Below are 56,382 nucleotides of genomic sequence, written 5' to 3' on the forward strand. Positions count from 1 at the left end.
CTACATCCCGGGCACAGACACCTGCATCAAGATCGGCGGCGCGATCCGCCTCGATACGACTTTTAACGGTGGCCCGTACGACGCGCCGTTCTGGCAGGGCGGCGCCGGCGGCAACAATCTCTGGACCAAGGATAACTTCCTCACACGCGAACGTATCAACATTACGACCGATACGCGCACGGCGTCCGAATACGGCGTGGTGCGTACCTATGCGAACATGCAGCTCGACTTCACGCAGAACCGCGACAGCATCGCCGGCGGCTTCACAGAAGTGGATTTCGCATTCATCCAGTTCGCCGGCTTCACCTTCGGTAAGGCTGTGTCGAATTTCGATCCGCAATGGGCGCTGACCAAGCCTTGGATCTCATCGGGCTTCCTTGCGGGTTCGAGCAATACGACCGGCATTCCCCAAATCGCTTACACAGCTGAATTCGGCAACGGCTTCTCGGGCACCATCGCGCTCGAGAATGCGTCGCCCTATCGCAATGCTGGCCTCTACAATACTGCGACCTTCATTGTCGCGCCGGGCGCGGGGTCGTTCACCGGTGCCTTCTACGGCACCAATTCAAACACGTTCTTCGGCAACGCTACGGGCGGCAATCATATTCCCGATGTCGTCGGCAACCTTCGGCTCGATCAGAAGTGGGGCTCGCTGCATTTCGCTGCGGCCATGCACACGTCGACGGCCGGTTTCTACGGGGCAAATGAATCCTTCGGGCATCCTGACGATGTCTACGGCTTTGCCGTCAGCGGCGCGGTGGAATTCAAGGTCCTGCCGACCGGTGCAAACGACAGCCTGAAGATCGAAGCGTCTTATGCCAAGGGCGCCGCGCGTTACGCCTTCACCGGCGGCTCGCTCGAAACCTCCGGCGGCGGTCGTTTTGCCAAATTCGATGGCAACACGGTTGGCTTCGGCTACGTGCTCGATGGTGTGTATTCGCCGGGAAGCTCGATCCAGCAGAGTGATGCCTGGGAAGTCAGTGCCTTCTATGAGCACTACTGGAACACGGCATGGCGCACCTCGGTTTTCGGCAACTACAGCCATATCTCCTATGGCGATGCCGGCAACGCGATGCTCGCCGCGGCATTCAGCCCGGCCGGCGGTCGCCTGGGAACGAGCAGTTCGTCCAACCCGGGCTCTACGGCTGGCAGCATTACTGGCACGACCAACAATTTTGATTTCGGAATTGCCCAGGTCGGTACACGTACTGCATGGACCCCCGTCAAGAACCTGACCCTGTCGGCTGAATTCACCTATAGCCGCCTCGATCAGAATCTCGACGGCACCTATACCGGCACGGCAACTGGCAAGCCCAATCAGGCCTACCAGATCAAGGATCAGAATCTTTACAACGGCTCGGTCCAGATCCTGCGCTCGTTCTGATCCCGATCAGGCCTAAAACTGAAACTGAAAAGCCCTCGGCCGATCTGGCCGAGGGCTTTTTGTTAGGTTGACATGAAGCGGCCGGCGTGAGGCCGATCGACGCCTCAGCGCACGTTGGCGAGGCGCATGTCGAGATAGCCGGTGACCGATTCCATCAGCGGCTCGAGCTTGTTATCGAAGAAGTGATTAGCACCCGGAATGATGTGCTGATCGATCACGATGCCCTTTTGGGTCTTCAGCTTCTCGACCAGCGTGTTGACGTCCTTCGGCGGCACGACCGCATCCTTCTCGCCGTGCACGATCAGGCCCGACGACGGGCAGGGTGCGAGGAACGAGAAATCATAGAGATTGGCCGGCGGCGCGATCGAGATGAAGCCTTCGACCTCAGGGCGGCGCATCAGGAGTTGCATGCCGATCCAGGCGCCAAACGAGAAACCGGCAACCCAGCATGCGCGCGCTTCGGGATTGATGGTCTGTGCCCAGTCGAGCGCGGCTGCCGCGTCCGACAATTCGCCGGTGCCGTGGTCGAACGAGCCCTGGCTGCGACCGACACCGCGGAAGTTGAAGCGCAGCACGGAGAAACCGCGATGCACGAAGGCGTAATAGCACTGGTAGACGATCTGGTGGTTCATCGTGCCCGCGAATTGCGGATGCGGATGCAGCACCATGGCGATCGGCGCGTTCTTCTGCTTGGCCGGATGATAGCGGCCTTCAATACGGCCTGCGGGACCGGTAAAAATAACTTCGGGCATAGTGATCCTTAGGTCCCGTTCTTGGCGTGATCAGCCGGTTTCGCGCAGGGCTCGGCGAGAATGGCTCGGAGGGGACCCTGCGAGGAAAGGGCGATCGGGCACCGCCAGGTTGATGGTGGGCGGCACCGGGTGAAGTTGAGGCCGCGTTCTACCATGAGCGCAGGGGCGAAAAGCAAGCATATTGAACGTGTCGGGGGCCGTGACATGCGTTGCCGCGGGCGCATTTGGTGAGCAATTGAGCTAAGAGAGACGGCGCGCGGCACCGGACGACGTCCGATGCGGCTATCGAGGCTTCAAGTCCTTCAAGGTAAAACAGAATTGGGCAGAGACCGGGTCTATCTCGACTGGAATGCGACGACACCGCTGCGCCCGGAAGCGCGGGCGGCGATGGTGGCCGCATGGGATTTGGCTGGTAATCCGTCATCGGTCCATGCCGAGGGCCGTCAGGCCCGCCGGATCGTCGAGGACGCCCGTGCGGCGGTCGCAGGCGCCTTGGGCGCAGATTCGCGAAACGTCATATTCACCTCAGGCGGAACCGAAGCCAATGTGCTGGCGCTGACGCCCGGGCTGGTGCGCAATCCAGGCGCGGCCGTGCGGCGGCTGATCGTCTCCGCGGTAGAGCACGCCTCGGTGCTGGCGGGAGGCCGCTTCGCCGCGGGAGACCTCCAGGTGCTGGGCGTGGACCAGGATGGCGTCGTGAAACCGGATGAGTTGCAGGCGCTCCTGGCGGGTGGGGAGCCGGCGCTGGTTTCCGTGATGTTGGCCAATAATGAAACCGGCACCCTTCAACCGATTCCTGAGCTTGCGGCCATCGTGCATGACGCCGGCGGCTTGCTGCATGTCGACGCTGTGCAAGCGGTTGGAAAGATACCGATAGATATCAATTTATTGCAGGCTGATCTTCTATCAATTTCTGCGCATAAGATCGGTGGCCCAAAGGGCATTGGCGCGCTGGTCATGGCCAATAGCGTCGCCGGGCTCAATGCGCTGCTCAGCGGCGGCGGGCAGGAACTGGGGCGTCGGGCGGGAACCGAGAATGTGCCCGGAATCGCCGGCTTCGGCGCCGCCGTGACGGCCGCTATCGCGTCGCTTGATGACATGAAACGGGTCGAAAAACTGCGTCAGCGGCTTGAGGCGGGCTTGCGGCAATCCAGCAATGGACTTGTGTTCGCCCAGGATGTGCCGCGTCTGCCCAATACGGTCTTGTTCGGCGCCCCCGGATTGCGCGCCGAGACCGCCGTGATTGGATTTGATCTCGAAGGTATTGCGGTATCGTCCGGTTCCGCCTGTTCATCTGGTAAGGTGCAGCCGTCCCACGTGCTGGAAGCCATGGGTTTCGGGCCGGAGCTGACCCGGGGTGCTGTGCGTCTCAGTCTGGGCTGGTCGACCACCGAAGCGGACGTCGATCGGTGCCTGGAGGCTTGGCGAAAGCTCTCGGGTACACTACTTAAACATAGCGACGAAACACAGCTTGAACGGTTCTAAGAGGGGTGATTTCCCCGCGGGAACATCGTAAAGAACCCCGACAAGCTTTGAGTTTCACGTTTCTGGATTGATCCACCGCGGTCCTTGAAACCGCGAGCGGAGGATAAAATGGCTGCCGTACAAGAGACCGTTGATCGGGTTCGCCAGATCGACGTCGATCAATATCGTTATGGATTCGAGACCATCATCGAATCCGAGAAGGCCCCGAAGGGCCTTTCCGAAGACACCGTTCGTTACATCTCCGCCAAGAAGAACGAGCCGGCATGGATGCTGGAATGGCGTCTTGAGGCGTATCGCCGCTGGCTGACCATGGAAGAGCCGAAGTGGGCGCGGGTCGAGTATCCGAAGATCGACTTCCAGGATCTCTATTACTATTCGGCGCCGAAGCCGAAGAAGACCATTGGCTCGATCGACGAGATCGATCCTGAAATTCTTGAGACCTACAAGAAGCTCGGCATTCCGCTCCGCGAGATCGAGGCGCTGGAAGGCGTCGTGCGTCCGGAAGGTGAGCGCAGGATCGCCGTCGACGCCGTGTTCGACTCGGTATCGGTCGCGACCACGTTTCAGAAAGAACTGAAGCAGGCTGGCGTGATCTTCATGCCGATCTCGGAAGCCATCCGCGAACATCCCGACCTGGTGAAGCAGTATCTCGGCACGGTCGTGCCGACCTCCGATAACTTCTATGCCACGCTGAACTCCGCGGTGTTTTCCGACGGCTCGTTCGTCTATGTGCCGCCGGGCGTGCGTTGCCCGATGGAGCTGTCGACCTATTTCCGCATCAATGAGCGCAACACCGGCCAGTTCGAACGAACGCTGATCATTGCCGATAAGGGCGCCTATGTCAGCTATCTCGAAGGCTGCACGGCGCCGCAGCGCGACGAGAACCAGCTCCATGCGGCTGTGGTCGAGCTCGTCACCCATGACGATGCCGAGATCAAGTATTCGACGGTCCAGAACTGGTACCCCGGCAATTCCGAAGGCAAGGGCGGCATCTACAATTTCGTCACCAAGCGTGGTGACTGCCGCGGCGACCGCTCGAAGATTTCCTGGACCCAGGTCGAGACCGGATCCGCCATCACCTGGAAATATCCGAGCTGCATCCTGCGCGGCGACAATTCGCGCGGCGAGTTCTATTCGATCGCGATTTCGAACGGCTATCAGCAGGTCGATAGCGGCACCAAGATGATCCACCTCGGAAAGAACACGACGAGCCGGATCATCTCGAAGGGTATCGCTGCCGGCAAGTCGCAGAACACCTATCGCGGCCTCGTCACCGCACATCGCAAGGCGACGAACGCGCGTAACTTCACGGCCTGTGACTCACTCCTGATCGGCGATCAGTGCGGTGCGCATACCGTGCCGTATATCGAGGCGAAGAACGCCTCGACGCTGTTCGAGCACGAAGCAACGACGTCGAAGATCTCCGAAGACGTGCTGTTCTATTGCGTCCAGCGTGGCCTGTCGCAGGAAGAAGCCGTCGGCCTCGTGGTCAACGGTTTCGTGAAGGACGTGTTGCAGCAACTGCCGATGGAATTCGCGGTGGAAGCTCAGAAGCTGATTTCGATCAGTCTCGAAGGCAGCGTGGGATAGTGAGAATGCTGAAGATCCTCGGAGGTGCCGTGGGTCTTCTGTTTGCGATCACGCTGTTTCTCGCATTCGCAGGCGCGATCGTTGCGTTATTCGGCGGCATGGCCGGATTTGAAAATGCCAGGGTAGCTGGAGGGGCGGTCAGCGGGATTGGAGCACTTGGTTTCTTTGCTCTGCTTCTGTCGCCTCTCGGAGAACTTCTCGGTCTGCTGGGCACGTCGACGCCTACCGGATCGTCTCAATTGAACGTCAATGCATCGGCGCCACCGAATCCAGGCAAGCCGGGCAAGAAGGAAGTTACTGATGACCGCATTGCTTGAAGTGAAAGACCTGCAGGTTCGTGTCGAGGATCGCGAGATTCTCCATGGGCTGACGATGACCGTGAATGGCGGTGAAGTGCATGCCATCATGGGACCGAACGGTTCGGGTAAATCGACGCTCAGCCACGTCATCGCCGGCAAGCCCGGTTATGAGGTGACCGGCGGCGAAATCCTGTTCAAGGGCGAAGACCTGCTGGAAATGGAGCCCGACGAGCGCGCCGCCAAGGGCGTGTTCCTGGCGTTCCAGTATCCCGTGGAAATTCCCGGCGTCACCACGATGAACTTCCTGCGCACTGCGGTGAACGCGCAGCGCAAGGCGCGCGGCGAATCCGAATATCTGGTGCCGGACTTCCTCAGGAAGGTCCGCGAGGTCGCTGCTTCGCTGAACATCCCAATGGATATGCTGAAGCGCGGCGTCAATGTCGGCTTCTCCGGCGGAGAGAAGAAGCGCAACGAAGTGCTGCAGATGGCGCTGTTCCAGCCGAGCCTGTGCATCCTCGACGAAATGGACTCCGGTCTCGACATCGACGCGTTGCGCGTCGCTGCCGACGGCGTCAATGCGCTGCGCAGCCCGGATCGCGCCATGGTGGTGATCACCCATTACCAGCGCCTGCTGAACTACATCGTGCCGGATCATGTGCACGTGATGTCGAAGGGCCGCGTCGTGAAGAGTGGCGGCAAGGAACTGGCGCTGGAACTCGAAGAGTCCGGTTACGCGCAGTATGAAGACGCGGCGGCCTGAGTGAGACAATCATGAATGTAGCTCTCGCAAAGACAACGACGGGCGCGGTGCTGGACGGCACATTCGCCGCTGCGCGCGGCCGGCTGCCGGGCGTCGGCACGGTGGCGGAAACGCGCCAGCAGGCGTTCGACGATTTCGCGCGTACCGGTCTGCCGACCCGGCGCATCGAAGAATGGAAATATACCGACCTGCGCAACCTGTTGCGTGACGTGGCGCCGCTGGCACCCGCGCCGGATCAGGCCGCGCTGGCCCAGGCCGCGAAGCTCGTCGAAACGCTTGGTACGGGTGATACGCAGAAGCTGGTCATCGTCGATGGCGTCTTCGCGGCAGGTCTCTCCGATCTGACGTCGGGCGGCGGCGTGACCGTGCATGCGCTCAGCGCCATGCTCGATGACGCGACCAGTGCGACGCGTGCCGACCTGCTGCGCTCGCGCATTGTCGATCCGATGATCGCGCTGAATGCCGCCTTTGCGACCGATGGCATGCTGATCGATATCGCGGACGATGCCGTTCCGGCCCGGCCGCTGCATATCGTGCATGTCGCGACACGCCCGAGCGTGGCCGCATTCACGCGGTCGCTGGTGCGTATCGGCAATCGCGCGCGCGTGACGCTGGTCGAAAGCTTCGTCGCGACAGAATCCGCGAAGGCGTATCAGGCCCATGATGCCGTCGTGATCTGGATCGGCGACGATTCCGATCTGCAGCATGTGCGCGTGATGGAAGACGCCGGCGATGCAGCGAATATCGCAACGGCCATCGTCACAGTCGGTGCGCGCACCAAGTTCAACACCTTCAGCCTGACCACTGGCGGTGGCGTCAGCCGCTATCAGAGCTTCATCACGCTGGCTGGCGTGGATTCGGAGCTGTCGACCAACAGCGTTCATCTGCTGCGCGACAAGCAGCATGGCGACTGTACCTTTGTGATCGAGCATGCGGCGCCGAATTGCCTCAGCCGTGAGCTGTTCCGCGCCGTGCTTGATGATCGCGCGCATTCGGTGTTCCAGGGTCGCATCAACGTCCATCAAATCGCGCAGAAGACCGACGGCAAGATGATGTCCCGGGCGCTGCTGCTGTCCGACGAGGCCGAGATCGACAACAAGCCCGAGCTCGAGATATTCGCTGACGACGTACAGTGCGGCCACGGCGCGACCATTGGCGCGCTGGATGACAGCCTGCTGTTCTATCTGCGGGCTCGCGGCCTGCCGGAGAAGGCGGCACAGGCGCTGCTGATCCAGGCATTCGTTGGCGAAGCGCTGGAGTCGATCGTGAATGACGATCTGCGCGACGTTGCGATATCGGCTGCGGAGCGCTGGCTGGAGACGCGCGCATGACATTGCATCCCGCGGTCTCGAACGGGTCATATGACGTCGCTCGCGTCCGCGAGGATTTTCCGGCGCTCGAGATGAAGGTCTATGGCAAGCCGCTGGTGTATCTCGACAACGCGGCATCGGCGCAGAAGCCGTATGCCGTGCTCGACCGCATGACCGAGGCCTACAAGTCCGAATATGCCAATGTGCATCGCGGACTGCATTACCTCGCCAATGCCGCGACCGAGGCCTATGAGGGCGCGCGCATCAAGGTGCAGCACTTCCTCAATGCCAAGCGCCCCGAGGAAATCATCTTTACCCGCAATGCCACCGATGCGCTCAATGCTGTCGCGGCATCGTGGGGCGGCGACAACATCAAGCCAGGCGATGAGATCGTGCTCTCGATCATGGAGCACCATTCCAACATTGTGCCGTGGCACTTCCTGCGCGAGCGCCAGGGCGCCGTCATCAAGTGGGCACCAGTCGATGACGAAGGCAACTTCCTGATCGATGAGTTCGAGAAGCTGCTGACCGATCGTACCAAGATCGTCGCCATCACCCAGATGTCCAATGCGCTGGGTACGCTGGTTCCGGTCAAGGACGTTGTGAAGCTCGCGCATGCGCGCGGCATTCCGGTCGTGGTCGATGGCAGCCAGGCTGCCGTGCACATGCCGATCGACGTGCAGGATATCGACGCCGATTTTTACATCTTCACCGGCCACAAGCTGTACGGACCGACCGGCATCGGCGTGCTGTATGGCAAATATGACCGCCTGGTCGCGATGCGGCCCTATGCCGGTGGCGGCGAGATGATCCGCGAAGTGGCGAAGGAGTGGGTCACCTATGGTGATCCGCCGCACAAGTTCGAGGCCGGCACGCCGGCCATCGTCGAGGCCATCGGCCTCGGCGCTGCCATAGATTACGTCAATTCGATCGGCAAGGAGCGAATTGCCGCCCATGAGCACGACCTCCTGGTCTATGCACAGGACCGGCTGCGCGAGATCAATTCGCTGCGTATCATCGGCACTGCCAAGAACAAGGGCCCGGTGATTTCGTTCGAACTGAAGGGCGCGCACGCCCATGACGTGGCGACCGTGATCGACCGACAGGGCGTCGCTGTCCGCGCGGGGACCCACTGCGTGATGCCGCTTCTGGAGCGATTCAATGTGACGGCCACGTGCCGTGCATCATTCGGAATGTATAATACCCGCGAGGAGGTCGACCACCTCGCACAGGCGCTGATCAAGGCACGGGAGTTGTTTGCATGAGTGACATTGCAGAAGCCAAAACGCCGGACGCCACCCCCGAGGCTGAGAAGCCCGCTCACATGCAGACCACCTCGGCGCTCGATCCCGCCGAAACCGAACGCCTGGGCACCGAGATCGTCGCTGCACTGAAGACCGTGTTCGACCCGGAAATCCCCGCGGATATCTACGAGCTCGGCCTGATTTACAAGGTGGACATCAAGGACGATCGCTCCGTCCAGGTCGAGATGACGCTTACGACGCCGAATTGTCCGGCGGCCGAAGAGCTTCCGACCATGGTGGAGAACGCCGTGGCCAGCGTGCCCGGCGTCGGTCTGGTCAAGGTCGAGATCGTCTGGGAGCCGACCTGGACGCCGGACCGGATGACCGACGAGGCCCGTCTCGTTCTGAATATGTGGTGAGTTGCGTCCGGTTTGCTGAATACGCCCAAGTCGCTTGAATTCCTATGGCGGCCTTGAACCGCCGAAGGGACTGAACACATGACTGAGATGACACCGAACCCAACCATACCGGCTGCCAAGCCGAAGCCGCGACCCCGTCCGCAGGTGATGCGCCTGACGGATGCTGCCGCAACGCGGATCCGGGAGCTGACGGAGCGTGCGGATTCCGAGATCGTCGGCCTGCGCGTCGGCATCAAGAACGGTGGCTGCGCCGGCCAGTCCTACACCGTCGAATATGCCCACGACATCAAGCCGACCGACGAAATCGTCGAGGACAAGGGCGTCAAGATCCTGGTCGATCCTAAGGCCGTGTTGTTCCTGCTCGGCACCGAGATGGACTACAAGACCGACCGCATGCAGGCCCAGTTCGTGTTCAACAACCCGAACCAGATCTCGGCCTGTGGCTGCGGCGAGTCCGTGCAACTGACGCCGGCGAAGATCGACGGCTGAGAGTTGTCTTTTCGAAATTAAAACTCTGTCATGCCCGGGCAAAGCGCGAAACGCGGCTTCGCTAGATGTCCCGGGCATCCATTTTTCTGGGCTTCGGTGAAAGCGAGGGAGACTGGATGGCCGGGTCAAGCCCGGCCATGACGTAGGGAGACGACGCGGACGTACCGCTTCCGCAATCGCGCGTCGCATCCTACACTTCCCCGATGGACCGCGAATTTCTCAGTGAACTTTTCGCCGGCTTTGGCCCGGTAACGATCCGCCGGATGTTTTCCGGCTTTGGCATTTCCGCCGATGGCATCAACTTCGCGCTGGTGCTGCGCGGCGCGGTCTATCTGCGTGCCGATGAAATCTCGATCCCGCGTTTCGAGAGTGAGGGCTCGCAGTGTTTTCAGTATGAGATGCGCGGCAAGCTGCGGATGATCGGATCCTATTGGCAGCTGCCGGAACGGCTCTATGACGATCCCGATGAAGTCACCGAATGGGCGAGGGTCGCGCATGCCGCAGCGATCCGTGCATCGCTGGCAAAAGCAAGCAAGAAGCGGGCAACGAAGAAAGCGAAGGTCGTGAAGAAGACCGCGGCGAAAAAGAAGGCCACCAAGAAGGCTGCAGTTAAGACGGTCGCCAGCAAGAAAGCCAGTAAAGCCGCAAAGAAGCGTAAATCCTCATCCTGAGGAGCCGTGCGCTTGCGCGGCGTCTCCTTGCGAATGGTGAAGCCATTCGCTGGGGATAGCTACAGGAGCTGGCGCGCGAGCTCATGGTTCGAGACGCGCGAAGACGCGCTCCTCACCATGAGGACGGAGTGTGGGGCGTCACGCTACCTGAAACTGCAGCTCCGCCGAATACTCCGGATCGACTTCGCAGATCACGCGGTTGCGGCCGCTGCGCTTCGCGGCATAGAGACAGGCGTCGGCACGGCCGATGATCGATTCCATATCGTCGCCGATCTGCAGCATCGAGACGCCGACGGAAATCGTGACGCGTCCCAGGATCTCGCCAGTCGATTTTTTCTTCAGCTCCTTTGACATCACGGCGCGGCGGATGTGATCGGCAACGGTGAGCGCCTGACGCAACGGCGTGTTCGGTAGCACCACGGCGAATTCCTCGCCGCCATAGCGCGCGGTGATATCCTGGCCCTTGATGGTCTGCTTTAATGACTGGCCGACAAGACGCAGCACCTGGTCGCCGGTGAGATGGCCATAATTGTCGTTGAAGGACTTAAAGTGATCGATGTCGAGCATCAGGAGCGACAACGGTTCGCCGCGCTTCACCGCGGTATCGATTGCCGCCATCAGCGCACGGTCGAAATATTTGCGGTTACCGAGTGCGGTGAGGGGATCGGTCAGGCTCTCGGCGCGGATCGCCTCGAGGCTCTGTTGCAGCGTGTAGACCTCGCTCTTCGAGGACAGTAGCCGCTCTTCCAGCGCCTTGTTCGTGTCGTGCACTTCACGGGTAGATTTGACGAGACTCTCGATCACGGCTTTCACCGCAGCAGAATCGTGCGCCCGCGACAAATCCTTGCTGGCACCATCCAGACTGGCATTGAAGTTCGTCGTCATGCCCAGAGCGTCGGTGATGAGCGCCATCACGTCGTCGATCTCGCCGATAACGCGGGCGCCGACCTGATCGATGCGATCGGTGGTTCGAATCTGTGAGAGATAAGTGTCGTGGATCAGGTCGAGGTCGGCTTCGGTCAGGCGGCCGTTGCGGGCCAGCGTCTCATTTATGACCTTGTTGAGCGCCGAATTGTAGCCAGTCGCATAGACGTACCAGATCTCATAGTTGCGCGGAATCGCCGTCTGGCGCAGCGATCGGATTTGGCCCAGCGCGACTTCGGCAAAGGCCAAAGTCCGCTCTTGTTCGTCCAGGATGCCGGTCACGTTCTGTGCCCTCGTGGACAGCGTGTATACGCGGTCCTCTGAAATGCAAATTCGTTAAAAATATCGCATTCAGATTAGGGGACGAGAGTGAACGGCAAGTAAACGTTCGTGGCGCGATACTACCTATGCGCGTGCCCGGATCGGACGCAACAGAAAGGCCGGCAGGTGCGAATGATCCGCCGGTTCGTTGTCTTCGCGGCGCGAACGTGGCGCTTCGGCGCGGCCGATGGAGGGGGGACGCTGCGCCTGCGGGGCTGCCGCTGCCACGACCGGTGCTGCCAAAGCGGCTTCCGCGGCCTGCGGCTGCGGGCTGCGCTCGCCGCCTTCCGAACGACCACCTTCACGGCGCGGGCCACGCTCACGGCGCGGTTTGCGATCGCGTCCGCCTTCGCGGGGCTGATCGTTGCGGCCGCCGCGCGGCTGTTCGGCATTGGCTTCGCGATTGCCGGTGCGGTTGCGCGACTGGCGCGACGCCTCAGCGGTTTCGCCTTCGACAGGCTCGGAGATCGCTATGGAGGTTTCGACCTTGGGGATCGACTGGCCGATCAGTTTTTCGATCGCCAGCATGGACTTCTGGTCGGATGGGCACACCAGCGAGATCGCGGAGCCGGTGCGGCCAGCGCGGCCGGTACGGCCGATGCGGTGCACGTAGTCGTCGGAATGATGCGGGACGTCGAAATTATAGACATGGCTGACGGCGGGAATATCGAGACCGCGGGCGGCGACGTCGGAAGCCACCAGGATCGGCAGCTCGCCCTTGCGGAACTGGTCCAGCGCGGCGGTGCGGGCCGACTGCTCCATGTCGCCATGCAGGGCGCCGACACTGAAGCCGTGCTTCTGGAGCGACTTGGCGAGCAACGCGACTTCACGTTTGCGGTTGCAGAAGATGATCGCATTCTTGAGGTCGGTGGCTTCGCGGAGAAGGGCCCGGAGCACTTCGCGCTTCTCGTGCGGCTCGCGGCCGACGGCCACTTGCGACTGGGTCACGGTGACGGCGGTGGAGGCGGGCTTGGAGACTTCGATCTTCACCGGATTATGCAGGAAGGTCTCGGTGACGCGGCGGATTTCGGCGGGCATGGTCGCCGTAAAAAAGAGAGTCTGACGGGTGAACGGCACCAGCTTGCAGATGCGTTCGATGTCGGGGATGAAGCCCATGTCCAGCATGCGGTCGGCTTCGTCGATGACCAGCAATTCGACGCCGGTGAGAAGCAGTCCGCCGCGCTCGGTATGGTCGAGCAGGCGACCCGGCGTGGCGATCAACACATCGACGCCGCGGGTGAGTTTGCTGTCCTGATCACCGAACGAGACGCCGCCGATCAGCAGCGCCACGTTGAGCTTCTGGCCGACGCCGTATTTGTCGAACTGCTCTTTGACCTGTGCGGCCAGTTCGCGGGTCGGTTCGAGAATGAGCGTGCGGGGCATGCGGGCGCGGGCTCGGCCCTTTTCCAGCATGGTCATCATCGGGAGAACGAAGGCAGCGGTTTTGCCGGTGCCGGTCTGGGCGATGCCGAGCACGTCTTTGCGCGCCAGCACATGAGGAATCGCTTGTTCCTGAATGGGGGTCGGGGTGGTGTAACCGGTGGCCGCAACGGCGGCGAGAACCTTGTCGGACAAGCCGAGATTGGAGAAGGACATTGAGCCTCTGTATGGGGGCATGATCTGATCCGGTATCCGGATGATCACCGTTCGGAATCACGCCTCAGGTCGAAACCGCCGCTTGGATTCTCGGGAAATACTGCAGCGCTTATCCCCGGAGCGGCACGCAAACATGCACGGAGACGCTGGGCGCTGACAGGCGGCTTACTCAAGATATCGCGTTTCGATACCGGGCCGCGTCGAGCCGGAACATAGGCTGGAATCGGCCAAAGTCAATCCGCCACACCCTGGAACATCCCAAAAAGCTTAATGTTTTAGCGGAAAAGGGCCAAAACCGGGATATTGGCGGGGGCTTGGGGCTCCGCCGGACGGCCGCTACGCGACGTCGCGTGTGACGTCGATGCAGCGCTGACCGTTAGTCGACCGGCCTGCGTTCGCGGCCGGGTGGACCGGCAATGGCGATGAGCGCGCCGCTCAGTAACAGCGCGGTCGAGATCACGGTGAACATCGCGATCGGACCGTGGCTGCCGAGCAGCGGCAGCAGCGCGATCGGTACCAGCGCCGATACGACGCGGCCGAGGCCCCATGCGCCAGCGGTGGCCGAGGCGCGCAGATGCGTCGGCAGCAGCTCGACAGCGTAGAGGCTAAGCACGGCGCTGTAGACGGCACTGGCGAGGTTGAACACGATGCCGGTGACGATGAGCGGCGTTAGCACCGTGCTGACAGCGAAAGTCAGCCCGGTTGCGATCATCACCACGGCACAGGCGACCAGAGCGAGGCGCCGCGGGATACGATCGACGAAGGCCGATGCCGCCGCGATGCCGATCGATGGACCGAACATCGTAAGTCCCGCGAACAGCAGGGACTCGCTGACATGAAATCCCTTCTGCACCATCACCGCGGCGCTGAGCAGCGGGAAGCCAATGGTGGCCCAGGGTCCGAGTACATAGAGCGCGGCAAGGAGCGCTGTGCGCCGCAGGCTGATCCGATCGCGGGCGAGCGCTCGGAAGCCGCTGGATCTGGTCGCAATAGTTTCGGGAGCGGAGATCGCCGGCGGTGATGGCTGACGCGCGGATGCCTCGAAGCGGCGGCAGGCGGCATCAGCCTCGGCGTCGCGTCCGACCGATGCGAGCCAGCGCGGCGATTCCGGCACCAGGAAGAACAGCAGGGCTGTCAGGGTCGAGCACGCGCTGCCGAAGATCAAAGCCCAGCGCCAGCCCTCGATGCCCCATGGCGCGATGGGCGTCAGCCAGCGGATCATCAGGATGATTGCCGGTGCGCCGAGAAAGGCGAGCGCGCCGCACAGCATCATCAAAAGGCCGCGGCGCCGGGGCGGCAGTAGGTCTGACAGATAGGCCGATGTCAAAGGCGGATAGCCGCCGATGGCGAGGCCGGAGATGAAGCGGAAAGCCGTCATGGTTGCCACATCGCGACTGGCGGCGACGGCGAGCGAGCTCAGCGCCAGGACGGCAAGCGCGCTCTGCAGCGCGATCTGGCGGCCATAGCGATCCGCAATCCAGCCGAACACAGGCGCACCAACGGCGCCGCCGGCAAAGACCGATGCCAACAACAGCGAGAGCTCGCCGCGCGAGATGCTGTAGGGCGGCGCGAGGAAGATGCCGGAAAAGGCATTGCTGAGCGCCACTTCGGCGATGTCTGCGAACAGGCCGAAGGCACAGAGCGCGAAGATGCCGAGGTGAAGCGGCGAGACTGGCAGCCCGTCCAGGCGTGCCGCAATAGTTGGCACGGCTGCGCCCGCTGGCGCCCCGTGCGTCCGCACCTGGTCGTTCATCTGACGCCCCGCATCTCATAGCGGCAACGCAATGCGCGTCCTCCGCTGCCCGCGCGGACCATATGTCGATGGAGCTGGATGAGTCGAGAGGAGGGTATGTGGCGGCGAACCGCAGCGTCTCAAATCTGCGTCGGCGTTGCCGCGCAGCCATACAGGATCATCTCGCAGGTCTGGCGATAGCGCGCCGAGAAGTCATTCGCTGCGATCGGAGGGAGTGCCTGATTGACAGCCCGTCCGCCGTCGGCCAGCGCCTGCGCGATCTGCGCGGCCGTAAAACGGCCGGTCAGGATCAGCAGCTTGCTGTAGTGGAAATCGATAATCAGCTTTTCCAGCTCGGCCTGGAAGGCGATTGCGGATTCGATCATGAGATCGCGGCAGCGCCGAAAGGCTTCCGCATTGAGCTCGACGGTATGCGGTGAGAATGTCAGCATCCGACGGGTTTCGCCGTATCTCAGGTCGATGATCGTCGCAAAGATGTCGAGTGCGCTGCCGCCACTTTCCCGGATCTTCTGGCCGGCCTCGAGTGCCTGCGCTATCGCGACTTCATTGCGATGGCCGATCGAGGCACGAAATGCCTCTTCCTTGTTGCTGAAATAGTAATAGAGCGCGCGCTGCGTGAAGCCGCACTCTCTCGCGAGACCGACCATCGACAGGCCGGCATAGCCGTGGTCGAGAAATGCCTTGTTGACCCGAAGCAGCAACTCGTGCCCGGGCGTAATCATCTTCTTTGCCATTGGTCGTCAGGTATCCAGTCGTAGCGGGCTTCGGGCGGGTGATTAAAACTGCCTGAAATCTTACAGTCTAAAAAATCCCATCCTCAAATCGCCAAGCTACGAGGAACGCAAAGTTCCTGAAGCGCGTTTCCTGACATTGGTTGCCTGTAGCAGGAGCCGGTTTTAGCAATTGCTCCCCGGATTGGCTCCGGACCTGATGAATTGTCACATAGCACATGTCGGGGCAATCATGTCGATGATTGGCCGCGTAACCCTTATCCACAGGACTTCGCGACCTGTGGTACCTCATCACCCCTGATCGAGAGCGCACGCCGAGCCGTCCGGAAGTCGACTTATTCCGGCGCGCGTGAGAGGGATACCGCAGGCTGACTATTTGCCGTAAGTGCCCAGCTGCATCCCGAGATTCTGCATCACGAAAGCATTCATGCGCAGATGCACTTCGCTGCCGCTCTGTAGACGGGCATCGACCTCATACGTCGCCGGATCGACCTGGCGGATCCCGATGATCTGGTTGATATCCAGCACTTCCGGGGTGGTCTGTGCAGGCTTGGCGGCTACCGGGGCGCGTTTCAGTTTGGCGGCGGCAGCCGGCGGTTTCGCCGCGGTAGCGGGGGCCGCATCCTGCGCGAGTGCCATGGTGGGAAGCAACAGCGCGGCTGCGAGGACGAGTGATTTCACAACGATCTCCTGACTCTGATTGGGGCTCGGGCTAGCGGAGATTAAGGCGGAAAATGTGGCAGCGGGGCTGCAATCGGCGGGCAGATGATCTGCCTGAGCAGGCAGGACAAAATGGATGGTAACGGCTAGACCTCGGTTTGAACCGGCCGCAGTTCTGCCTCGACCAAGGCAGACAATGACGCGGTCGAGCCACCACACGGATACATGTGCTGGCGGGGCGGGGATAGAACAATGCGACGGCTTTTGATTCTGCTGGCAACGCTGGCAGCGGCGGCACTTTCGACAGCGCCGGCTTTTGCTGCAAAACGCGTGGCGCTGGTCATCGGCAATAACGACTATCGCAATGTGCCGAAGCTGCAGAAGGCCGTGAATGACGCCCGCAGCATAGGGGGCGCACTGAAGAATCTGGGCTTCAGCGTCATGGTCGCCGAGAACCAGACCCGACAAGCCTTCAGTCAGTCTTTGCTCGCTTTCGATTCGACGATTGAAAAAGGCGACACGGCCTTTTTCTTTTTTGCAGGGCACGGCTTCGAGATCGCCGGCCAGAACTTCCTGCTGCCGACGGATGTCCCTGCCGCCACGGAAGGGCAGGAAGAGCTGGTGCGCGACTCAGCGATTCTCGCCGACCGGATTGTAACGCGGCTGCAGATGCGCGGCGCGCGGACGTCGATTCTGGTGTTCGACGCCTGTCGCAACAATCCGTTCGAGCGCGCTGGCACCCGCGCTGTGGCCGGCAGCGGTGGCCTCGCTCCGATGACGACGCTCCCGGAAGGCGTGTTTTCGATCTTCTCGGCCGGGCCGCGGCAGACCGCGCTGGATCGTTTGTCGAACAACGACACCGATCCGAATTCAGTTTTCACGCGCGCCTTCATCAAGGAGCTGCAGGAGCCATCGCTGAACCTCGTGCAGGTCGCGCAGCGCACCCGGCGGACCGTCAGCGAGATGGCAGAGACCGTGAAGCACCGTCAGGTGCCGGTGTATTTCGACCAGATGGTCGATGACGTCTTTCTCAATGGTGTGGCGCTCAAGCAGGCCGATGCGCGGCCGGCCGAACCGCTGCAGCAGGTCGCTGCGCTGCCGCCTGTCAACGTTCCGCAACTGCCGCCGGCCAACGATGCGGTGAACGCGCCGATCGCCAGCTTCTCGCGCCACAATGGCGGCTGGACCGTGATGTTCTCGATCGCCGATCCGACGCTGGGTATCTCCTGGCGGATGGGCGAGGGAGGTAATTTCCGCGAGACCGGCTTCATGGACACGCTCGATCCGCGCACGCGCAAGCGAATGCCGAATCCGGCGATCCAGCTCGACGCCGACGCAGTGGCAGCGACGATCTATCTGCGTTATGTCGACGCGAACGGCGAGATGCAGGGCCCCTTTCCGATCCGCTTCGATCCCGAGGCGGCGCTGGTTCGCGACCAGCGCAAGATCCTCGATATGACCGCTGGAAGCTGGCTTGCCTTCGGTGGCTACAACACGCCCCTGATGTATTTTACGCATCTGATGTCGTATCGCTGTGCCATTCGCGAGGCCCGCGTCGGGATCGATAGCGCCGTGCCGGACAAGCTGCTGAAATTCCCGCCCTGCGACCTGCGCGACCCCATTGCGACGCCGTCGGATGCCGAGACCTACATCAAAATCCCGGCCTCGACGAAGTTCGTGTCGGTCGAATTGACGTTCCGGGACGGCAGCATCTCCGAAACCAAGAGCTTCCGACGTTCGGGAAATCGATGAGCATGATCGACACCGCCCTGCGAACCACGGCATTTCGACTATCGCAAGCTCGCATTCCTTGATCAAGAAATTCGACTCGCCGGAGGAGTAGCGAATGGCTGCAGGCCCGAACGAGAACTCGCTGACCGCGCGCTGCTGCATCGTTGGCGGTGGTCCTGCCGGAATGATGCTCGGCTATCTGCTCGGCCGCGCCGGCGTCGATACGATCGTTATCGAGAAACACGCCGACTTCTTCCGCGATTTCCGCGGCGACACCGTGCATCCATCGACGCTGCAGGTGATGGACGAGCTTGGCCTGATCGACGACTTCCTGAAGATCAAGCACGATCGTATCCAGAAGATGGATGGCTTCTTCGGAACGCATAAGCTGCGCATTGCGGATATCAGCCGCACCAGCGCGAAGTATCCGTTTATCGCCTTCATGCCGCAGTGGGATTTCCTCAATTTCCTGCGCGACAAAGCGCAGCGCTATCCGCATCTCAAGGTGATGATGAACACCGAGGCGACCGATCTCATCTGGTTGGGCGAGCAAGTGGTCGGCGTCAAGGCCATCACGCAGCAGGGGCCGGTCGAGATCCATGCCGATCTGACAGTGGCCTGCGATGGCCGGCATTCGATCGTGCGGCCGGCGGCGAAGCTGGAGGTCGAAGACATCGGTGCGCCCATGGACATCTTGTGGTTTCGCGTTGCCAAGGGCGCAGAGACCGAGAGCGTGTTCGCGCGGCTCGAGCCCGGCAAGATGATGGTGACCATCGATCGCGGGGACTACTGGCAATGCGCTTATGTGATCGCCAAGGGGCACTATGAGGAGATCAAGGTGCGCGGCCTTGAGGCTTTCCGTGCCGAAACGTCACGTCTGGCGCCGATCCTGAGCGCGCATATCGAAGAGCTGAAGAGCTGGGACGACGTCAAACTACTGACCGTCGCGATCAATCGGCTCAAGCGCTGGACTCGGCCGGGGCTGTTGTGCATCGGCGACGCCGCGCATGCGATGTCCCCGGTTGGCGGCGTCGGTGTGAATATCGCGGTGCAGGACGCCGTCGCGACCGCTAACCTGCTGGCGGCGAAGCTGGCGAAGGGACCGGTGACCGAGGACGACCTCGGCGCGGTGCGTCGCCGCCGCGAATTCCCGATGCGCGCAACACAGGGCATGCAGGTCGTGATGCAAAACAACATCATCAGCCGTGCACTGGCCACGGGCGGCGAGCCGCTGACGCCGCCGCTGATCATGCGCCTGGTCAGCGCGTTTCCGCCGCTGCAGGGATTAACCGCGCGTTTCCTGGCCATTGGCGTACGACCGGAGCACGTGCAGTCGCCGGAAGCGTAGGAGAGGCTATCCCTGCACCGAGAAGCCGCCGTCGACGGGAATTGCCGTTCCGGTGACGAAGTCCGACGCGCGCGACGACAGGAACACGGCAATGCCCGCGAAATCTCCCGACGCGCCCCAGCGGCCGGCGGGCGTTCGTGCCAGGACCTTGTCATGCAGGCCGTCGATTTCACGGCGCGCATTCTGTGTCAGTTCGGTATCGATCCAACCCGGCAGAACGGCGTTGCATTGGATGTTGTGCGGCGCCCACGCGACCGCGCAGGAGCGGGTGAACTGCACGATGCCGCCTTTGCTGGCGGCATAGGCTGGCGCGAAAGACGCGCCGAAGATCGACAGCATCGACCCGATATTGATGATCTTGCCACCGCCCGCGGCCTTCATCGCCGGATGCGCCGCCTGCGAACATACAAAGGCGCTGGTGAGATTGGTCTTGATGACGCTGTCCCATTCGTCGAGTGCGATCTCGTGCGGCGGCTTGCGGATGTTGATCCCGGCATTGTTGATGAGGATATCGATGCGGCCGAGTTCTTTCAGCACGCGTGCGATCATTCCATCGACAGCGGTCTTGTCGGTCACATCGGCCGCAATGGCGACCGCCCTGGCGCCGCTCTCGGTCAGCTCCGCGACGGCATCCTTGGATTTCGTCTGGTTGCGTCCGACCACGGCGATGGCGGCGCCGGCCTGCGCCAGACCCCGCGCGATGCCGAGCCCGATGCCGCCATTGCCGCCGGTGACGATGGCCACTTTGCCGGAGAGATCGAACAGTCCTGCAGTCATGGTGTTGTCCTCATTGCATCAGCCTTGAATTGAAAAGCCGCCATCGACCGTGAGCGCGGCACCGTTGACGAAGTCGGAAGCCCCGCTGGCCAGAAACACGGCCGCGCCCGCAAGATCATCAGGCCTGCCCCAGCGCTGCGCCGGTACACGCCCGAGAATGCGATCGTGCAGTTCGGGTCGGATGTCCTTGGCGCGCTTCGTCAGGTCGGTGTCGATCCAGCCGGGGAGAATGGCGTTGGACTGGATGTTGTCCGCCGCCCAGGCAGTCGCCAGCGCGCGGGTGAATTGCAGGATGCCACCTTTGCTTGATGCGTAGTTCGCCGCGCCGCCGGCGCCGAGCGTGGCCAACACCGAGGCGATATTGATGATCTTGCCGCGGCCTGCGGCTTTCATCGTTGGGTAGACAGCCTGCGCGCAGATGAAAGGCGCGGTCATGTTGACGTCGATGACCTTCTGCCAGTCGGCTAGCGTCATGTCTTCGATTGGCGCGGAGATGCTGATGCCGGCATTGTTGACGAGGATGTCAATGCGGCCGAACGCGTTCAACGTTGCGGACACCATCTGCGCGATCGAGTTCGGGTCGGCAACATCGGTCGTCAATGCGAGTACCGGATGTCCTGACGTCTCCAGTTCGGCTTTTGCTGAAGCGGCATTATCGCGGTTGCGATCGGCGATCACGAGGGCCGCGCCGGCATTCGCCAGCCCATGTGCCATGCCGAGGCCAATTCCGGTGTTGCCGCCGGTGACAATGGCGACCCTGCCGGTGAGATCGAAGAGATTACTGGTCAAAAGATGTCCGCCCCCGCCATGCATTGTGTCCGACGCGTTCTATGGCGCGTCTGGGACGGATCATCGCAAGACTGGCGGGAAGATGGAAGAGGGCGTCAGCGCCGCGCGAGCGCCAATCCCATCAGGCCGACGCCAAGCGCGGCGAGGGCAGCGCCATAATAGGCCCACTGCATCTGGCTGATCATGAAGCTGGACTTTGGCCAGTTCACGAGGCCGGTGCCCTGGCCGATCCAGAGGGTGCCGATCAGGAAAGCGAGAATGCCGAGAGTGAGGAATGGTGCGCGCATGAAGGCAGATACGATGAATGGAGCCAAAGGTTTCAAGCGCCAGCTGTAGCGGTGACGAACCAACTGTTTGGCTCATCACCGCAGTTTCATTTCGGCAGGGCGATCAGAAGCGCTCGCCAACCATCTCCTCACTCTTGGCCCATAGCGCCTTGGCGCGTTCGGCATCGAGCGCGTAAGCGCGCACGCCTTCGCTGGCCGGATTGATCAGCCCGTCGACGATCTCCGAGACGTGGCAATTCTCGCAATAGCGGCCGCCGATCTCGTCCGCGCTGGCGACCACGCCGGCCCACACCGAAGTTGCAGCGCCTTGCGGAATGGTCTTCCATTGAAACAGCGGTTTACCCTCGGCAGCGAGCTCGGCATTGATGCCGTCGAGCATGGCATCGATCGTTGCTTCGCCCATATGGCGGCCGAGTTCTGTCTTGATGCCGCCGGGATGCAGCGCGGTGGCGCGCACGCCGCGCGCCCGATGCCGCCGGTCGAACTCGACGGCGAACAGGATGTTGGCGGTCTTCGAGCGGCCATAGCCGATGACCGGCTCATAGGACCCCTTGGTGAAATTGGGATCTTCTAGATCCACGTCGGCGAAGCGATGGCCGGACGAGGCGACGTTGACCAGCCGCGCGGTAGGCGACAGCAGTGACGCGATACGGTTGACCAATACGAAGTGACCGAGATGGTTTGTGCCGAACTGGGTCTCGAAGCCGTCCACGGTGAGGCCGAACGGCGGCGCCATGACGCCGGCATTGGCGATCACCAGGTCGAATGGGCGGCCAGCCGCGACCAGTGCGTCGGCGCAGGCCCGGACGCTGGCCAGCGAGCCGAGATCGAGCGCAATCAGTTCGAGGCCACCGCCACCAGTGGCATCGGCGCGCACTTGCGCGGTCGCCGCTTCCGCCTTGGCGAGATCGCGGGCGGCACCGACCACCAGCGCGCCCCGGGCGGCCAGACTGCGCGCCGTCTCGACGCCGAGCCCGGCTGAGACGCCGGTGACCAGAATGCGCTTGCCGCGGAGGTCGACGCCAGCGAGCACGTCGTCGGTGGTGGAAGTGGCGCTGAAAGGTCCTGCCATGATAGCTCCTTGTGTTTGGCACGACGCGCCTCCGAGCGGATCGAGCTTTGTCGAACGGCGCTTTGAGGGTATAAATGGAGGCCGTCTCCGTTTAAATACGGAGGCATCCTCCGTTTATCAAGAGGTGACCCGTAAAATGGCACAGGAGGCCAAGCCGAAGGCCGTTCGCGGACCAAGGATCGATGCGCAGCGCAACCGTCAGCGGCTGTTAGAAACGGCAAAGGCGACATTTGCCGAAAAGGGCGAAGCGGCCGGTCTCGAGGAGATCGCGCGGCTCGCGGGCGTCGGAATCGGGACGTTATATCGCCACTTCCCCACCCGCGACGCATTGGTCGAGGCGGTCTATCGCAACGAGACCCGGCGACTTGCCGAGGCCGCTGCGGAACTTGCGACCACACATGCCCCGGTCGAGGCCTTGCGCGCCTGGATGCGAATCTTCGTCGATCACATTGCGACGAAGCAACTGATGGCGGGTGTGCTGGGTTCGATTGTCGGCGACTGTTCGGACCTCTATGCCGATGCTGGCACGCAGATCAAAACTGCGATGGCAATGCTGGTCGACCGCGCCGTTGCCAATGGCGACATCCGCCTCGATCTCGATCCGCTCGACATGTTGCGCGCACTGGCCGGCGTGGCCAGTGTCAGCGCAGGTCCGAATTGGGAAGCCAGCGCCAAGCGGCTCGTCGATATCCTGATCGCCGGCGTTCGCACGCCGGGCGGCGAGGGGCGATGACTAAGTAGGGAATAAAAGATCGCTCCCGGCACGCGCCCGATGATTTCTGAAGCGTGAGCGCGTCCGAGAAATGAGCTTTTAAACGTCCAGCAATTCCTCGTTGGCGAATTCCGCCTTGTCCGAGATGAACGCAAAGCGCGCTTCGGCCTTGGTACCCATCAGGCGCTCAACGGAGTCGGCAGTGCCGTCGCGGTCTTCCGGCAGCAGCTGCACGCGCAGCAAGGTGCGGCGCGCCGGGTCCATGGTGGTTTCCTTCAGCTGCGCCGGCATCATTTCGCCGAGGCCTTTGAAGCGACCGACATCGACCTTGGCATTGGCGTTGAATTCGCTCTTCAGCAACGCGTCCTTGTGCGCATCGTCGCGCGCATAGACCGTCTTGCTGCCATGGGTCAGGCGGTAGAGTGGGGGGACTGCGAGATAGAGATGCCCTTCATCGATCATCTTTGGCATCTGCCGGTAGAAGAAGGTGATCAGCAATGACGCGATGTGGGCGCCGTCGACATCGGCGTCGGTCATGATGATGATGCGTGAATAGCGCAGGTCTTCTTCGCGGTAATGCGCGCCGGTGCCGGCGCCGATCGCCTGCATGAGGTCTGATATCTGCGCGTTGGCCGTCAGCTTTTCCTTGGTCGCCGAGGCGACGTTGAGGATCTTGCCGCGCAGCGGCAGGATCGCCTGCGTCTTGCGGTCACGCGCCTGTTTGGCGCTGCCGCCTGCCGAATCGCCCTCGACGATGAACAGTTCGGAGCCTTCGGTCGCGGTATTGGTGCAGTCGGCCAGCTTGCCGGGCAGGCGCAGCTTCTTCACCGCGGTCTTGCGCGAAGTCTCCTTTTCGGCGCGGCGGCGCAGACGCTCGTCGGCGCGCTCGAGCACGAATTCGAGCAGCTTGTTGGCCTGGACGGGATTGCCGGACAGCCAGTGGTCGAACGGATCCTTGATGGCCTGTTCGACGATCTTCTGGGCTTCGGCGGTCGCGAGACGATCCTTGGTCTGGCCCTGGAATTCCGGTTCACGCACGAACACCGACAGCATCACGGCGGCGCCGACCATCACGTCTTCCGAAGTGATGGTGCCGGACCGCTTGCCCTGGCCGACGCGCTCGGCGTGGTCCTTCAACCCGCGCAGCATGGCGCTGCGCATGCCGGCTTCATGGGTGCCGCCATCGGGCGTCGGCACGGTGTTGGTATAGGACGACATGAAGCCGTCGGCGTCCGCGGTCCAGGCCACAGCCCATTCGCAGGCGCCATGGGCGCCGTTGCGGCCGGATTTGCCGGAGAAGATTTCCGGATGCACCAGCGTATCGGCATGGATCGCCGCGGCGAGATAGTCCTTGAGGCCGCCGGGGAAGTGGAATTCGTCCTCGGCCGGAGTGTCCTCGAGGCCCTTGAGCAGTTCCGGATCGCACTTCCAGCGAATCTTCACGCCGCCAAACAGATAGGCCTTGGAGCGCGCCATCTTGAACAGACGCTGCGGCTTGAAGGCTGCCTTGGCGCCGAAGATGTCGGTATCCGGCTTGAAGCGCACGCGGGTGCCGCGGCGGTTATGAACCTTGCCGAGATCCTCAAGCTTACCCTGCGGAATGCCGCGGGCGAACGTCATCTTGTAGAGCTGCTGATTACGCGCGACCTCGACCTCAAGCAGCGAGGAGAGGGCGTTGACCACGGAGACACCGACGCCATGCAAACCGCCCGAGGTCTCGTAGACCTTGGAGTCGAATTTGCCGCCGGCATGCAGCGTGCACATAATGACTTCGAGGGCGGACTTCTTCGGGTGCTTCGGATGCGGATCGACCGGGATGCCGCGGCCGTTGTCCGACACCGACAGGAAGCCGTCGGCGGTGAGCTCCACCTCGATGAAGGTCGCATGGCCAGCCAGCGCCTCGTCCATCGAGTTGTCGATCACTTCGGCGAACAGGTGATGCAGCGCCTTTTCGTCGGTGCCGCCGATATACATGCCCGGGCGACGCCGGACCGGCTCGAGGCCTTCGAGGACCTCGATGTCGGCGGCCGTATAGCCGTCTTCGGCATTGGCGGAGCGGGTGGACGCCTTCGGTGCCGCAGCCGATTTTGGCGCGCTGGCGCCACCAAAAAGATCAGCTTTCGCGTTTGATTTCTGTGCCTTGGCCATATGTCTTAAAGTTTTGTCTCGGTTGGCGCCGCGCGCGGCGCGGCGAATCGTTGCTGTGACTATGCCACGTTCAGGTTGGCAATGTGGCTGCGACCTCGGGGCTCAAACGGCCGTGCCGGAGCGCTCGGTGCGTAGCACGATCACAACGAACAGGGCCATGGCCGCGAGCATGATCAGTGAACCGATGATCGGAATGGCCATATAGGCGTGGTTGGCGAGCAGGGTGATGCCGATGCCGACCGGGAACATGATGCCGCCGACGATATGCATCGCGCCCTGGACCTTGGCCAGTAGCGAGCGTCCGGCCGCGGGAATCAGGCGGTAATACAACCCGAACAGGAACAGCAGCACACCGCCAACGAGGTTGAGATGCGCATGCGCGGGGCTCAGCAGGAAGTCCTGGCGAATGCCCATTACGATGCCGGCGACCATGCCGATCAGCAATACCAGCGCACTCACGCACATCATCAGCGATCCGATCATCTTTAATCCTTTGCGTTCTTGATTTTTGACAGCCGGGCGGGAAGTCAGCCCAACGGCGGTACAGAGTTGCCATTGGGTAAGCCGGTCTCTGACCTTGGACGCAGAGGCCTGGAAAAGGTTCAAATTTACCGGTGGGCACCCGCACCGCGGCTACCCGCCCTCAGATGTTGTGACTTGATGTGATCGGTGCCGCCGGATTACCTGTCGCGGGCGTTTGAAGGTTAAAGCGGTTCGCGGCCAATCAGGCCGGGCCAGAGCCGTAAAGGGACACTCTCCATATGGAAGGCTGGATGCACGGGCTGATCGAATTCGTGCGCCAGAACCAGGTCTGGGCGGCGCCGATCGTCCTGCTGCTGGCCTTCGGGGAATCGCTCGCTTTCATCTCCCTGCTGCTGCCGGCCTGGGGCGCGCTGGTGGCCATCGGCGCACTGGTCGGCGCGAGCGGCATCAGCTTCTGGCCGGTGTTGATTGCCGGCGCTCTCGGCGCGGCGCTCGGCGACTGGCTCTCCTATTGGTTCGGCTTCAGATACAAGGACCAGGTCGCCCAGATCTGGCCGCTGTCCAAATTTCCCGACCTGCTTCCGCGCGGCGAAGCCTTCGTCAAAAAATGGGGCGTGCCCAGCATTTATATCGGCCGCTTCTTTGGCCCATTGCGGGCCTCGGTGCCGCTGGCCGCCGGCATTTTCGAAATGCCGTATTGGCGTTTCCAAGTTGCCAACTTCACCTCGGCCTTTATCTGGGCGGGCGTCCTGCTGCTGTTCGGCGACGGCCTGTCGATGACCGTGGAATGGCTCTGGAAGCTGAAGTAGTCCGGCGGGGAATAACCGCTGCGCCCGGGTGTTCAACGGGCTGACATGTCGCGGTGTCTGAATGCCGCGACATCTCGCAGAAGCCATCGAACGCTGGTAGATAGTTCCGCCAGCCCCCGCCTGTCACTGCTTCACCCCGGAGAACATCATGGACCTGTCACGCCGCCACGCCCTTGCCGGAGCCGCCGCGCTCGCCGCATCTCCATTGCTCACCGCAGGCTCTGCCAAAGCCTCCGCTCCGCCGGCCGACAAGCAGGCGCCGAGCTTCTATCGCTACAAGGTCGGTGATGCGCAGGTGAACGCGATTTCCGACGGCGCCAACACCTTTCCGCTGGCTGACACTTTCGTGCTCAACGCCAAGAAGGATGAGGTCAACGCCGCGCTCGACAAGGCCTTCCTGCCGAAGGACAAGATGACCATCCACTTTGCGCCGCTGGTCATCAACACTGGCGGCAAGTTGGTGGTGATCGATACGGGCAACGGCCCCGGAGCCCTCGCGGCGACCAAGGGCAATGTCGGCCAGTTCGCCAACAACATGGCCGCCGCCGGCATCGACGCCAAGAACGTCGATATGGTCGTGATCTCGCATTTCCACGGCGATCACGTGAACGGGCTTCTGGCCGCCGATGGCACGCCGGCTTTTCCGAATGCCGAAGTCCTCGTCCCGGCCGCCGAGTGGAAGTACTGGAACGACGATGGCGAGATGGCCAAGGCCGCCAATGACCGCATGAAGGGTCTGTTCGCCAGCAACCGCAAGCTCTTCAACGATGGGCTGAAGAAGAAGGTCACGCCCTATGAATGGGGCAAGGACGTCGCGCCAGGCCTGCTCGCCGTGGAGTCGGTCGGCCATACGCCTGGCCACACCTCGTTCGTGCTGTCGTCCGGCAGCGATAAGCTGTTCATTCAGTCCGACGTCACCAACCATCCGTCGCTGTTCGTCACCAATCCCGGCTGGCATCTGATGTTCGATCAGGACCCGGCGCAGGCGGAAACCACGCGCCGCAAGGTCTATGACATGCTGGTGGCCGAGAAGATGCGTGTGCAGGGCTTCCACTATCCATTCCCGGCCAACGGTTTCGTCGAGAAGGATGGCAGTGGTTATCGGCTGGTGCCGGCCCCATGGAGCCCGGTGATCTAAACGAAGCCTGGCAAATTTCCCGGCCTGCGCTGCAGTGCAGGCCGGCTGGCCTCGTAAACACCCATCGCCTCCGTCGGTGCGTCGTGCCAGTCTCTGCGCCGGAGTCGCGCCAACAGCGACCATGCAAAGCAAGGGGAGAAGACTTCATGGATCTGTCACGACGACAAGCACTGGCGGGTGCCGCCGCGCTCGCAGCGACGCCATTGCTCGCCACCGATTCTGCCAGAGCCTCAGCTCCGCCGGCCGACAAGCAGGCGCCAAGCTTCTATCGCTACAAGGTCGGCGATATTCAGGTGAACGCCATTTCCGATGGTGCGGCGACATTTCCTCTGGCCGATACCTATATTTCCAACGCCAAGCGCGATGATATCAATGCCGCACTCGCCAGGGCATTTCTGCCGACAAACCAGATCACCAACTTCTATGCGCCACTGGTGATCAACACCGGTGGGAAACTGGTGGTGATCGACACCGGCAACGGGCCGGGCGCCTATGCCAGTAGCAAGGGCAATGTCGGTCAGTTCATTACCAACATGACGGCGGCAGGGATCGATCCAAAGATGATCGACATGGTCGTGATCTCGCACTTCCATGGCGATCATGTGAACGGCCTGCTGACGGCGGACGGCGTGCTGGCGTTTCCCAATGCCGAAGTGCTGGTGCCGGCAGTAGAGTGGAAGTTCTGGATGGACGACGGCGAGATGAGCCGTGCCACCGGCGATCGCATGACCGGTCTGTTCAAGAACAATCGGCGGGTGTTCGAGGCCGGGTTGAAGAAGAAGGTTACGCCCTATGAATGGGGCAAGGACGTCGCGCCCGGGCTGCTGGCTGTCGCCTCGATTGGGCACACGCCGGGCCACACGTCCTATGTGCTGTCGTCCGGATCGGACAAGGTCTTCATCCAGTCGGACGTCACTAACCTTCCGGCGCTATTCGCCGCCAATCCCGGCTGGCACGTGAATTTCGACCAGGATCCGGTGCAGGCCGAAGCCACCCGCCGCAAGGTCTATGACATGCTGGTCGCCGACAGGATGCGGGTGCAAGGCTTCCACTATCCGTTCCCGGCCAACGGTTTCGTCGAGAAGGATGGCAACGGCTACCGCGTCGTGCCGGCACCGTGGAGCCCGGTTCTCTGAGGTCTGCGCTCTGGTGATCTTGACGGATCGCGGGCGCGGCCCTATGACCGCGCCCATGATCAACCTTGCGACCAGCATCATCGCCCGCCGCCGCCGCATTCTCGCGGCAGGTGGAGATATGCGCGCATAAGCGTTTCGATCTCTCACTGCCGCCGGATATGGTCCGCGGCAGTCTTTCTCCCAAACAGCAGCGCGACCCATCCGGCGGCCTTCACTCAGGAAGGAGCCCGCCATGTATACGCCGCCCAAATTTCAGACCGACCGGACTGACGCACTTGCGTTTGCGGACGCGCGCGGCTTCGGCACGGTCTGCGCCTTCGATGGCAGGAAGCCGATCGCCTCCGCGGTGCCTTTCTGCCTCGACTACGGCAATGACGGCACGCCGCGTCTGGCCTTTCACCTTGCGCGACAAAATCCGCTGCTCAAGCTTGCAGACGGCGTGACGCCATGGGCCATGGCCATCCTGGGCGCTGATGCCTATGTGTCGGCCGACTGGTACGTATCGCCCGATCAGGTGCCGACCTGGCTCTATCAGGCGGTCCATCTCACCGGACCGGTGCGCATCCTGTCGGGTGGTGAACTGGGCCCGCATCTTGACGCGCTGAGCGCAAGGTTCGAAACACGGCTGGCGCCGAAGAAGCCTTGGACCTCCGATAAGATGGCGGCGGGGCGGCTTGAGGCGATGAAGAAGGCGATCGTCGGTGTGGTGATGACAGTGGACGAGGTGGAGGGTAGCTCCAAGCTCAACCAGCACAAGTCAGATGCCGATCATCTGGCTGTCATGAGCGCACTGGCGCTGCGGCCGGAGCCTGCCGCGTTCGAGATTTCAAATGCGATGCGCAAATTGCGGCCGCATTTGTTTGCGGAAGAGACGACACAATTGACTGCTATGGCTGAGGCCGAAGGATTTATGGGATGAGCACGAAGAAGAAAATCGGCATTCTCGGTGCGTCCGGTTACACCGGAGCCGAACTAGTGCGGCTGCTGCTGCGCCATCCCAAGGTCGAGCTCGTGCTGCTGACGGCCGACCGGCGCGCCGGGCAGGCGATGGGCGATGTGTTCCCGCAATTCGCACCCTATGAACTGCCGACGCTCGTAAGCATCGACTCCGTCGACTGGACGACCATTGGCCTCGATCTGGTGTTCTGCGCGCTGCCGCATGCGACCACGCAGAAGGTGCTGCAGGATTTGCTGGCCAAGGCGCCGGAGACGAAGGTGGTGGATCTGTCGGCCGACTTCCGGCTCGAGGACGCAGCCGCCTATGCGAAGTGGTATGGCCACGAACATCATGCGCTGGAGCTGCAGAAGGAAGCCGTCTACGGCCTCGTCGAGCTCTATCGGCGCGACATCAAGAAGGCGCGGCTCATCGCCAATCCCGGCTGCTACACCTCATGCGCGATCCTGCCTTTGGTGCCGCTGTTGAAGGCGCGCGCCATCGAGACCGATGAGATCGTCATCGATGCCAAGTCCGGCATGACGGGCGCAGGGCGTTCGGCCAAGGAAGAGATGCTGTTCTCCGAAGTGTCCGAAGGCTTCAACGCCTATGGTGTCGGCCATCACCGGCACATGGCGGAGCTCGATCAGGAGTTCTCCAAGGCTGCCGGCAAGGAGGTTGTTGTTAGCTTCACGCCGCATCTCTTGCCGCAGAACCGCGGCATTCTCTCGACCATCTATGTGCGGGGCCGGCGCGGCAAGACGGCGCAGGATCTCCACGAGGTGCTGGTTAAACAGTATGAGAAGGAGCCGTTCGTTCACATCCTGCCATTCGGCAAGACGCCGCATTCGCGGCATGTGCGCGGCTCCAACATGACCTTCATCGGCGTTGCCGCTGACCGTATCCCGGGCCGCGCCATCATCGTCTCGACGCTCGACAACCTCACTAAAGGCGCATCGGGGCAGGCGGTGCAGAACATGAATCTGGTGCTTGGTTTCGTCGAGACGCTCGGCATCGATCAGCCGGCGATGTTCCCGTAGAGCGCGCGCATACACCTTGGCCCGCATTACAGGCCGGGCGACGACAGCGAGAGACAACAGAAAAGGCCCGAATTTGCGTTCGGGCCTTTTTTCTATGCTCTTGTCACTTCGCCGATCCTGGCTTTTGTGCGCGCTCCTTGAACAGCTCACTCAGTGTCTGCGCCGCCTCTATGGCGCGCGGGAAACCGGCATGGACCGTCGTCAGATAGACGATCTCCTTCAGCTCTTCCTCTTTCACGCCAGCGTTGAGCGCGTAGCCCGCATGGATCTTCATGAACGGCCGATGTCCCAGCGCCGCGAAAGCGGCGACGGCTGCCAACTGTCGCGTGCGCGCGTCGAGAACCGGCCGTGCCCAGACGTCGCCGAGTGCGTAACCCGTGATAGCATCGGCGAGAAAGGGAAACTCGGCGCGCAGGCCTTCGAGGGTCGGCTGGCTGCTGCCGGCATTGAGCGATCGAACAACCTCGTCGCCGCGTCGCAGGCGTTCTTCCGTCGTCTCCGCGCAAAGACTTGCTGCAGATGCCAGCATGCAGAATGCCGCAACGAAAGCGGTCGTTCGATATGACATGATCGCTTCTCCCTGTTTTTCTCGCCGCGCGAATGTTGCGACAGCGGACAAGCATTGGGGCATGTGGCGCGCTCGGCGTTAGACCGATCCTGCCGATCTCTTGTCCAATCCTCTAAGGCGGCGAAAGGACGCAGGGGCGAAACAAAACGGCCCGAACTTGCGTTCGGGCCGTTCATATTTGATCTGAAGTCAGACGCTTACGCGGCAGCCGACTTGGCGGCCGGGACTTCCGAGATGGTCTTCAGGATCTGCGAAGCGATCTGGTAGGGGTCGCCCTGGGAGTTCGGACGACGATCTTCCAGATAGCCCTTGTACTCGTTCTTGACGAAGGAGTGCGGGACGCGGATCGAGGCGCCGCGGTCCGCGATGCCATAGCTGAACTTGTTCCACGGAGCGGTCTCGTGCTTGCCGGTCAGACGCTTGTCGTTGTCCGGGCCGTAGACGTTGATGTGGTCCATCAGGTTCTTGTCGAACTGGGCCATCAAAGCTTCGAAGTAAGCCTTGCCGCCGACCGTACGCATATATTCGGTCGAGAAGTTGGCGTGCATGCCCGAGCCGTTCCAGTCGGTATCGCCGAGCGGCTTGCAGTGGAATTCGATGTCGATGCCGTACTTCTCCGTCAGACGGAGCAGCAGGTAACGGGCGATCCACATTTCGTCAGCGGCCTTCTTGGAGCCCTTGCCGAAGATCTGGAATTCCCACTGGCCCTTCGCCACTTCGGCGTTGATGCCTTCGTGGTTGATGCCGGCTTCGAGGCAGAGGTCGAGATGTTCTTCGACGATCTCGCGGGCAATTGAGCCGACGTTTTTGAAGCCGACGCCGGTGTAGTAGGGGCCCTGCGGCGCGGGATAGCCATCCTCGGGGAAACCGAGCGGACGGCCGTTCTCGTAGAAGAAGTATTCCTGTTCGAAACCGAACCAGGCGCCGGCATCGTCGAGAATGGTGGCGCGCTTGTTGGTCGAGTGCGGGGTGACGCCATCCGGCATCATGACTTCGCACATCACCAGAGCGCCGTTCTCACGGGCCGCGTCCGGATAGATCGCAACCGGCTTCAGCACGCAATCGGAGCTGTGGCCTTCGGCCTGCATGGTCGACGAACCGTCGAAGCCCCACAGCGGGAGCTGTTCGAGGGTCGGGAAATCTTCGAATTCCTTGATCTGCGTCTTGCCACGCAGGTTCGGAACCGGCGTGTAACCGTCGAGCCAAATATACTCGAGCTTATACTTTGTCATGCGGGTCTCTCATGAGTTGGCGATGCGTAGGGCGTGAGCCCTGAGCTTGCCGGCGGGCGGACGCAAAATCCGCCCCCAGCGGCGCTGCATATAAAGCACGTAGTATGCCAACTTGTCGCGGCGCAACGCTTTTGTGACGAAAACCGCGGCGCGTCCCCAACGGGGCTGTCATTCGCTGTCTGGAGAGGGCATCGGAGGCCGGGAATCGGTCCGGATTCGCGAATTTTTCAGAGGAATTCGACCGCGCGCGAAAATACCGGCTGCCCAATTCCCTTGCAGGCTATTTTGGACCGGAACTTTTCTGCCTTTCAGACGCTCAAATGAGAGGTCAGGCGCTGCGTAGGCGGCTTCAAAACCTGCGCGCCCAAAGCGCATGTCCATCGAGTGCGTATATTGTAGCCATTTGGATGCTTCTTACGAGGCAGTCGGCACAAAAGAAGGGCGCCTCTGTTACAATGATGATCCGAAAGGAAAAACAGATCAGAGGAAGGAAGAGAAGCGATGCCGGCGTCTCAAACGCATCACCCCCATACCGCTAAAATCTACCAATTCCCGGTTGGTGGCCGTGGATCGGTCGGCCCGCGGGGACGGCTCAGCAAGCCGTTGGACCTGCGTGCCTCGACCGTGAAAACCGTGGCCGACTATGACAGCTGGTACCACGAGGCTGCCATCCAGGAAGCCAACCGGACCTACGAACATTGACGGTGCTTGGCCGGACGCAAGGTTCACCGCCCCGGGCGCGGTTTATCGACGACGATCAAGGGCTGAAACAGCGATGTTTCAGCCCTTTTTCATGACCGGAAACCGGGTTGGCGTCAGACGCCGAAGATCGACCAGCCGAGCCGCTTCGTGAGCGCTTCGAGCGCAATGCGGCCGAGATGCGAATTGCCGTGCTTGTCGAGACCCGGCGCCCAGACTGCGATCGAGGCCTTTCCGGGGGCGACTGCGATAATGCCCCCGCCAACGCCGCTCTTGCCTGGCAGGCCGACGCGATAGGCGAACTCACCCGAACCGTCATAATGGCCGCACATCAGCATCAACGCGTTGATACGGCGCGCGCGCTCCGACGACACCACCGAGAGTCCGGTCGACGGATTGCGGCCCGAATAAGCGAGGTAGCGCGTCGCCATGGCCAACTGCCGACACGACATCGCGATCGCGCAGTGGTGGAAATAGACGCCGAGCGTGAAGTCGACGGGGTTTTCGACCACGCCAAACGACTTCATGTAATTGGCGAGCGCGGTGTTGCGAAAGCCGGTGCGTTTCTCGGACGCGGCGACGGTTTCATCGATCACGATGGAGCTGTCGCCGGACAGAAACTGCATGAAACGCAGGATTTCGCCGATCGCCTCGCGCGGCTGATGGCCGGACAGAATGACGTCGGTGACGGCGATGGCGCCGGCATTGATGAAGGGATTGCGCGGCACGCCGCGCTCGCGTTCGAGCTGGACGATGGAGTTGAACGGATTGCCCGAGGGCTCGCGGCCGACATGTTTCCACAGCCGGTCGCCGACCATGCCGAGCGCCAGCGTCAGCGTGAAGACTTTCGAGATGCTCTGGATCGAGAACGGCACATCGGCATCGCCGCCGGCCGCAACCTGGCCATCGGCATCGATGACCACAAGGCCGAACTGGTTGGGATCGACACCCGCCAGTTCCGGAATATAGCTCGCGACGTCGCCGCGGTCCGTTCGCTGCGCCATCTCGTCGGCAATTTCCTTGACGACGAGATCGAGACTTGGGGCAGCGTGGTTCATTGCAGATCAATCTGGCGAGAAGAAGTGTTAGTACGGAATCCGCAGGATCGCGATGGCGAGCACCGCCTGGGCGATGAAGCCGACCACGAAGGCCAACGTGCGGAAAATCGGCAGGCCGAGCGTGTAGACGATCAGATGCACCACGCGCGACCAAAAATAGACCGCGCAGGCCAGAACGGTGGTCGGGGTCGAGACATCGGCGGCATTCAGGATCAGCACCAGCGGCGCGAAGATGATGAGATTCTCGACGGCGTTGTCATGGGCGAACATCATCCGGTTAGCCCATTCAGCCTGCGGCCTGTCGGTTCGCGTCGGATTGGCCATGACGCCGGTGACACCGCGGACCATGATGCGGTTCAGCATATAAGGCACCCAGAGTAGGCCGGTGAGAATCACGGTCAGCGTCAGCCAGAACAATTCGCGCGTCATCCGGGTATCCTTTCAGTCGAAATTCCCGCGGAAAACGCGGAGATGGTCATGCAAAACACACGCGCCGCAAGCGGATGCGACGCGTCCTAGCTGAAATCATAGACGTTTGCTGTGACGACGCCAAGCAAGCGCGGAGAGGCGGGCCGTTACGCCCGCACCCGCACATAACTGCCGGGGGCGTCTTCCAGTGCGGGGAATGCGTCTGTGCCGACATGGCGGGCAGGAACTTCCTCACCATCGATGCCGGAGAGCCACTCCCGCCAGTTCGGCCACCACGAGCCAGCATGTTCCTGTGCGGTCTTCATCCAGTCGGCGAGATCGGTGGCGTGGGCGTTATCGTTGGTCCAGTACTGGTACTTGCCGGAGGCTGGCGGATTGACCACGCCAGCGATATGGCCGGAGCCGGACAACACGTATTTCACCGGGCCGCCGAAGAATTGCGAGCCGTACAGCACCGATTGCGCCGGCGCGATGTGGTCCTCGCGGGTGGCGAGATTGTAGACGGGCACCTTGACCTTGGAGAGATCGAGCCGGGTGTTGTCGAGGATCATGTTGCCGGTCGAGAGCTTGTTCTCCAGATAGCAGTTGCGCAAATAGAACGAGTGGTTCGCCGCCGGCATCCGCGTCGCGTCTGAATTCCAGTGCAACAGGTCGAAGGCCGAAGGCGGCTTGCCCTTGAGGTAGTTGTTCACGACATAGGACCAGATCAGATCGTTGGAGCGCAGCATGTTGAAGGCCATGGCCATCTTGCTGCCTTCCAGCACGCCTGCTGCCTGCATGTCCTTTTCCAGCGCCGAGATCTGATCCTCGTCGACGAACACCATGAGATCGCCGGCATGGGTGAAATCGACCTGGGCTGCCAGGAACGTCGCCGATGCCACGCGGACGCGGCGCTTCTCGGCGAGCCAGGCCAGCGTCGAGGCGAGCAGGGTGCCGCCGACGCAATAGCCGATGGTATGCATGGTCATCTCGCCGGTGACCTTCTCGATCACATCCATCGCAGTCAGCGGGCCTTCCTTCATGTAGTCGTCGAAGGTCTTGGCGCCGAGGCGCTTGTCGGGATTGACCCAGGAAATCACGAATACCGAGACGCCCTGATCGACGGCCCACTTGATGAAGGACTTCTCGGGCTTGAGATCGAGGATGTAGAACTTGTTGATCCAGGGCGGCACGATCAGGAGCGGCGTGCGCAGCACGTTTTCGGTTGCCGGCTGATACTGAATCAGCTGCATCACCTCGTTCTGGAAAATCACCTTGCCCGGCGTCGTCGCCATGTTGACGCCGACTTCGAGGTTTTTCGGATCGGACTGGCGAATGCGCAGCGAGCCTTTGCCGGCCTCGATATCCTCGGCAAGCATGGTCATGCCGCGCATCAGGTTGCTGCCGTTCGACATCACGGTCTCGCGCAGCACTTCCGGATTGGTCAGCACGAAGTTCGACGGCGCCATCGCATTGGTGATCTGCTGGACATAGAACTCCGCTTTCTTGCGGGTATGCGCATCCAGACCTTCAGCATTCTTGACGAGGTCGTGGGCCCATTGCGTGGTCAGCAGATAGGCCTGCATGACGAAGTCGAAGAACTGGTTCGATTTCCACTCGGGATCGCTGAAGCGCTTGTCGCGCGGCGCTGCCTCGATGGCGGGCGAGCTGGCTTCGCCGACCATCCGGCGCATCGCCGAGCCCCAGAGGTCGAGATAGGCCTTGCCAAGCTTCATCTGCAATTCGGCGGCGCGCTTGTCGTCGGACAGCCAGTAATTGGCGACGATGCTGAAGGTCTTGATCAGCTCCGTCAGCTCGTTCGGCGGCTTGTCGACGGTCTCGCCGGTCTGGCGTGGCTGCAGATAGGCGGCCAGCGCCTTGCCGCCATTCTCCATCGCCTTGGCCATGTTGAGCGCAAAAGCTTCGGGATTGAACGGTTTGGCGGACGCGTCGCCCGAGATTTTGTCGTTAGCAGCTTTGGCGTCGGCGGCAACTTCGGTCATGGCGCAACAACAGCTTCATTCCAGTCGGGCAACGGTACGTCACCACGCAAATCGATGATGGCACAGTTCGCGGATTGCCGCAGGATTCGATGTGCTGCACCGCGTCATGTATTCGGCTTTGGGTCTTGCTTCCGTCATATTGAAGATCCAAGCCTTTAGCGTCTTCTCCCGGCATTAATCGTTTGTGACCAGATTGGTTGAATGGTGCGCTGCGATAGGGATGAAATCGATTCTAATGCGATGTAGGGTTGTGGCGTGACGCGTAGAGGCACATTCAGGGCAATTGGTGGTCGCAGCGGGCGGGCGGCGACAGCGGCCGCCGTGCTGGTGCTGGGGCTTGGCTTGCCTCTGGGCGGCTGCGCCTCGACCATCGCCGACATGCCCATGGTGGGGACGCCGGCGGGCGCTCCGGCGCGTCCGGCCGAGGTGGGCACCTATCTGCCGGTTCATGATCTGCCGACCACCCGCGAAGGCACCGCAATGGCGCCGGCTGATCAGGCCAAGATGCAGGCCGAACTGACTGCCGCCCGCGATCGCCAGGCCGTCGTGCTGCCGGCCAAACCGGCGGCCAAATAATCAAAACTGCCCGTCGTGACTGGTGTCACCGGGCTTCCGTGATAAAAAGAAGCGATTCAACCGCATGATGAAGCGGTTCTGGAGCCCGATCCCATGGAAGAATTCTACCGCATCCGCCGATTGCCGCCCTATGTGTTCGAACAGGTCAACCGGGCCAAGGCCGCCGCGCGGAACGCCGGCGCCGATATCATCGACCTCGGCATGGGCAATCCGGATCTGGCGACCCCGCCGCATGTGATCGAGAAGCTCAAGGAGACCCTGGGCAAGCCGCGCACCGACCGCTATTCGGCTTCGAAGGGCATCACTGGCCTGCGCAAGGCCCAGGCCGGCTATTACGAGCGCCGCTTTGGCGTGAAGCTCAATCCTGACACCCAGGTGGTGGCGACGCTGGGCTCCAAGGAAGGCTTCGCCAACGTCGCTCAGGCGATCACCGCGCCTGGCGATGTCGTGCTATGCCCGAATCCGAGCTACCCGATCCATGCCTTCGGCTTCCTGATGGCTGGCGGCGTGATCCGCTCGGTGCCGTCCGAGCCAACGCCGGATTTCTTCGCGGCCGTCGAGCGCGCCATCATCCATTCGATCCCGAAGCCGATCGCGCTGATCGTCTGCTATCCGTCGAATCCGACGGCGCAGGTGGCGAGCCTCGACTTCTACAAGGACCTCGTGGCCTTCGCGAAGAAGCATGAGATCTACATTCTTTCGGATCTCGCTTACGCCGAGGTCTATTTCGACGACAAGAACCCGCCGCCCTCGGTGCTGCAGGTGCCGGGCGCGATGGACGTCACCGTCGAATTCACCTCGATGTCGAAGACTTTCTCCATGGCCGGCTGGCGCATGGGCTTTGCGGTCGGCAACGAGCGCATCATCGCCGCGCTGACGCGGGTGAAATCCTATCTCGACTACGGCGCCTTCACGCCCGTGCAGGTCGCGGCCACTGCAGCGCTGAACGGTCCGGACGACTGCATCCGCGAGATGCGCGACACCTATCGCAAGCGCCGCGACGCGATGGTGGAATCCTTCGGCCGCGCCGGCTGGGACATTCCGCCGCCCTCGGCGTCGATGTTTGCCTGGGCGCCGCTGCCGGAGAAATTCCGCGAGGTCGGCAGCATGCAGTTTGCAACGCTTCTCGTCGAAAAGTCCGGCGTGGTGGTATCTCCCGGCGTCGCCTTCGGCGAGCATGGCGAAGGTTACGTCCGTATCGCGATGGTCGAGAACGAACAGCGCATTCGCCAGGCTGCCCGCGGCATTCGCCGCTTCCTTGAAAGCGGTCTCGAAACGTTGCACAACGTGGTTCCTCTCGCCAACCGGCGATAGGCGTGATCCCCGAAAACCGGCAACCGGTTTTCGGACCGGTCATCGCTCAACAAGAATTCCGACAGGTCTGAAGCTTAATGGTCGCACCCCTCAAAGTGGGTATCGCGGGACTCGGCACCGTTGGTGCCGAAGTCGTCCGTCTCATCGAACAGCAGAACTCGATTTTGGCCGCGCGCTGCGGTCGTGGCGTCAAGGTGATTGCTGTCACTGCGCGCTCCAAGACCAAGAAGCGCGGCGTTGATCTGCGCGGCATCGACTGGATGAAGGATCCGCTCGCGGTTGCGCAGCATCCCGATGTCGAGTGCTTCGTCGAATTGATGGGCGGCGTTGGCGATCCCGCGCTGTCGTCTATCGAGGCGGCGCTGCGCGCCGGCAAGTCGGTCGTGACCGCGAACAAGGCACTGATCGCCAAGCATGGCCTGAAGCTAGCCGCATCGGCTGAGAAGCACGGCGGCGCGCTGAACTACGAGGCCGCCGTCGCCGGCGCCATTCCGATCATCAAGACCATCCGCGAAGGTCTCGTCGGCACCGATATCAATCGCGTCTACGGTATTCTCAACGGTACCTGCAACTACATCCTGTCACGGATGGAGCTAGAGGGCCTGTCCTTCGAGGAATGCCTTAAAGACGCGCAGCGGCTTGGCTACGCCGAGGCCGAGCCGTCCTTCGACGTCGATGGCCACGACACAGCGCAGAAGCTGGCCATTCTCGCCAGCCTCGCATTCGGGACCAAGGTCGCGCAGAGCGCTGTTTCGGTCGAGGGCATTTCGTCCATCGCCGCTGAAGATCTGCGCGCTGCTGCAGAGCTCGGCTATCGCGTGAAGCTGCTGGGCGTTGCCATGCGCACCGCAACTGGCATCGAACAACGCGTGCATCCGACCATGGTGCCGCTGTCGTCCTCCATTGCGCAGGTCATGGGCGTCACCAACGCCGTCACGGTTGATGGCGCAGGCATTGCGCCGATTACGCTGGTCGGTCCCGGCGCTGGCGGCGCCGCGACGGCGTCTGCGGTTCTTGCTGATATCGCCGATGTCGCACGCAATGTGCGCGCGCTGCCGTTCGGGCGGCCGGTTGAGAAACTCAAGACCACCACCAAGGCGCCGATGGAGCGCCATGAAGGTGGTTATTACATCCGCCTGATGGCGCGCGATCTCGCCGGTACGGCGGCGCGTATCGCAACGCGTCTGGCCGAGCAGAAGATTTCGCTGGAGTCGATCGTGCAGCGCCATCCGAATGGCGGCATCGAGCCGGTCGGCAAGAGCACGAAATCGTCACCAGTGCCTGTTATCCTGATCACCTATGCGACGACTGAAGACGCGATGCGCCGCGCCCTACAGGCCGTGCAGAGCGACAAGGTGATATCGGGCAAGCCGCAGGTTATCCGGATCGAGAAGAACTAAACACCAGCGTTGAGAGTTGTACGGGGACATTCGTCCCACCGTAGAAGGAGCCCGCCAATGTCGACCCATATTACCGTCCCGCCGCAGCAACTGCTCGAGCGCATTCTGACGCTGGAGATCGTTCGCGTGACCGAGCGCGCGGCAGTGTCGGCTGCGCGGTTGCGTGGTCATGGGCAGGAGAAGGCGGCCGATCAGGCAGCGGTCGATGCGATGCGCCGCGAGCTCAACAAGATGCCGATCGACGGCACCATCGTGATCGGCGAGGGCGAGCGCGACGAAGCGCCGATGCTCTATATCGGCGAAAAGGTCGGCATCAATGCCGGCCCGAAGGTCGATATTGCCGTCGATCCGCTCGAAGGCACGACACTGTGCGCCAAGGACATGCCGGGCTCGATTGCCACCATGGCGATGGCCGACGGCGGCACGCTGCTGCACGCGCCCGACGTCTATATGGACAAGATTGCGATTGGTCCGGGCTACGCCAAGAACGTGATCGACATCGACGCATCGCCGGAAGAGAACATCAAGCGCCTCGCCAAGGCCAAGGGCGTGCCGGTGTCGGCGATCACCGCCCTCGTGCTTGAGCGGCCGCGGCACGAAGCATTGATTGCAGCGATCCGCTCGACTGGGGCGGCGTTGCGTCTCATTCCGGACGGTGACGTCGCCGGCGTCATCCACACCACCGATCCCGCCAAATCTGGCATCGACATCTATCTTGGCATTGGCGGCGCACCGGAAGGCGTGCTGGCAGCTGCAGCACTGCGCTGCATCGGCGGCCAGATGCAGACCCGATTGATCCTCGATACCGACGAGAAGCGCGAGCGTGCGCTGAAGATGGGTGTCACCGATCCGAAGATGATCTATGGCATCGAGGACATGGCGAAGGGCGACTGCTTGTTTGCCGCCACCGGTGTCACCGACGGCGCATTGCTGTCGGGCGTCAAGTTCCGCGGCGACGTCATCGAGACCGAGACCATCGTGATGCGTTCAGTGACTGGCACCGTGCGCATCATCAAGGGCGAGCACCGCCAGCTCGAAAAATTCCACCTGGATTGAGTTCGGTCACATGGCGAAGGCGAATGTTGACATCCACCCGGTCGGCCCCGACGAGCGGGCTGCCTGGGAGCCGCTGTGGCAGGGCTATCTGACCTTCTACAAGGCGACGCTGCCACAGGCCGCGACCGATACCGCGTGGAAGCGTTTTCACGACGCAAACGAGCAGATGTTTCTGCTCGGCGCCTATGTGGATGGCAAGCTCACCGGTATCGTGCAGTTCCTGTATCACCGCTCATCCTGGACGCCGGGCAACTACTGTTACCTGCAGGACCTGTTCGTCGACAACAACGCGCGGGGACATGGCGTCGGTCGCGCTCTGATCGAGGCGGTCTATGCGAAGGCCAAGGCCGATGGCTGCAGCCGCGTGCATTGGCTGACACAGAACGAGAATGCGCAGGCGCGCATTCTGTATGATCAGGTCGCGGATAATTCCGGATTTATGCAGTATCGGAAGATACTCTAATTAAAGGCAATCCGAGCGCGCCAATATGCGCTCGGATTAATCGAACTAAAAACCAAGAAAACAAAATGGGGATGAGACCATGAGCGAGACCGATAACGTCAAGGCTCTGGTGTTCGACGTGTTCGGCACCGTGGTTGATTGGCGTTCCAGCCTGATTGCTGACTGTACCGCGTTCGGCAAAGCGCGCGGTATCGCGGCTGACTGGACCGCGCTCGTCGATGCCTGGCGGCAGGCCTATATGCCCTCGATGGATGTGGTGCGCCATCATCCGGAGCGGGGCTTCGTGAAACTCGACACGCTGCATCGGCAGTCGCTCGACGTGCTGGTCGCCAAGTTCGGCATCAACGGGCTCTCGGACAACGATCTGCATCACATGACACTCGGCTGGCACCGGCTGCATCCGTGGACGGATTCGGTCAGCGGTCTGACGCGCTTGAAGACCAAATACGTCATCAGCCCGTTGTCGAACGGCAATGTCGCGCTGCTGACCAACATGGCGAAATTCGCCGGCCTGCCATGGGACCTGATCATGAGCGCGGAACTGTTCGAACACTATAAGCCCGATCCGCAGGCCTATTTGGGCGCGGCCGCACTGCTCAATCTGAAGCCTGCGGAAGTCATGATGGTCGCCGCCCATAACAGCGATCTCGATGCCGCGCACAAACTCGGGCTCAAGACCGCCTTCGTGCCGCGCGTCACTGAATATGGCCCGCACCAGAACCGCGATTTCAAGGCCGAGGGCCCGTGGGACGTGGTGGCCGATGATTTCAATGATCTGGCGGAGCGGATGGGTTGCTGACCGGCTTGGGATTTGCCGAAAGCGGCTGCGCGGCCTATTGCTGATCCCATGACGCCACCGACCATCATTCCCGTCGAATCCCAGCAGGCCTTTCTCGGCGTCACCGAATCCGCCACCGGGCGGATCTGGCGCGACCGGGTGGACCAGCGCGGGGCGGCGCGGGCGCTGGCCATGGTGCAGCGTTTCCAATTGCCGGAAATGCTGGCGCGCGTCATCGCCGGCCGCAATATCGAACTCGACGCGGTCGAAGACTTTCTCGATCCCACAATCCGCAAGCTGATGCCGGACCCGTTCACCATCACGCAGATGGAAGCGGCGGCGAAGCGCATCGCGGATGCCGCGCAGCGCCGGGAGAAGGTGGCGATCTTCGGCGACTACGACGTCGACGGCGCGACGTCGTCGGCGCTGCTGGCCTGGCATCTCAGGCATTGCGGACTCGATCCGCATATCCACATTCCCGATCGCATCTTCGAGGGCTATGGCCCCAATGTGGATGCCATCAGGACGCTGGCCGGCAAGGGTGCCACGCTGCTCGTGACTGTCGATTGTGGCACGACGAGCTTCGAGCCGTTGGCCGAGGCCAAGAAGCTCGGCATGTCTGTGGTTGTCATCGATCACCATCAGACCGGCGAGGAATTGCCTGACGTGGATGCCGTGGTGAATCCGAACCGGCTCGACGATATTTCCGGTCTGGGTCATCTCGCCGCCGTCGGCCTCGTGCTGATCACGCTGGTCGCGGTCAATCGCGAATTGCGCAAGCGCGGCTTCTGGACCGCCGAGATGCCCGAGCCTGATCTCCTGGGCATGCTGCATCATGTGGCGCTCGGGACTGTGGCTGACGTGGCGCCACTGATCGGCCTGAACCGCGCCTTTGTCGCCAAAGGTCTCATCGCATTGCGTCGCCGCGATCACATCGGGCACACCGCGCTGATGGATGTGGCGCGTTTGAACGGTCCGCCGGAAGCATGGCATCTCGGCTTCATGCTGGGACCGCGCATCAATGCCGGCGGCCGGATCGGGCGCGCAGACTTGGGCGTGCGGCTGCTGCTCGAAGGCGATATCTCCGAGGCCGCGAAGATCGCTGCCGAACTCGATCGGCTGAACATCGAACGACGCGTGATCGAACAGGCCGCGGAAGCGCAAGCCGAGGCCGAGGCTCTGGCGTCACTGGGGCTCGAAGACAAAGGCTCCGTAGTCGTGACCGCGTCTGAAGGCTGGCATCCCGGCGTCGTCGGTCTGGTCGCCTCGCGGCTCAAGGAGAAATTTGCGCGTCCGGCTTTTGCCATCGCGCTGGAGCCTGGCGGAATTGGCACGGGGTCCGGCCGCTCGATCTCCGGCGTCGATCTCGGCAAAGCCGTGCGGCAAGCTGTTGCCGATGGGCTTCTGATGAAAGGTGGCGGCCACGCCATGGCCGCGGGCATCACGCTACGCAAGGAACGGCTCGGCGAATTCCGCGCCTATATCGAAAGCGCGCTGGCTGCGGATGTCGGCAAGTCCCGCAACGAGAAAGAACTCTTCATCGATGGCGCTATCACTGCGCGCGGTGTGACGACGGATCTCGTGAATACGCTCAATCGCGCCGGGCCGTTCGGGCAGGCCAATCCCGAGCCGGTGATTGCGCTGCCGGCGCATCAGCTCGTTTATGTCGATGAAGTTGGGCAGGCGCATCTGCGGCTGCGCTTCAAGGCGTCGGACGGCGCCGTGGTCAACGGTATCGCGTTTCGTTCAGTGGGGCAGAAACTTGGCAACGCGTTGCAGGAGCTGCGCGGTCAGCCGGTCCATGTGGCGGGCTCGCTGACCGTCGATCGCTGGCAGGGTGCCGAGCGCGTGCAGATGCGCGTGATCGATGTGGCGGCGCCGGATCCCGGGCCGAAGATGATCAGGTAGTCTCACCGCTCTCAACCTGTCGTCTCCGGCTTGACCGGTGCACTCATCCATTTGTGTCTTGCCGGCGGAGCAGCCTGGTCGAATACCGATACCGGTCCGCCGGATGAATGCTGAGCGAGACCTCAGCCAGCTCGTTTGACGCGAACAGATACTGCCGCCGGATCGACAGCGCATGCGCGCCAGCCGTTGCCTTCAGTGGCTCCGCCATCGCGTCCGACACGCCAACCGCAGAGATGTCCTGGCGGATCTCAACGAAGCGTCGTCCCGAGATTTTCTCGACGAGCGTGCCGAAGATTTCGTGATGCCCGCCCATCTTCGCGCGCACCTCGTCGGCGAAGGCGCCGTCGATATACACGTCCGTCCAGCAGATCGGCGTCTGTGTGACGTCGCCCGGAATCGTGCGCAGACTTGAGATGCACAGCCAGCGGCGGCCGGGCCGGCATCCGAGCTGGCTGGCAAGCTCGCTGTCGGCGACGACATCCGCAACGCGCTGCACGTGGCGCTCCGTCTCGGTGCCGAACTGCTGCACCGCCTCGATCGTATTGAGTGCCTGCGTAAAGCCATCACCGCCCTTGGCCGGAGACGTCGCCTCGACACGCGTCCCGGCATTGCGCTTCCGGCTGACCAAGCCGGACGCCTGCAGCTCCTGCATCGCCGCGCGCACGGTTGATCGGCTCACGGCGAACTGGTCCGCCAGCTCGAACTCTGTCGGCAGCACAGACCCGACCGGATGCCGTCCGTCTGCGATGGCCTCGGTCAGTGCTCGGGCCACGAACGCGTAACGCTTTTCCACCGTCGTCCCTCGACCCCTAAGTCCCTGATCGCAGGATGGAAGCCTGATTGGCGACCATCTCGTCAAGGAAGGAGATTGACACACGGTTTATGTTCGGACAATTTAATATGTACGAACATAATAAGAGGAAGCGGTATGGGCAGCACGGTTTTCGATTCGGTTCTGTTTCGGGACATGTTCGGCACCGCGGAAATGCGGGCGGTCTTCGCCGACGAAGCCCTGGTCGGCCGCTACATCGAGGCCGAAGTCGCGCTGGCCCGCGCCCAGGCCCGTCTCGGCGTTGTCCCCAAGGAAGCCGCGCAGGCCATCGAGGCCGCCGCCAAATCGATCCGGATCGATTTCGACAAGCTCCGAGCTGAGACCGAAATCGTCGGCTACCCGATCCTGCCGCTGGTTCATCAGCTCTCTGAAGCTGCCGGAGAGGCGGGCCGCTATGTTCACTGGGGTGCGACCACCCAGGACATCATGGACACCGCCAACGTCCTGCAGATACGCGCAGCGCTTGAGATTGTTGCACGCGATCTGCGCGAGGTCCGCGACATCCTGAGCGCGATGGCCCGCAAATATCGCGACACGCCGATGGCTGGGCGCACCCATCTGCAGCAGGCCCTGCCGGTGACCTTCGGCTACAAGGCAGCCGTCTGGCTGTCTTCTATCGATCGCCACATCGAACGCGTCGATCAGGCACTGCCGCGCATCCTGCTCGGCGAGTTCTCCGGCGCCGCGGGGACGCTCGCGTCGGTGGGCGAGGGCGGCCTCGAGATGCAAAAACTGTTCTGCGAGGAGCTCGGCCTGCATCAACCGTCGATCACCTGGCATGTCGCCCGCGACGGCATCGCCGAAGCGGTCACGCTGCTCGGCCTGATCACCGGTACGCTCGGCAAGATCGCCACCGACGTGATGCTGTTGTCATCGTCCGAATTCGGCGAAGTGTCTGAGCCTTTCGTGCCCGGTCGCGGCGCGTCATCGACGATGCCGCAAAAGCGTAACGCGATTTCAAGCGAACTGATGCTCGCGGCTGCCAAGGCGGTGCGCCAGCACGTCGCGACCATGCTCGATGGCATGATCCATGACCTGGAACGTGCAACGGGGCCGTGGCACCTCGAATGGGTGTCGTTGCCGGAGAGCTTCCTGCTCACTGCCTCGTCGCTGGCAAATGCCAAATTCATGCTGGCCGGACTCGTGGTTCACGAAAAGCGCATGCTGGAGAATCTGGATCTGACACGCGGCCTTATCGTCGCCGAAGCGGTGATGATGGCAGCGGCGCCAAAACTCGGCCGCCAGCACGCGCATGACGTCGTCTACGACGCTTGCCGCAAGGCCATCGAAGGCGGCGGACAGCTTGCGGATATCCTCGCCGAGGTCCCGGAAATCACCGAAGCGCTTGGTGGCAAGGAGGCCATCCGTCGTCATTGCGACCCGGCCAACTATCTCGGCCTGTGCGGTCCGATGGTCGATCGCGTGCTGAGCATGAGTGGACGCTGAAACAACACACATAACAGGGGAGGAATTTCGATGAAGAAGAACATTTTGACGACCGCATTCGTGCTCGCCGGTGCACTGCTGGCTGGCCCAAGTCTGGCGCAGGATTATCCAACCCGCACCATCACCATGAACATGCCGTATTCCGCAGGCGGCCCCGGTGACACCATCGCGCGCCTGCTGGCGCAAGCCATGAGCGGCCCGTTGAAACAGCAGGTGATCGTCGAGAACACGACGGGCGCCGGCGGCTCCATCGGCAGTGCCAAGGTCGCCGCATCTGCGCCGGACGGTTACAATCTGCTGCTGATCCATATCAGCCATGCGACCAATCCGGCGCTGTATCCTAAGCTCAAATACGATCCGATCAAGGACTACGAGCCGATCGGTCTCGCGGTCGATCTGCCGTCGGTGTTCGTGGCACGCAAGGATCTCCCGGCCGCCAATCTCGCCGAGCTGATCGCCTGGATGAAGACGAACAAGGAGAAAGTGAACTACGCGCATGCCGGCATCGGCTCGGCTTCGCATCTGTGCGGCCTGCTGCTCAATGCAGCGACCGGTACGCAGCCGACCCAGATCGCCTATCGCGGCGCTGGTCCGGCGATGAACGACATGATGAGCGGGCAGGTCGACGTCATGTGCGACCAGATCGTCAACGTGGTCGGCAATGTCGACGGCGGCACGATCAAGGGCTACGCCGTCACCAGCACCGAGAAGGCGCCGGCTCTGCCAAAACTGCCCACGACAGCCGAAGCCGGTCTGCCGGGCTTTACCTACACCGTCTGGTACGGCCTGTTCGCGCCGAAGGGCACACCCAAGCCGATCATCGACAAACTCGTTGCCGCACTGAACGTGGCGCTGAAGGACGAGACCGTGAAGAGCCGGCTTGCCGGGCTCGGCGTGCAGCCAGTGGCGCCGGAACGGGCGACGCCCGATGCGCTGGCCGCGCATCTGAAATCCGAGATCGACAAGTGGACGCCGATCATCAAGGCAGCGGGCGTTGTCGGCGCGCAGTGAGCGAGACTCGTGAGTGACGTTCGCACGGAACATGACTCCTTCGGCACCATCGCGGTGCCGACGGACCGCTATTGGGGCGCGCAGACCCAACGCGCACTTGAGGTCTTCCAGGTCAGTGACGAGCGTTTCCCGGTCGCGCTGATCCGTGCATTCGCCCTGCAGAAGATCGCGGCCGTTCGCGCCAATCTGCAACTCGGGACGATCGCACCGGAGATCGCGGCGCCGATCGAAACAGCGGCACTCGAACTTCAGCAGGGCCGTTTCGACGATCATTTCCCCTTGCCGATCTGGCAGACCGGCTCCGGCACCCAGATCAACATGAATGCGAATGAGGTGATCGCGAACCGGGCGAATGAATTGATGGGCCAGCCGCTCGGGACCAAATCGCCCATTCATCCCAACGATCACGTCAATTGTTCGCAGTCATCGAACGACAGCTTTCCGACCGTGATGCATGTGGCAACGACGCTGGAGTTGCGCGGGCGCTTACTCCCGGCCTTGCAGACGCTGCGCGATGATCTCCGCGCCAAGGCGGACGCATTCTCCGACGTCGTGAAGATAGGCCGTACGCATCTGATGGATGCCGTGCCGATGACGATGGGGCAGGCCTTCGATGCCTTCGCCCGTCAGATCGGCCATGCGATTGACCGCATCGAAGCAGTGTTTCCGCGTCTGCTGATGCTGCCCCAGGGCGGCACGGCCGTCGGCTCGGGGCTCAATGCGCCAAAGGGATTCGACAGCGCCTTTTGCGAGCACCTGAACGCACTGACCGGCGTTGCATTCGTCCCGAACCCGAGCAAGTTCGAAGGCATGGGTGCACATGATGCGCTTGTCGAAGTGTCCGGCGCGCTCAATGGCCTTGCCGTCACGCTGCTGAAGATCGCGAACGACGTGCGCTTCCTCGGTTCGGGTCCGCGCTGCGGGTTCGGTGAGCTTGTCATCCCGCATGACGGGCTGACGTCGTCGATCATGCCAGGCAAACGCAATCCCACCGTCGCTGAGATGCTTGCGCAGGTGTGTTTTCAGGTGACGGGTAACAACGCCGTCGTCACCGCAGCCAGCGCATCCGGCAATTTCGAGCTCAACGTTGCCAAGCCGGTGATCATCTACAATGTTCTGCAGTCGATCCGCATCCTCGCCGATGGCATCGATGTCTTTACGTCCCGATTGATCCGCGATCTCGACGTCGATCGGCGACAGCTCGCCGCGAATGTCGCCAACGCGCCGCTGCTCGCGACAGCGCTCAATCCGGTGATCGGCTACGACAAGGTCGCGCTCATCACAGCCAAGGCGCTGGACGAGTCCATCACACCGCGCGAAGCAGCGATCGCGCTAGGACTGCTCTCGGGTGAAGACTACGATCGTTACGTCGATCCGCAGCGGATGGCGGGCATTTGACGGAACGGCTCAGCCGCCTTGCCGCAACCGCGCGAGCACCTTCAGCCCGCCATAGCCATCCGCCGGCAGCAGACCCATCTTCGTTTGATAGTCCTTCACCGCTTTCATCGTGTCGTTGCCGACGCGGCCATCGGTGCCGCCGGTGTCGAAGCCGGCGCGGGTGAGGCGAGTTTGTACTTCCTGCACTTCGGCGAGTGTGAGCGCGCGTTCCGAGCCGGGGAACGGCTGGATGAAAGGCGGCGCGCCGAGAATGCGATCGCCGAGATGGCAGATCGCCAGCGCATAATTCATCGACGGGTTATAGCTGCGCACGGCGTAGAAGCCCTGGCCGAGCAGGAAGGCCGGACCGCCCTGCACAGGCACCCAGAGCTTGGCATTTGCAGTGGCCTGCGGGAACGGCTGTCCATCGGCGCGCGTAACGCCGGCTGCGGACCATGCTGCAAAACTGCGATTGCTATCCGATGAGCCGGCGCCATTGGCGCGGACTTCATAGCCCCAGTGTTCGCCGCGCGGATATTTGCCGCGATTGACGAGGAAGCGTGCGCTTGAGCCCAGCGCATCGTCAGGCTTGCCGAACGGCGAGACGCGGCCGTCGCGGTCATAGTCGATGCCGACATTGAGCCAGACTTCCGGCATCCATTGCGTGTGGCCCATTGCACCGGCCCAGGAGCCGCGCATCTCGTCGGGCGTGCCCCATCCCTTATCGACGATCTTCAGCGCGTTGATGAGTTCGGTTTCCCAATAGGCGCGGCGGCGCGGCTCGTTCCACGCCAGTGCGGCCAGCGACGGAAATACCGGGCGCATATGGTTCTGCTGCACGATGGGATCGCCATAGGCGGACTCGACGCCCCACAGCGCCAGCAGCGTGCCGCGCTCGACGCCGAAGTCGCGCTCAATACGGTCGAACACGCCGTCATACTTGCGCAGCGCGTCCTTGCCGGCGGCGATGCGCCAGTCGGAGGCGCGGCGATTGATGTATTGCCAGAGCTGCTCGTGAAATTCCGGCTGCTTTTGCATCTTGGTGAACACGGACATGTCCGGCTCGATACGGCCCATCACGCGCGAATAGGTCGCGTCGGAGACACCTTTGGCAATTGCCTTTGCACGAAAGCCGTCGCGCCACGCGTCAAAGCCCGTGGGCGCCGCAATGGCGGTCCCGGGCATGGCCAGCAGCGCGCTGGCACCCAGGCCGGAGCGGAGCAGGCTGCGTCGGTCGATCAGGGAATCGCGTGCGGTCATGCGCCACTGTAGCCGCATGATTTGCGCCATGGCAGGGGCAATGCGTCGCGGCGCGTCAACGCAATCAACGGATTGATATCATGTATAAAAAAGACCGCCGGAAGCCATTTTCGGGCGTCCGGCGGTCTTGCGAAAAACTTGCGGCAGTCTTGCGACAGCCGGGATCCTTTAGTCCTTGGCGCGTTCGATGTACGAGCCGTCCTCGATCAGCACCACGATGCGTGTGCCGGTGCCGACATGCGGCGGCACGTTGGTGCGGACGCCGTTGGACAGCATGGCAGGCTTGTAGGACGACGACGCGGTCTGGCCCTTGGTCACCGGCTCGGTATCGACGACTTCGAGGGTCGCGCGCTGCGGCATCTGGATCGCCACCGGAACCAGACCATGCAGCGACAGCTTTACGGTCATGTTCTCCTGCAGATAGGGCTCGGCATCGCCGATGACGTCCTTCTGCACCTGAACCTGGTCGTAATTGTCGTTGTTCATGAAGTGGAAGCCGTCGGCGTCCTTGTAGAGGTAATTGAAGTTCTGGTCTTCAATCGTCGCCTTTTCCACCTGGTCAGTGGTCTTGTAGCGCTCCGAGATCTTCACACCGTCGCTGATTCGGCGCATTTCGATCTGGCTGACCGGGGTTCCCTTGCCGGGGTGGATGTTCTCCGCGGACAGAACCACGTAGAGCTTGCCTTCCTGCTCGATGACGTTGCCCTTGCGAATAGAACTGGCGATGACTTTCACAGATATGTTTCCTAGATTTCAGGCCCGGGACCGATCCGGACGTGTGTGTCCTGTGGCCAGCGAAGCGGTTTCGGGGGGCAACATACTGATTTCACGCGGCGATGCCAGCGTTTTGCAACCCAAAAGGGCCGTTTGCCGATGACTGGAACCGACCGTCCGTCGCCCTGGTGGAGCCCGGCGCGACATCAGGACCGCCGGGGCTTCCTGCTGGCGCGGGGAGCGATCACGAAGGGTATCCGGACGTGGTTCGAGGCTCAGGGCTTCCTGGAGGTCGAGACTGGCGTCCTGCAGGTCTCGCCGGGCAATGAGACCCATCTGCATGCGCCAAAGACGACATTGATCGACCGCGACGGCGAGCGGTTCTCGCGGTATTTACGAACATCGCCGGAATTCGCCTGCAAGAAGCTGCTGGCGGCAGGGGAGACGAAAATCTTCGAATTCGCCCGGGTGTTTCGCGACCGCGAGCGCGGTGACAAGCACCTGCCTGAGTTCACGATGCTCGAATGGTATCGTGCCGAGGAGAGCTATGAGGCCGTGATCGCCGATTGCGTGGCGATCATTGCATGCGCGGCGCAGGCGACAGGCATCACGCAGTTCACGTTTCGCGGTCATGTAGCGGATCCATTTGCGGAGCCGGAGATGTTGACCGTGGCAGCGGCGTTCACACGCTTTGCGGATATCGATCTGCTTGCGAGCATCGATGGCGCCGACGGCGATTGCGCTAAGCTGGCGGCTGCTGCAACTGGCAAGGTGCGGATCAGCGATGACGATACCTGGTCGGATATTTTCAGCAAGATTCTGGTCGAGTATGTCGAGCCGCATCTCGGGCAGGAACGGATGACTGTGCTGTTCGAATATCCGGCGCCGGAGGCCGCATTGGCGCGCACGAAGCAAGGCGAGCCTGATGTCGCCGAACGCTTTGAGGTCTATGCGTGCGGTGTCGAACTCGCCAACGGTTTTGGCGAGCTGACCGACGCTGACGAACAGCGCCGCCGCTTCACGGAAGCCATGGATGAAAAGGAGCGTCGCTATGGCGAGCGCTATCCGCTCGATGAGGAGTTTCTTGAGGCCGTCGCAACGATGCCGCCTGCGTCCGGTGTTGCACTCGGATTCGACCGGCTGGTGATGCTGGCCTCGGGCGCGACGTGGATCGATCAGGTGGTGTGGACGCCGCCGGCAGGTGTGTCATGAACCGTCACGTGAAAGTTGCGACGACCCTGCGGCAAGCCAGCGACCTCATCGAAAACGGCCTCGCGCCGGCGTCGACGCTGGCCGATCTGGAGAAAGTCGCCGCGCGTTATGCAGTCGCGGTGACGCCGGCCGTAGCCGCACTGATCGACAGCAGCGATCCCGACGATCCGATCGCGCGCCAGTACGTTCCGAGTGTGGATGAACTGAACGCGCAGCCCGAAGAGAACGCTGATCCGATCGGTGATCACGCCCACGCGCCCATCGACGGCATCGTGCATCGCTATCCCGACCGTGTGCTGTTCAAGCTGGTACATGTCTGCGCGGTGTATTGCCGGTTCTGTTTCCGCCGCGAGATGGTGGGGCCGGGCAAGGAGACCGCTCTGTCACCCGACGCCTATTCAGCCGCGCTGGATTACATCCGCAGCCATGACGAGATCTGGGAGGTAATCCTCACCGGCGGCGATCCCCTGATGCTGTCGCCGCGGCGATTGAGCGAGATCATGGCGGATCTCGCTGATATCCCGCATGTAAAGATCATTCGATTGCATACGCGGGTCCCCGTGGCTGATCCCGGCCGCGTGAGTGCGGAAATGGTGAATGCATTGAAAGTCACGGGTGCCAGCACATGGGTGGCACTGCATGCCAATCATCCGCGCGAGCTGACGGATGCTGCACGTGCGGCCTGCGCGCTGATGGTTGATGCCGGCATTCCCATGGTGAGCCAGTCGGTATTGCTGCGCGGCGTCAATGACAATGCGGCGACGCTGACGGCACTGATGCGCGGTTTCGTTGAGTGCCGCATCAAGCCCTATTATCTGCATCACGGCGACCTCGCGCCTGGCACCGCACATTTGCGGACCAGCATCGCGGAGGGACAGGCCTTAATGCGCGCCATTCGAGGCAATGTTTCCGGATTGTGCCAGCCGGATTATGTGCTCGATATTCCCGGCGGTTATGGCAAGGCGCCGATCGGTCCCGAATATTTGTCCGAGAATTCTTCAGTCAACCTCAAGCCTGACGGTGAAGCTTCTGCGGAATCGGTCTATCGTGTGGTGGATTACTGCGGCGACGTTCATATCTATCCACCGAAGCCGTAGCGATCGGCTTACACGCGCCACCTGGTGTCGGAGACAAAAAATGAAAACATTGTTCGTGATGACGGCATGCCTGTTCGTTCTCGGCCATTCGCTGGCTCTGGCGCAGGATTCGTCCCGCAACCTGCCACCCAAGGGCCTGCGCTCGCAGCCGACCACACAGACCAACAGCGGCGGTGCTCTGCCAGAGGCTCCCGTCGGCCATCGCCAGCCGCGCCCGGGCGATTTGCCGCCGGAGACCGGCAAGAACGATCCGTCCCGCATCGACGCGCAGGATCGCGAGCTTGATCGTATGATCAAGAATATCTGCAAGGGCTGCTGAGTCCCTGCAGACAGTTGGCGGGGTCAGGCCTTCTTGCGGGCGGCCATCGCCAAGCCGATCAGCGAAGCGCCGCCGATCACCAGATTGATGCCGACCATCAGGCCGATGGCCCAGGCTGCCGTGCCGGGCAGACCTGAGATGATGATGAAGGCGATCACGATATCCATCAGGCCGGAGAAGGCCATCCAGCTCCAGCGCTCGGACAGTTCTTTGCGGTGCTGAAGCGCGTACATGATGGTCGCGACGCCCTCGGCGAGGAAATAAACGCCAACCACGAATGTCAGTGTCAGCGTGCTTTCGGCTGGGCGCGTAAGCAGAATGATGCCGGCGCCGATGCCAAGGATTGCTGAAATCAGCGACCAGATGAAGCCCGGCGTCTGGCGCGCCCAGAAGGTCATCAGCAGCGCGGCGACGCCCGAGATGAAGAACATCCAGCCCAGCATGACGGTGACGGCGATGCTGGCCACCTGCGGCACGATCATCGCGGCGAAGCCGAGGATGACGAGCACGATGCCCTCGATCAGAAATGCCTTCCAATGCGCGCGCACGGCGTCGCTCATCTTCGATTGCAGCTCGGCGAGGTTGGGCGGCATGGTCATGGCGGCATGTCCTGATCTGGCCGGCAGCATGCTGGCCGTACCTTGCATTTATCCGCTCACACGCGGAAGCGTGCAAGTTTGTTGATCGGGAATAGCTCGAATGTCGCGTGAGGTCTTGAACGTTACGACTGCGCGGTCATAGCCGGTGCGGCCGTGCGCATGCGGTTGCGCCCGAGAATATAGGCTGTCGTCGTCAGCACCAGCAGCACGGCGCCGATGGCGATCGATGCCAGACCGAGCGGGATCAGCACCATGGTGACGTTGCGCGCCGGGTTCGTAAACCAGTGATGAATCGAAGTCAGCAAAAAGGCCGTGCCGGCAAAGCCCGCACCGCCGCCGGCAACCAGCAGTGCCCACATGCCGCGCAACTGGCTGAGCCTCTCGCGTGACACCTCCGTATGCGGTGCATGATGCGCGCCGATCCGCCGGACCAGCCGCGCCGCCAGCGCAATGGTGCCGAAGCCGATCACCACGCCGGCAGCCTCCAGCACGCGGCGCATCACGCCGACGATTTCCGGATGTCGCTGCAGCGTCAGCAAAGGAAGATCGAAACAGGCATGCAGCGTCACTGGCGCGAGAACAATGAGCATGGGCGTGCGAATGAAGGCCCAGCCGTCGCGGCGATGGGCGCCGAGCGCACGGCCGGAGCGGGTGATGGCGATGTAAGCGCCGGCGATGACGCCGAGCGCGCCGTGAAATGGCACGGTCAGCACGCTACGCAGCACCGCGAGCGTCCGCCACATGTCGGGATATTGCAGGAGATAGACGAGATTCTCGTAGGCTGCGAAGCCGAGGCCGGCGGCGGCGCCGTAAACCACCGTGTCCATCGGATCGGCCGTCCGGGCGCGCTGGGTGGACACCGCGATGATGACGAAGATCTTCACGATCTCCTCCGGCGCGGCGACACCAAACACGGCGTGGAGCACCATGGCCAGGGTCGGGTTGTCCGTAAGGCCCGGAATTGCCGCGAACAGCGCGCGGGCATAGCCGAGCAGGGAGATGCTGGCGGCCCCCAGCAGGAATGACGCCCAGACCAACCCGGGCGGTCCCGGCCGTTCATCGGCAGCAATCACCAGCCACAGCAACAGCAAAGCTGGTGCCACGGCGGCGATACCGATCACGGTGGGGAGCGATTCGAGCAGGTTCATGGAACTTAATTATAGACGGCCGGGCAGACCGGAAAGAGTGACTCTTGCGGGAGCCGCCTGCGACAAAAGAGAAGCTAGCGGGCCAGGGCCAGGGCCGGAACCAATCAGTGTTCGGTCGATTGGGCTGACACAGCTCATACTGCACGGGAAATGACCATGGCCGACGACGCAAAGACACCCCCCTACATCTACGAAGGCGTCGAGCCCGTGCCTGAGGCCAGGTCGACAATCACAGAAACGATCACGGATGTGAAAGAGGCGGTGACCGAGACCGCGCACCGCATCGGCGGTGCCATCGAGTCCGGCAAGAAGCCAGGCATGCCCTTGAGCATCCTGGCCAATGTTGCGCGCGAAGCGCCGCTGGGATCGCTGCTGGTTGCTTTTCTGCTGGGCGTCGCCGTGGCGCGCCGGCGCTAGGCGTCAGCGAATCCGGGCCGGCACCAGATTGACCGGCTTCGAGGTCCGCAGCGATGCTGGCTGGTAGGCCGAAGCCGGCGCGAACACCGACTTGCAGCCGTCACTGAGCTGAGACTTGTTGCGGATCATGCAAGCCGTGACGCGATCGACATCCGGGATCTCCGAACTACAGAGACGCATCGCATCGCCCGTGCAAAGCTGTTCCTGCTCGGCGCTGTAGGCGTGGCAGACGGTGGTCAGCATGCCGAATGCAAGAACAGTGGCGGCGGCGAGCTTGGCGGTGGTGAATGTCATCGTGTGTCCCTCGATCTTGTGTCCATCCGTGCGCCGATCGGCGCGTCGTTGGAACGATGGGATAGAGGGCGTTCGCTTCAGGCAGTTTGCGCGGAGGCGAGGAAACGGTTTCTTCGACCGCGGTTTTGTTTCATTGCTGGTGATGGACGAAACACAGCGCGCCGGTTCGGAATCTCCTCCCTGATGGACATCATTCAGAAAATCTCGGCGCTGATCGCGGCGCAAGCCGATTGGGCTGGACCGCTTGGCTTCGTCATCGCCTTCTTCGGGTGTCTGGTCGGCTCCAGTTTTGTCGTTCCGGCTGCGGCCATCGTGACGGCGACCGGCGTGCTGATCGGCGCCGGCGTGGTATCCTGGACTTTCGTCCTCTGGGCCATCGGCGGTGCGGTGCTCGGCATGAG

General features: G+C 62.2%; 57 protein-coding genes (2 of these 57 running past the window's edge). 34 read left to right on the forward strand and 23 right to left on the reverse strand.

What is annotated here, in order from left to right; genetic code table 11:
• Positions 1-1,384, forward strand: the 3' portion of a protein-coding gene (locus tag AB7951_RS12670; protein ID WP_120289412.1) for a porin. Its footprint begins 140 nt before the window's first position; the window shows 1,384 of its 1,524 coding nt (coding positions 141-1,524); the start codon falls outside the window, past its left edge; it ends in the stop codon at positions 1,382-1,384.
• Positions 1,385-1,488: 104 nt separating this feature from the next.
• Here AB7951_RS12670 and AB7951_RS12675 read toward each other — a convergent pair whose 3' ends face one another.
• On the reverse strand, positions 1,489-2,136 hold the full coding sequence (locus AB7951_RS12675; RefSeq protein WP_068736626.1) for an alpha/beta hydrolase: 648 nt from the start codon (positions 2,134-2,136) through the stop codon (positions 1,489-1,491).
• Positions 2,137-2,412: 276 nt separating this feature from the next.
• Here AB7951_RS12675 and AB7951_RS12680 point away from each other — a divergent pair, with 276 nt between their 5' ends.
• From AB7951_RS12680 to AB7951_RS12720, 9 genes are all read left to right on the forward strand, one after another.
• Positions 2,413-3,621, forward strand: a complete 1,209-nt coding sequence (locus AB7951_RS12680; RefSeq protein WP_120289414.1) for a cysteine desulfurase family protein — start codon at positions 2,413-2,415, stop codon at positions 3,619-3,621.
• 108 nt (positions 3,622-3,729) lie between these two features.
• A complete protein-coding gene (gene sufB / locus AB7951_RS12685; RefSeq protein ID WP_093758420.1) occupies positions 3,730-5,211 on the forward strand; it encodes a Fe-S cluster assembly protein SufB in 1,482 nt (493 codons plus the stop codon).
• A 5-nt stretch (positions 5,212-5,216) separates the two neighbouring features.
• On the forward strand, positions 5,217-5,528 hold the full coding sequence (locus AB7951_RS12690) for a hypothetical protein (RefSeq protein WP_120289416.1): 312 nt from the start codon (positions 5,217-5,219) through the stop codon (positions 5,526-5,528).
• Entirely contained in the window at positions 5,512-6,270 is a 759-nt protein-coding gene (gene sufC, locus AB7951_RS12695) for a Fe-S cluster assembly ATPase SufC (RefSeq protein WP_089264143.1), read from the forward strand. The genes AB7951_RS12690 and sufC overlap by 17 nt, the downstream gene beginning before the upstream one ends.
• An 11-nt stretch (positions 6,271-6,281) precedes the next feature.
• Positions 6,282-7,601 carry a Fe-S cluster assembly protein SufD gene (sufD, locus tag AB7951_RS12700; RefSeq protein ID WP_120289418.1) on the forward strand — a complete coding sequence of 440 codons (1,320 nt, stop codon included), beginning with the start codon at positions 6,282-6,284 and terminating at the stop codon, positions 7,599-7,601.
• Positions 7,598-8,845 carry a cysteine desulfurase gene (locus AB7951_RS12705; protein ID WP_120289420.1) on the forward strand — a complete coding sequence of 416 codons (1,248 nt, stop codon included), beginning with the start codon at positions 7,598-7,600 and terminating at the stop codon, positions 8,843-8,845. Before sufD ends, AB7951_RS12705 begins: the two co-directional genes overlap by 4 nt.
• Positions 8,842-9,243: an SUF system Fe-S cluster assembly protein gene (locus AB7951_RS12710; RefSeq protein WP_170849663.1), complete on the forward strand. Its 402-nt coding sequence runs from the start codon at positions 8,842-8,844 to the stop codon at positions 9,241-9,243. The genes AB7951_RS12705 and AB7951_RS12710 overlap by 4 nt, the downstream gene beginning before the upstream one ends.
• Positions 9,244-9,321: 78 nt before the next feature.
• Entirely contained in the window at positions 9,322-9,732 is a 411-nt protein-coding gene (locus AB7951_RS12715; RefSeq protein ID WP_120289422.1) for a HesB/IscA family protein, read from the forward strand.
• Positions 9,733-9,935: 203 nt separating this feature from the next.
• Positions 9,936-10,403, forward strand: a complete 468-nt coding sequence (locus AB7951_RS12720) for a TfoX/Sxy family protein (protein WP_120289424.1) — start codon at positions 9,936-9,938, stop codon at positions 10,401-10,403.
• Positions 10,404-10,541: 138 nt separating this feature from the next.
• Here AB7951_RS12720 and AB7951_RS12725 read toward each other — a convergent pair whose 3' ends face one another.
• The 5 genes from AB7951_RS12725 to AB7951_RS12745 form a co-directional block, all read right to left on the reverse strand.
• Complete coding sequence (locus AB7951_RS12725; RefSeq protein WP_120289426.1) at positions 10,542-11,609, reverse strand: diguanylate cyclase; 1,068 nt, start codon at positions 11,607-11,609, stop codon at positions 10,542-10,544.
• 123 nt (positions 11,610-11,732) lie between these two features.
• Positions 11,733-13,244, reverse strand: coding sequence for a DEAD/DEAH box helicase (locus AB7951_RS12730; RefSeq protein WP_089264148.1), 1,512 nt, complete (start codon positions 13,242-13,244; stop codon positions 11,733-11,735).
• Positions 13,245-13,620: 376 nt separating this feature from the next.
• Positions 13,621-14,997 (reverse strand): MFS transporter, encoded by a 1,377-nt coding sequence (locus AB7951_RS12735; protein WP_120289428.1) that lies wholly within the window; start codon positions 14,995-14,997, stop codon positions 13,621-13,623.
• A 119-nt stretch (positions 14,998-15,116) separates the two neighbouring features.
• Entirely contained in the window at positions 15,117-15,731 is a 615-nt protein-coding gene (locus tag AB7951_RS12740; protein WP_089264150.1) for a TetR/AcrR family transcriptional regulator, read from the reverse strand.
• 369 nt (positions 15,732-16,100) lie between these two features.
• Complete coding sequence (locus AB7951_RS12745) at positions 16,101-16,409, reverse strand: hypothetical protein (RefSeq protein WP_120289430.1); 309 nt, start codon at positions 16,407-16,409, stop codon at positions 16,101-16,103.
• 231 nt (positions 16,410-16,640) lie between these two features.
• Between AB7951_RS12745 and AB7951_RS12750 the strand changes: the two genes are divergently transcribed.
• On the forward strand, positions 16,641-18,140 hold the full coding sequence (locus AB7951_RS12750) for a caspase family protein (RefSeq protein WP_120289432.1): 1,500 nt from the start codon (positions 16,641-16,643) through the stop codon (positions 18,138-18,140).
• Between the two features lie 94 nt (positions 18,141-18,234).
• On the forward strand, positions 18,235-19,467 hold the full coding sequence (locus tag AB7951_RS12755) for an FAD-dependent oxidoreductase (RefSeq protein ID WP_120289434.1): 1,233 nt from the start codon (positions 18,235-18,237) through the stop codon (positions 19,465-19,467).
• Between the two features lie 6 nt (positions 19,468-19,473).
• Here AB7951_RS12755 and AB7951_RS12760 read toward each other — a convergent pair whose 3' ends face one another.
• From AB7951_RS12760 to AB7951_RS12775, 4 genes are all read right to left on the reverse strand, one after another.
• On the reverse strand, positions 19,474-20,244 hold the full coding sequence (locus AB7951_RS12760) for a glucose 1-dehydrogenase (RefSeq protein ID WP_120289436.1): 771 nt from the start codon (positions 20,242-20,244) through the stop codon (positions 19,474-19,476).
• Positions 20,245-20,262: 18 nt separating this feature from the next.
• Complete coding sequence (locus AB7951_RS12765) at positions 20,263-21,033, reverse strand: glucose 1-dehydrogenase (protein ID WP_120289438.1); 771 nt, start codon at positions 21,031-21,033, stop codon at positions 20,263-20,265.
• Between the two features lie 95 nt (positions 21,034-21,128).
• A complete protein-coding gene (locus tag AB7951_RS12770; protein WP_120289440.1) occupies positions 21,129-21,320 on the reverse strand; it encodes a hypothetical protein in 192 nt (63 codons plus the stop codon).
• A 103-nt stretch (positions 21,321-21,423) separates the two neighbouring features.
• Positions 21,424-22,392: an SDR family NAD(P)-dependent oxidoreductase gene (locus AB7951_RS12775; RefSeq protein WP_120289442.1), complete on the reverse strand. Its 969-nt coding sequence runs from the start codon at positions 22,390-22,392 to the stop codon at positions 21,424-21,426.
• A gap of 136 nt (positions 22,393-22,528) precedes the next feature.
• On the opposite strand from AB7951_RS12775, the gene AB7951_RS12780 reads away from it, so the two are divergent.
• A complete protein-coding gene (locus AB7951_RS12780; RefSeq protein WP_120289444.1) occupies positions 22,529-23,125 on the forward strand; it encodes a TetR/AcrR family transcriptional regulator in 597 nt (198 codons plus the stop codon).
• 78 nt (positions 23,126-23,203) lie between these two features.
• On the opposite strand, the gene parE is transcribed toward AB7951_RS12780, so the two are convergent.
• On the reverse strand, positions 23,204-25,252 hold the full coding sequence (gene parE, locus AB7951_RS12785) for a DNA topoisomerase IV subunit B (RefSeq protein ID WP_089264158.1): 2,049 nt from the start codon (positions 25,250-25,252) through the stop codon (positions 23,204-23,206).
• A 102-nt stretch (positions 25,253-25,354) separates the two neighbouring features.
• Positions 25,355-25,735: a hypothetical protein gene (locus tag AB7951_RS12790; RefSeq protein ID WP_120289446.1), complete on the reverse strand. Its 381-nt coding sequence runs from the start codon at positions 25,733-25,735 to the stop codon at positions 25,355-25,357.
• 278 nt (positions 25,736-26,013) lie between these two features.
• Here AB7951_RS12790 and AB7951_RS12795 point away from each other — a divergent pair, with 278 nt between their 5' ends.
• From AB7951_RS12795 to argC, 5 genes are all read left to right on the forward strand, one after another.
• The gene (locus tag AB7951_RS12795) at positions 26,014-26,544 is read left to right on the forward strand and encodes a DedA family protein (protein WP_120289448.1); all 531 of its coding nucleotides are present in this window, start codon (positions 26,014-26,016) and stop codon (positions 26,542-26,544) included.
• 148 nt (positions 26,545-26,692) lie between these two features.
• Positions 26,693-27,682 (forward strand): MBL fold metallo-hydrolase, encoded by a 990-nt coding sequence (locus tag AB7951_RS12800; RefSeq protein WP_120289450.1) that lies wholly within the window; start codon positions 26,693-26,695, stop codon positions 27,680-27,682.
• Between the two features lie 146 nt (positions 27,683-27,828).
• Entirely contained in the window at positions 27,829-28,818 is a 990-nt protein-coding gene (locus AB7951_RS12805; RefSeq protein WP_120289452.1) for an MBL fold metallo-hydrolase, read from the forward strand.
• A gap of 232 nt (positions 28,819-29,050) precedes the next feature.
• Complete coding sequence (locus AB7951_RS12810) at positions 29,051-29,737, forward strand: FMN-binding negative transcriptional regulator (RefSeq protein WP_089264163.1); 687 nt, start codon at positions 29,051-29,053, stop codon at positions 29,735-29,737.
• Positions 29,734-30,792 (forward strand): N-acetyl-gamma-glutamyl-phosphate reductase, encoded by a 1,059-nt coding sequence (argC, locus tag AB7951_RS12815; RefSeq protein ID WP_120289454.1) that lies wholly within the window; start codon positions 29,734-29,736, stop codon positions 30,790-30,792. Before AB7951_RS12810 ends, argC begins: the two co-directional genes overlap by 4 nt.
• A gap of 103 nt (positions 30,793-30,895) precedes the next feature.
• On the opposite strand, the gene AB7951_RS12820 is transcribed toward argC, so the two are convergent.
• On the reverse strand, positions 30,896-31,360 hold the full coding sequence (locus tag AB7951_RS12820) for a carboxymuconolactone decarboxylase family protein (protein ID WP_093758440.1): 465 nt from the start codon (positions 31,358-31,360) through the stop codon (positions 30,896-30,898).
• 197 nt (positions 31,361-31,557) lie between these two features.
• Positions 31,558-32,592: a glutamine synthetase beta-grasp domain-containing protein gene (locus AB7951_RS12825; protein ID WP_120289456.1), complete on the reverse strand. Its 1,035-nt coding sequence runs from the start codon at positions 32,590-32,592 to the stop codon at positions 31,558-31,560.
• A 501-nt stretch (positions 32,593-33,093) separates the two neighbouring features.
• On the opposite strand from AB7951_RS12825, the gene AB7951_RS12830 reads away from it, so the two are divergent.
• Positions 33,094-33,294 (forward strand): DUF2735 domain-containing protein, encoded by a 201-nt coding sequence (locus AB7951_RS12830; protein ID WP_120289458.1) that lies wholly within the window; start codon positions 33,094-33,096, stop codon positions 33,292-33,294.
• A 113-nt stretch (positions 33,295-33,407) separates the two neighbouring features.
• Here AB7951_RS12830 and AB7951_RS12835 read toward each other — a convergent pair whose 3' ends face one another.
• The 3 genes from AB7951_RS12835 to AB7951_RS12845 all read right to left on the reverse strand — a co-directional run bounded on the left by AB7951_RS12835 (position 33,408) and on the right by AB7951_RS12845 (position 36,664).
• A complete protein-coding gene (locus AB7951_RS12835) occupies positions 33,408-34,349 on the reverse strand; it encodes a glutaminase (RefSeq protein WP_089264167.1) in 942 nt (313 codons plus the stop codon).
• 27 nt (positions 34,350-34,376) lie between these two features.
• On the reverse strand, positions 34,377-34,778 hold the full coding sequence (locus AB7951_RS12840) for an MAPEG family protein (RefSeq protein WP_089264168.1): 402 nt from the start codon (positions 34,776-34,778) through the stop codon (positions 34,377-34,379).
• A 146-nt stretch (positions 34,779-34,924) separates the two neighbouring features.
• Positions 34,925-36,664: a PHA/PHB synthase family protein gene (locus AB7951_RS12845; RefSeq protein WP_439062662.1), complete on the reverse strand. Its 1,740-nt coding sequence runs from the start codon at positions 36,662-36,664 to the stop codon at positions 34,925-34,927.
• 351 nt (positions 36,665-37,015) lie between these two features.
• On the opposite strand from AB7951_RS12845, the gene AB7951_RS12850 reads away from it, so the two are divergent.
• The 7 genes from AB7951_RS12850 to recJ all read left to right on the forward strand — a co-directional run bounded on the left by AB7951_RS12850 (position 37,016) and on the right by recJ (position 44,255).
• Positions 37,016-37,336 (forward strand): hypothetical protein, encoded by a 321-nt coding sequence (locus AB7951_RS12850; protein WP_439061651.1) that lies wholly within the window; start codon positions 37,016-37,018, stop codon positions 37,334-37,336.
• Between the two features lie 93 nt (positions 37,337-37,429).
• Entirely contained in the window at positions 37,430-38,650 is a 1,221-nt protein-coding gene (locus AB7951_RS12855; protein WP_089264170.1) for an LL-diaminopimelate aminotransferase, read from the forward strand.
• A gap of 77 nt (positions 38,651-38,727) precedes the next feature.
• The gene (locus AB7951_RS12860) at positions 38,728-40,050 is read left to right on the forward strand and encodes a homoserine dehydrogenase (protein ID WP_120289462.1); all 1,323 of its coding nucleotides are present in this window, start codon (positions 38,728-38,730) and stop codon (positions 40,048-40,050) included.
• 57 nt (positions 40,051-40,107) lie between these two features.
• The gene (gene glpX, locus AB7951_RS12865; protein WP_068736567.1) at positions 40,108-41,106 is read left to right on the forward strand and encodes a class II fructose-bisphosphatase; all 999 of its coding nucleotides are present in this window, start codon (positions 40,108-40,110) and stop codon (positions 41,104-41,106) included.
• A 10-nt stretch (positions 41,107-41,116) separates the two neighbouring features.
• The gene (locus AB7951_RS12870) at positions 41,117-41,569 is read left to right on the forward strand and encodes a GNAT family N-acetyltransferase (RefSeq protein ID WP_120289464.1); all 453 of its coding nucleotides are present in this window, start codon (positions 41,117-41,119) and stop codon (positions 41,567-41,569) included.
• Positions 41,570-41,648: 79 nt separating this feature from the next.
• On the forward strand, positions 41,649-42,368 hold the full coding sequence (locus AB7951_RS12875) for a haloacid dehalogenase type II (protein ID WP_120289466.1): 720 nt from the start codon (positions 41,649-41,651) through the stop codon (positions 42,366-42,368).
• Between the two features lie 48 nt (positions 42,369-42,416).
• Positions 42,417-44,255, forward strand: a complete 1,839-nt coding sequence (gene recJ / locus AB7951_RS12880) for a single-stranded-DNA-specific exonuclease RecJ (RefSeq protein WP_120289468.1) — start codon at positions 42,417-42,419, stop codon at positions 44,253-44,255.
• 43 nt (positions 44,256-44,298) lie between these two features.
• Here recJ and AB7951_RS12885 read toward each other — a convergent pair whose 3' ends face one another.
• Positions 44,299-45,048, reverse strand: a complete 750-nt coding sequence (locus AB7951_RS12885) for a GntR family transcriptional regulator (protein WP_120289470.1) — start codon at positions 45,046-45,048, stop codon at positions 44,299-44,301.
• A 135-nt stretch (positions 45,049-45,183) separates the two neighbouring features.
• Between AB7951_RS12885 and AB7951_RS12890 the strand changes: the two genes are divergently transcribed.
• Genes AB7951_RS12890 through AB7951_RS12900 form a run of 3 tightly spaced genes read left to right on the forward strand, consistent with a single transcriptional unit; the run spans position 45,184 to position 48,942 of the window.
• The gene (locus AB7951_RS12890) at positions 45,184-46,533 is read left to right on the forward strand and encodes a class-II fumarase/aspartase family protein (protein WP_120289472.1); all 1,350 of its coding nucleotides are present in this window, start codon (positions 45,184-45,186) and stop codon (positions 46,531-46,533) included.
• Between the two features lie 30 nt (positions 46,534-46,563).
• Positions 46,564-47,544, forward strand: coding sequence for a tripartite tricarboxylate transporter substrate-binding protein (locus tag AB7951_RS12895; RefSeq protein WP_120289474.1), 981 nt, complete (start codon positions 46,564-46,566; stop codon positions 47,542-47,544).
• A 9-nt stretch (positions 47,545-47,553) separates the two neighbouring features.
• Entirely contained in the window at positions 47,554-48,942 is a 1,389-nt protein-coding gene (locus AB7951_RS12900; RefSeq protein WP_120289476.1) for a class II fumarate hydratase, read from the forward strand.
• Between the two features lie 9 nt (positions 48,943-48,951).
• Here the strand turns inward: AB7951_RS12900 and AB7951_RS12905 are convergent, their stop codons facing one another.
• Positions 48,952-50,181 carry a lytic murein transglycosylase gene (locus AB7951_RS12905; protein ID WP_120290298.1) on the reverse strand — a complete coding sequence of 410 codons (1,230 nt, stop codon included), beginning with the start codon at positions 50,179-50,181 and terminating at the stop codon, positions 48,952-48,954.
• A 168-nt stretch (positions 50,182-50,349) separates the two neighbouring features.
• Positions 50,350-50,916, reverse strand: a complete 567-nt coding sequence (gene efp, locus AB7951_RS12910) for an elongation factor P (RefSeq protein ID WP_068736546.1) — start codon at positions 50,914-50,916, stop codon at positions 50,350-50,352.
• Positions 50,917-51,054: 138 nt separating this feature from the next.
• Between efp and epmA the strand changes: the two genes are divergently transcribed.
• The 3 genes from epmA to AB7951_RS12925 are packed head-to-tail and all read left to right on the forward strand — an operon-like array spanning position 51,055 to position 53,523.
• Positions 51,055-52,107, forward strand: coding sequence for an EF-P lysine aminoacylase EpmA (epmA, locus tag AB7951_RS12915; protein ID WP_120289478.1), 1,053 nt, complete (start codon positions 51,055-51,057; stop codon positions 52,105-52,107).
• The gene (locus AB7951_RS12920; protein ID WP_441255829.1) at positions 52,104-53,204 is read left to right on the forward strand and encodes a lysine-2,3-aminomutase-like protein; all 1,101 of its coding nucleotides are present in this window, start codon (positions 52,104-52,106) and stop codon (positions 53,202-53,204) included. Before epmA ends, AB7951_RS12920 begins: the two co-directional genes overlap by 4 nt.
• A gap of 40 nt (positions 53,205-53,244) precedes the next feature.
• Positions 53,245-53,523: a hypothetical protein gene (locus AB7951_RS12925; protein WP_147421632.1), complete on the forward strand. Its 279-nt coding sequence runs from the start codon at positions 53,245-53,247 to the stop codon at positions 53,521-53,523.
• Between the two features lie 23 nt (positions 53,524-53,546).
• Here AB7951_RS12925 and AB7951_RS12930 read toward each other — a convergent pair whose 3' ends face one another.
• Both AB7951_RS12930 and AB7951_RS12935 read right to left on the reverse strand, forming a co-directional pair.
• Positions 53,547-54,122 carry an HdeD family acid-resistance protein gene (locus tag AB7951_RS12930; RefSeq protein WP_089264182.1) on the reverse strand — a complete coding sequence of 192 codons (576 nt, stop codon included), beginning with the start codon at positions 54,120-54,122 and terminating at the stop codon, positions 53,547-53,549.
• Positions 54,123-54,244: 122 nt separating this feature from the next.
• Positions 54,245-55,270, reverse strand: a complete 1,026-nt coding sequence (locus tag AB7951_RS12935) for a PrsW family glutamic-type intramembrane protease (RefSeq protein ID WP_120289484.1) — start codon at positions 55,268-55,270, stop codon at positions 54,245-54,247.
• 156 nt (positions 55,271-55,426) lie between these two features.
• Between AB7951_RS12935 and AB7951_RS12940 the strand changes: the two genes are divergently transcribed.
• Complete coding sequence (locus tag AB7951_RS12940; RefSeq protein WP_068736902.1) at positions 55,427-55,687, forward strand: hypothetical protein; 261 nt, start codon at positions 55,427-55,429, stop codon at positions 55,685-55,687.
• Between the two features lie 3 nt (positions 55,688-55,690).
• On the opposite strand, the gene AB7951_RS12945 is transcribed toward AB7951_RS12940, so the two are convergent.
• Positions 55,691-55,981, reverse strand: a complete 291-nt coding sequence (locus AB7951_RS12945; RefSeq protein WP_199712062.1) for a hypothetical protein — start codon at positions 55,979-55,981, stop codon at positions 55,691-55,693.
• Positions 55,982-56,164: 183 nt separating this feature from the next.
• Between AB7951_RS12945 and AB7951_RS12950 the strand changes: the two genes are divergently transcribed.
• A protein-coding gene (locus tag AB7951_RS12950; RefSeq protein ID WP_120289486.1) for a VTT domain-containing protein crosses the window boundary here: on the forward strand, positions 56,165-56,382 show its start. The gene runs 376 nt beyond the window's last position; only the first 218 of its 594 coding nucleotides appear in the window; it begins with the start codon at positions 56,165-56,167; the stop codon falls past the right edge of the window.

The organism is Tardiphaga sp. 285_C5_N1_2, from assembly GCF_052076065.1.
Lineage (GTDB): Bacteria > Pseudomonadota > Alphaproteobacteria > Rhizobiales > Xanthobacteraceae > Tardiphaga > Tardiphaga robiniae.

Bases quoted from the DNA above. Each gene is read 5' to 3' on its own strand.
- AB7951_RS12675 (WP_068736626.1), bottom strand. From the start codon at position 2,136: ATGCCCGAAGTTATTTTTACCGGTCCCGCAGGCCGTATTGAAGGCCGC.
- AB7951_RS12680 (WP_120289414.1), top strand. From the start codon at position 2,413: ATGCGGCTATCGAGGCTTCAAGTCCTTCAAGGTAAAACAGAATTGGGC.
- sufB (WP_093758420.1), top strand. From the start codon at position 3,730: ATGGCTGCCGTACAAGAGACCGTTGATCGGGTTCGCCAGATCGACGTC.
- AB7951_RS12690 (WP_120289416.1), top strand. From the start codon at position 5,217: ATGCTGAAGATCCTCGGAGGTGCCGTGGGTCTTCTGTTTGCGATCACG.
- sufC (WP_089264143.1), top strand. From the start codon at position 5,512: ATGACCGCATTGCTTGAAGTGAAAGACCTGCAGGTTCGTGTCGAGGAT.
- sufD (WP_120289418.1), top strand. From the start codon at position 6,282: ATGAATGTAGCTCTCGCAAAGACAACGACGGGCGCGGTGCTGGACGGC.
- AB7951_RS12705 (WP_120289420.1), top strand. From the start codon at position 7,598: ATGACATTGCATCCCGCGGTCTCGAACGGGTCATATGACGTCGCTCGC.
- AB7951_RS12710 (WP_170849663.1), top strand. From the start codon at position 8,842: ATGAGTGACATTGCAGAAGCCAAAACGCCGGACGCCACCCCCGAGGCT.
- AB7951_RS12715 (WP_120289422.1), top strand. From the start codon at position 9,322: ATGACTGAGATGACACCGAACCCAACCATACCGGCTGCCAAGCCGAAG.
- AB7951_RS12720 (WP_120289424.1), top strand. From the start codon at position 9,936: ATGGACCGCGAATTTCTCAGTGAACTTTTCGCCGGCTTTGGCCCGGTA.
- AB7951_RS12730 (WP_089264148.1), bottom strand. From the start codon at position 13,244: ATGTCCTTCTCCAATCTCGGCTTGTCCGACAAGGTTCTCGCCGCCGTT.
- AB7951_RS12735 (WP_120289428.1), bottom strand. From the start codon at position 14,997: ATGAACGACCAGGTGCGGACGCACGGGGCGCCAGCGGGCGCAGCCGTG.
- AB7951_RS12740 (WP_089264150.1), bottom strand. From the start codon at position 15,731: ATGGCAAAGAAGATGATTACGCCCGGGCACGAGTTGCTGCTTCGGGTC.
- AB7951_RS12750 (WP_120289432.1), top strand. From the start codon at position 16,641: ATGCGACGGCTTTTGATTCTGCTGGCAACGCTGGCAGCGGCGGCACTT.
- AB7951_RS12755 (WP_120289434.1), top strand. From the start codon at position 18,235: ATGGCTGCAGGCCCGAACGAGAACTCGCTGACCGCGCGCTGCTGCATC.
- AB7951_RS12760 (WP_120289436.1), bottom strand. From the start codon at position 20,244: ATGACTGCAGGACTGTTCGATCTCTCCGGCAAAGTGGCCATCGTCACC.
- AB7951_RS12770 (WP_120289440.1), bottom strand. From the start codon at position 21,320: ATGCGCGCACCATTCCTCACTCTCGGCATTCTCGCTTTCCTGATCGGC.
- AB7951_RS12775 (WP_120289442.1), bottom strand. From the start codon at position 22,392: ATGGCAGGACCTTTCAGCGCCACTTCCACCACCGACGACGTGCTCGCT.
- AB7951_RS12780 (WP_120289444.1), top strand. From the start codon at position 22,529: ATGGCACAGGAGGCCAAGCCGAAGGCCGTTCGCGGACCAAGGATCGAT.
- parE (WP_089264158.1), bottom strand. From the start codon at position 25,252: ATGGCCAAGGCACAGAAATCAAACGCGAAAGCTGATCTTTTTGGTGGC.
- AB7951_RS12790 (WP_120289446.1), bottom strand. From the start codon at position 25,735: ATGATCGGATCGCTGATGATGTGCGTGAGTGCGCTGGTATTGCTGATC.
- AB7951_RS12795 (WP_120289448.1), top strand. From the start codon at position 26,014: ATGGAAGGCTGGATGCACGGGCTGATCGAATTCGTGCGCCAGAACCAG.
- AB7951_RS12800 (WP_120289450.1), top strand. From the start codon at position 26,693: ATGGACCTGTCACGCCGCCACGCCCTTGCCGGAGCCGCCGCGCTCGCC.
- AB7951_RS12805 (WP_120289452.1), top strand. From the start codon at position 27,829: ATGGATCTGTCACGACGACAAGCACTGGCGGGTGCCGCCGCGCTCGCA.
- AB7951_RS12810 (WP_089264163.1), top strand. From the start codon at position 29,051: ATGTATACGCCGCCCAAATTTCAGACCGACCGGACTGACGCACTTGCG.
- argC (WP_120289454.1), top strand. From the start codon at position 29,734: ATGAGCACGAAGAAGAAAATCGGCATTCTCGGTGCGTCCGGTTACACC.
- AB7951_RS12820 (WP_093758440.1), bottom strand. From the start codon at position 31,360: ATGTCATATCGAACGACCGCTTTCGTTGCGGCATTCTGCATGCTGGCA.
- AB7951_RS12825 (WP_120289456.1), bottom strand. From the start codon at position 32,592: ATGACAAAGTATAAGCTCGAGTATATTTGGCTCGACGGTTACACGCCG.
- AB7951_RS12830 (WP_120289458.1), top strand. From the start codon at position 33,094: ATGCCGGCGTCTCAAACGCATCACCCCCATACCGCTAAAATCTACCAA.
- AB7951_RS12835 (WP_089264167.1), bottom strand. From the start codon at position 34,349: ATGAACCACGCTGCCCCAAGTCTCGATCTCGTCGTCAAGGAAATTGCC.
- AB7951_RS12840 (WP_089264168.1), bottom strand. From the start codon at position 34,778: ATGACGCGCGAATTGTTCTGGCTGACGCTGACCGTGATTCTCACCGGC.
- AB7951_RS12845 (WP_439062662.1), bottom strand. From the start codon at position 36,664: ATGGCCAAGGCGATGGAGAATGGCGGCAAGGCGCTGGCCGCCTATCTG.
- AB7951_RS12855 (WP_089264170.1), top strand. From the start codon at position 37,430: ATGGAAGAATTCTACCGCATCCGCCGATTGCCGCCCTATGTGTTCGAA.
- AB7951_RS12860 (WP_120289462.1), top strand. From the start codon at position 38,728: ATGGTCGCACCCCTCAAAGTGGGTATCGCGGGACTCGGCACCGTTGGT.
- glpX (WP_068736567.1), top strand. From the start codon at position 40,108: ATGTCGACCCATATTACCGTCCCGCCGCAGCAACTGCTCGAGCGCATT.
- AB7951_RS12870 (WP_120289464.1), top strand. From the start codon at position 41,117: ATGGCGAAGGCGAATGTTGACATCCACCCGGTCGGCCCCGACGAGCGG.
- AB7951_RS12875 (WP_120289466.1), top strand. From the start codon at position 41,649: ATGAGCGAGACCGATAACGTCAAGGCTCTGGTGTTCGACGTGTTCGGC.
- recJ (WP_120289468.1), top strand. From the start codon at position 42,417: ATGACGCCACCGACCATCATTCCCGTCGAATCCCAGCAGGCCTTTCTC.
- AB7951_RS12890 (WP_120289472.1), top strand. From the start codon at position 45,184: ATGGGCAGCACGGTTTTCGATTCGGTTCTGTTTCGGGACATGTTCGGC.
- AB7951_RS12895 (WP_120289474.1), top strand. From the start codon at position 46,564: ATGAAGAAGAACATTTTGACGACCGCATTCGTGCTCGCCGGTGCACTG.
- AB7951_RS12905 (WP_120290298.1), bottom strand. From the start codon at position 50,181: ATGACCGCACGCGATTCCCTGATCGACCGACGCAGCCTGCTCCGCTCC.
- epmA (WP_120289478.1), top strand. From the start codon at position 51,055: ATGACTGGAACCGACCGTCCGTCGCCCTGGTGGAGCCCGGCGCGACAT.
- AB7951_RS12920 (WP_441255829.1), top strand. From the start codon at position 52,104: ATGAACCGTCACGTGAAAGTTGCGACGACCCTGCGGCAAGCCAGCGAC.
- AB7951_RS12925 (WP_147421632.1), top strand. From the start codon at position 53,245: ATGAAAACATTGTTCGTGATGACGGCATGCCTGTTCGTTCTCGGCCAT.
- AB7951_RS12930 (WP_089264182.1), bottom strand. From the start codon at position 54,122: ATGACCATGCCGCCCAACCTCGCCGAGCTGCAATCGAAGATGAGCGAC.
- AB7951_RS12935 (WP_120289484.1), bottom strand. From the start codon at position 55,270: ATGAACCTGCTCGAATCGCTCCCCACCGTGATCGGTATCGCCGCCGTG.
- AB7951_RS12940 (WP_068736902.1), top strand. From the start codon at position 55,427: ATGGCCGACGACGCAAAGACACCCCCCTACATCTACGAAGGCGTCGAG.
- AB7951_RS12945 (WP_199712062.1), bottom strand. From the start codon at position 55,981: ATGACATTCACCACCGCCAAGCTCGCCGCCGCCACTGTTCTTGCATTC.